General features: G+C 69.3%; 44 protein-coding genes, 1 tRNA gene and 3 pseudogenes (1 of these 48 cut by a window edge). 33 read left to right on the top strand and 15 right to left on the bottom strand.

Going from position 1 to position 44,722, the window contains the following annotated elements; genetic code table 11:
* Positions 1–45 precede the first annotated feature (45 nt).
* A pseudogene (locus tag C463_RS16090) lies at positions 46–665 on the top strand (IS6 family transposase).
* 39 nt (positions 666–704) lie between these two features.
* Here C463_RS16090 and C463_RS16085 read toward each other — a convergent pair.
* The 4 genes from C463_RS16085 to C463_RS16070 all read right to left on the bottom strand — a co-directional run bounded on the left by C463_RS16085 (position 705) and on the right by C463_RS16070 (position 3,751).
* A complete protein-coding gene (locus C463_RS16085; RefSeq protein ID WP_008445904.1) occupies positions 705–1,487 on the bottom strand; it encodes a CBS domain-containing protein in 783 nt (260 codons plus the stop codon).
* A 71-nt stretch (positions 1,488–1,558) separates the two neighbouring features.
* Complete coding sequence (locus C463_RS16080) at positions 1,559–1,924, bottom strand: winged helix-turn-helix domain-containing protein (RefSeq protein ID WP_049906058.1); 366 nt, start codon at positions 1,922–1,924, stop codon at positions 1,559–1,561.
* Between the two features lie 175 nt (positions 1,925–2,099).
* Positions 2,100–3,035: a sulfurtransferase gene (locus C463_RS16075; protein WP_008445900.1), complete on the bottom strand. Its 936-nt coding sequence runs from the start codon at positions 3,033–3,035 to the stop codon at positions 2,100–2,102.
* On the bottom strand, positions 3,032–3,751 hold the full coding sequence (locus tag C463_RS16070) for a helix-turn-helix domain-containing protein (RefSeq protein ID WP_008445897.1): 720 nt from the start codon (positions 3,749–3,751) through the stop codon (positions 3,032–3,034). The genes C463_RS16075 and C463_RS16070 overlap by 4 nt, the downstream gene beginning before the upstream one ends.
* Positions 3,752–3,902: 151 nt before the next feature.
* On the opposite strand from C463_RS16070, the gene C463_RS16065 reads away from it, so the two are divergent.
* A complete protein-coding gene (locus tag C463_RS16065) occupies positions 3,903–4,142 on the top strand; it encodes a hypothetical protein (RefSeq protein ID WP_008445895.1) in 240 nt (79 codons plus the stop codon).
* A 22-nt stretch (positions 4,143–4,164) separates the two neighbouring features.
* Here the strand turns inward: C463_RS16065 and C463_RS16060 are convergent, their stop codons facing one another.
* From C463_RS16060 to lonB, 3 genes are all read right to left on the bottom strand, one after another.
* Positions 4,165–4,410, bottom strand: a complete 246-nt coding sequence (locus C463_RS16060; protein WP_008445893.1) for a hypothetical protein — start codon at positions 4,408–4,410, stop codon at positions 4,165–4,167.
* Position 4,411: 1 nt separating this feature from the next.
* Positions 4,412–5,425, bottom strand: coding sequence for a cytochrome d ubiquinol oxidase subunit II (locus tag C463_RS16055; protein ID WP_008445885.1), 1,014 nt, complete (start codon positions 5,423–5,425; stop codon positions 4,412–4,414).
* Positions 5,426–5,783: 358 nt separating this feature from the next.
* Complete coding sequence (gene lonB / locus C463_RS16050) at positions 5,784–8,075, bottom strand: ATP-dependent protease LonB (RefSeq protein WP_008445883.1); 2,292 nt, start codon at positions 8,073–8,075, stop codon at positions 5,784–5,786.
* A gap of 170 nt (positions 8,076–8,245) precedes the next feature.
* On the opposite strand from lonB, the gene C463_RS16045 reads away from it, so the two are divergent.
* Both C463_RS16045 and C463_RS16040 read left to right on the top strand, forming a co-directional pair.
* A complete protein-coding gene (locus tag C463_RS16045; protein ID WP_008445882.1) occupies positions 8,246–8,776 on the top strand; it encodes a nicotinamide-nucleotide adenylyltransferase in 531 nt (176 codons plus the stop codon).
* A 53-nt stretch (positions 8,777–8,829) separates the two neighbouring features.
* Complete coding sequence (locus C463_RS16040; protein WP_008445881.1) at positions 8,830–9,705, top strand: SAM hydrolase/SAM-dependent halogenase family protein; 876 nt, start codon at positions 8,830–8,832, stop codon at positions 9,703–9,705.
* 21 nt (positions 9,706–9,726) lie between these two features.
* On the opposite strand, the gene C463_RS16035 is transcribed toward C463_RS16040, so the two are convergent.
* Positions 9,727–10,194, bottom strand: a complete 468-nt coding sequence (locus C463_RS16035; protein WP_008445880.1) for a DUF5793 family protein — start codon at positions 10,192–10,194, stop codon at positions 9,727–9,729.
* 161 nt (positions 10,195–10,355) lie between these two features.
* Here C463_RS16035 and C463_RS16030 point away from each other — a divergent pair, with 161 nt between their 5' ends.
* From C463_RS16030 to C463_RS16015, 4 genes are read left to right on the top strand one after another with little or no spacing between them, the layout of a single operon-like run.
* Positions 10,356–12,065 carry a type II/IV secretion system ATPase subunit gene (locus C463_RS16030; RefSeq protein ID WP_008445879.1) on the top strand — a complete coding sequence of 570 codons (1,710 nt, stop codon included), beginning with the start codon at positions 10,356–10,358 and terminating at the stop codon, positions 12,063–12,065.
* Complete coding sequence (locus tag C463_RS16025) at positions 12,062–14,248, top strand: type II secretion system F family protein (protein ID WP_008445878.1); 2,187 nt, start codon at positions 12,062–12,064, stop codon at positions 14,246–14,248. Before C463_RS16030 ends, C463_RS16025 begins: the two co-directional genes overlap by 4 nt.
* Positions 14,249–14,289: 41 nt before the next feature.
* Complete coding sequence (locus tag C463_RS16020) at positions 14,290–14,922, top strand: class I SAM-dependent methyltransferase (protein WP_008445877.1); 633 nt, start codon at positions 14,290–14,292, stop codon at positions 14,920–14,922.
* 60 nt (positions 14,923–14,982) lie between these two features.
* Complete coding sequence (locus C463_RS16015) at positions 14,983–17,514, top strand: methyl-accepting chemotaxis protein (RefSeq protein WP_008445876.1); 2,532 nt, start codon at positions 14,983–14,985, stop codon at positions 17,512–17,514.
* A gap of 78 nt (positions 17,515–17,592) precedes the next feature.
* Here C463_RS16015 and C463_RS16010 read toward each other — a convergent pair whose 3' ends face one another.
* Positions 17,593–17,877, bottom strand: coding sequence for a hypothetical protein (locus tag C463_RS16010; protein ID WP_008445875.1), 285 nt, complete (start codon positions 17,875–17,877; stop codon positions 17,593–17,595).
* A gap of 14 nt (positions 17,878–17,891) precedes the next feature.
* Positions 17,892–18,416: a DoxX family protein gene (locus C463_RS16005; protein WP_008445868.1), complete on the bottom strand. Its 525-nt coding sequence runs from the start codon at positions 18,414–18,416 to the stop codon at positions 17,892–17,894.
* Positions 18,417–18,642: 226 nt separating this feature from the next.
* On the opposite strand from C463_RS16005, the gene C463_RS16000 reads away from it, so the two are divergent.
* Positions 18,643–18,713, top strand: a tRNA-Gly gene (locus tag C463_RS16000).
* A gap of 108 nt (positions 18,714–18,821) precedes the next feature.
* On the opposite strand, the gene C463_RS15995 is transcribed toward C463_RS16000, so the two are convergent.
* On the bottom strand, positions 18,822–19,898 hold the full coding sequence (locus C463_RS15995; RefSeq protein ID WP_008445866.1) for an NAD(P)/FAD-dependent oxidoreductase: 1,077 nt from the start codon (positions 19,896–19,898) through the stop codon (positions 18,822–18,824).
* Between the two features lie 158 nt (positions 19,899–20,056).
* On the opposite strand from C463_RS15995, the gene C463_RS15990 reads away from it, so the two are divergent.
* Together C463_RS15990 and C463_RS15985 are read left to right on the top strand one after the other, a co-directional pair.
* Complete coding sequence (locus C463_RS15990; RefSeq protein ID WP_049906050.1) at positions 20,057–20,374, top strand: hypothetical protein; 318 nt, start codon at positions 20,057–20,059, stop codon at positions 20,372–20,374.
* 116 nt (positions 20,375–20,490) lie between these two features.
* Positions 20,491–22,710, top strand: coding sequence for a prolyl oligopeptidase family serine peptidase (locus C463_RS15985; RefSeq protein ID WP_008445860.1), 2,220 nt, complete (start codon positions 20,491–20,493; stop codon positions 22,708–22,710).
* A gap of 1 nt (position 22,711) precedes the next feature.
* On the opposite strand, the gene C463_RS15980 is transcribed toward C463_RS15985, so the two are convergent.
* Both C463_RS15980 and msrA read right to left on the bottom strand, forming a co-directional pair.
* Positions 22,712–23,392 carry a metallophosphoesterase family protein gene (locus C463_RS15980; protein ID WP_008445859.1) on the bottom strand — a complete coding sequence of 227 codons (681 nt, stop codon included), beginning with the start codon at positions 23,390–23,392 and terminating at the stop codon, positions 22,712–22,714.
* A gap of 473 nt (positions 23,393–23,865) precedes the next feature.
* Positions 23,866–24,405 (bottom strand): peptide-methionine (S)-S-oxide reductase MsrA, encoded by a 540-nt coding sequence (gene msrA / locus C463_RS15975; protein ID WP_008445858.1) that lies wholly within the window; start codon positions 24,403–24,405, stop codon positions 23,866–23,868.
* 556 nt (positions 24,406–24,961) lie between these two features.
* Between msrA and ribH the strand changes: the two genes are divergently transcribed.
* The 17 genes and pseudogenes from ribH (at position 24,962) to C463_RS15895 (ending at position 39,252) form a co-directional block, all read left to right on the top strand.
* Positions 24,962–25,366 carry a 6,7-dimethyl-8-ribityllumazine synthase gene (gene ribH / locus C463_RS15970; RefSeq protein WP_008445857.1) on the top strand — a complete coding sequence of 135 codons (405 nt, stop codon included), beginning with the start codon at positions 24,962–24,964 and terminating at the stop codon, positions 25,364–25,366.
* 27 nt (positions 25,367–25,393) lie between these two features.
* Positions 25,394–26,548, top strand: coding sequence for a pyridoxal phosphate-dependent aminotransferase (locus C463_RS15965; protein ID WP_008445856.1), 1,155 nt, complete (start codon positions 25,394–25,396; stop codon positions 26,546–26,548).
* Positions 26,549–26,772: 224 nt separating this feature from the next.
* Positions 26,773–27,288, top strand: a complete 516-nt coding sequence (locus tag C463_RS15960; RefSeq protein WP_008445855.1) for a universal stress protein — start codon at positions 26,773–26,775, stop codon at positions 27,286–27,288.
* A gap of 53 nt (positions 27,289–27,341) precedes the next feature.
* Positions 27,342–27,785: a DUF5788 family protein gene (locus tag C463_RS15955; protein WP_008445854.1), complete on the top strand. Its 444-nt coding sequence runs from the start codon at positions 27,342–27,344 to the stop codon at positions 27,783–27,785.
* A 71-nt stretch (positions 27,786–27,856) separates the two neighbouring features.
* Positions 27,857–28,189, top strand: a complete 333-nt coding sequence (gene gatC / locus C463_RS15950) for an Asp-tRNA(Asn)/Glu-tRNA(Gln) amidotransferase subunit GatC (RefSeq protein WP_008445853.1) — start codon at positions 27,857–27,859, stop codon at positions 28,187–28,189.
* Positions 28,190–29,494 carry an Asp-tRNA(Asn)/Glu-tRNA(Gln) amidotransferase subunit GatA gene (gene gatA, locus C463_RS15945; RefSeq protein ID WP_008445852.1) on the top strand — a complete coding sequence of 435 codons (1,305 nt, stop codon included), beginning with the start codon at positions 28,190–28,192 and terminating at the stop codon, positions 29,492–29,494.
* Positions 29,491–29,997: a DUF5797 family protein gene (locus tag C463_RS15940; RefSeq protein WP_008445849.1), complete on the top strand. Its 507-nt coding sequence runs from the start codon at positions 29,491–29,493 to the stop codon at positions 29,995–29,997. Before gatA ends, C463_RS15940 begins: the two co-directional genes overlap by 4 nt.
* Positions 29,998–30,080: 83 nt before the next feature.
* Positions 30,081–30,545, top strand: coding sequence for an SHOCT domain-containing protein (locus C463_RS15935; protein ID WP_008445834.1), 465 nt, complete (start codon positions 30,081–30,083; stop codon positions 30,543–30,545).
* 80 nt (positions 30,546–30,625) lie between these two features.
* The gene (locus C463_RS15930; protein ID WP_008445832.1) at positions 30,626–30,871 is read left to right on the top strand and encodes a YhbY family RNA-binding protein; all 246 of its coding nucleotides are present in this window, start codon (positions 30,626–30,628) and stop codon (positions 30,869–30,871) included.
* Positions 30,871–31,044 (top strand): hypothetical protein, encoded by a 174-nt coding sequence (locus C463_RS18865; RefSeq protein ID WP_008445830.1) that lies wholly within the window; start codon positions 30,871–30,873, stop codon positions 31,042–31,044. Before C463_RS15930 ends, C463_RS18865 begins: the two co-directional genes overlap by 1 nt.
* Before the next feature lie 242 nt (positions 31,045–31,286).
* A pseudogene (locus C463_RS20035) lies at positions 31,287–31,508 on the top strand (mechanosensitive ion channel family protein); the annotation flags it as partial.
* A 190-nt stretch (positions 31,509–31,698) separates the two neighbouring features.
* Positions 31,699–33,036 carry a Trk system potassium transporter TrkA gene (gene trkA / locus C463_RS15920; RefSeq protein WP_008445826.1) on the top strand — a complete coding sequence of 446 codons (1,338 nt, stop codon included), beginning with the start codon at positions 31,699–31,701 and terminating at the stop codon, positions 33,034–33,036.
* Between the two features lie 7 nt (positions 33,037–33,043).
* Positions 33,044–34,540: pseudogene (locus C463_RS15915) on the top strand (TrkH family potassium uptake protein).
* Positions 34,541–34,618: 78 nt separating this feature from the next.
* Positions 34,619–36,187, top strand: a complete 1,569-nt coding sequence (locus C463_RS15910) for a TrkH family potassium uptake protein (protein ID WP_008445825.1) — start codon at positions 34,619–34,621, stop codon at positions 36,185–36,187.
* A gap of 116 nt (positions 36,188–36,303) precedes the next feature.
* Positions 36,304–36,744, top strand: a complete 441-nt coding sequence (locus C463_RS15905) for a universal stress protein (RefSeq protein ID WP_008445824.1) — start codon at positions 36,304–36,306, stop codon at positions 36,742–36,744.
* Positions 36,745–36,872: 128 nt separating this feature from the next.
* Positions 36,873–37,556: a potassium channel family protein gene (locus C463_RS15900; protein ID WP_008445822.1), complete on the top strand. Its 684-nt coding sequence runs from the start codon at positions 36,873–36,875 to the stop codon at positions 37,554–37,556.
* A gap of 1 nt (position 37,557) precedes the next feature.
* Positions 37,558–39,252: a potassium transporter TrkG gene (locus C463_RS15895; protein ID WP_008445820.1), complete on the top strand. Its 1,695-nt coding sequence runs from the start codon at positions 37,558–37,560 to the stop codon at positions 39,250–39,252.
* Positions 39,253–39,331: 79 nt separating this feature from the next.
* Here C463_RS15895 and C463_RS15890 read toward each other — a convergent pair whose 3' ends face one another.
* A complete protein-coding gene (locus C463_RS15890; RefSeq protein WP_008445818.1) occupies positions 39,332–39,688 on the bottom strand; it encodes a hypothetical protein in 357 nt (118 codons plus the stop codon).
* 121 nt (positions 39,689–39,809) lie between these two features.
* On the opposite strand from C463_RS15890, the gene C463_RS15885 reads away from it, so the two are divergent.
* Positions 39,810–41,510 (top strand): acyl-CoA mutase large subunit family protein, encoded by a 1,701-nt coding sequence (locus tag C463_RS15885; protein ID WP_008445816.1) that lies wholly within the window; start codon positions 39,810–39,812, stop codon positions 41,508–41,510.
* A gap of 57 nt (positions 41,511–41,567) precedes the next feature.
* On the opposite strand, the gene C463_RS15880 is transcribed toward C463_RS15885, so the two are convergent.
* Positions 41,568–41,804: a hypothetical protein gene (locus C463_RS15880; RefSeq protein WP_008445815.1), complete on the bottom strand. Its 237-nt coding sequence runs from the start codon at positions 41,802–41,804 to the stop codon at positions 41,568–41,570.
* Positions 41,805–41,916: 112 nt separating this feature from the next.
* Between C463_RS15880 and C463_RS15875 the strand changes: the two genes are divergently transcribed.
* The 4 genes from C463_RS15875 to C463_RS15860 all read left to right on the top strand — a co-directional run.
* Complete coding sequence (locus C463_RS15875) at positions 41,917–42,687, top strand: 4-phosphopantoate--beta-alanine ligase (protein ID WP_008445814.1); 771 nt, start codon at positions 41,917–41,919, stop codon at positions 42,685–42,687.
* Between the two features lie 80 nt (positions 42,688–42,767).
* Positions 42,768–43,217, top strand: a complete 450-nt coding sequence (locus tag C463_RS15870; protein WP_008445813.1) for an Lrp/AsnC family transcriptional regulator — start codon at positions 42,768–42,770, stop codon at positions 43,215–43,217.
* A 97-nt stretch (positions 43,218–43,314) separates the two neighbouring features.
* Complete coding sequence (locus tag C463_RS15865) at positions 43,315–44,472, top strand: DUF63 family protein (RefSeq protein WP_049906047.1); 1,158 nt, start codon at positions 43,315–43,317, stop codon at positions 44,470–44,472.
* Positions 44,473–44,564: 92 nt separating this feature from the next.
* Positions 44,565–44,722 carry the 5' portion of a hypothetical protein gene (locus tag C463_RS15860; protein WP_239638925.1) on the top strand. The gene runs 442 nt beyond the window's last position, so the window shows 158 of its 600 coding nt (coding positions 1–158); its start codon is at positions 44,565–44,567; its stop codon lies beyond the right edge, outside the window.

Below are 44,722 nucleotides of genomic sequence, written 5' to 3'. Positions count from 1 at the left end.
GGTCGCGTAAAGTTAGAGGATGAGGCGGACGATTTCTGAGTGTCTATGACAGAATTCGACCGCCTCAGCGAACGTACTGCGTGGATCGACTTGTCGTTTGTGGAACGAAATCGAACTCCGCGATGGGTAATTGAAGTTGGGATCCGCTGTCACTTAGCCGGTATGTCACTTCGTGAGGTGAGTAAATTTCTTGAGAAATTCGGGATCAGTCGAAGCCATGTCGCTGTTCATAATTGGGTTCATAAGGCAGATCTACAGCCGATCTCGACCGTTTTGGAGGATCAACTAGCGGTCGACGAAAAGATGATCCGCCTTCACGGGCAGAAATTCTGGCTGTACGGCGCGGTCGACCCATATACTAACGAAATCNAACCGCAAATAAACAGACAACGCGGTGGTTTCTCACCGAGCTACACCGGCGCTATCAACTCGACAACGTCGAATTTCTCGTCGATGACGCAGACTATCTCGGACCAGTTCTTCATGAAGATAGCTATCGATTTCAAGTCATTCGACATGGAAATCGGAATGCTATCGAACGTGTATTTTGGGAGATAGAAAGACGAACATCATCGTTCGCAAATAGTTTCAGCAATGTCGCGCTCGAGACAGCTCAAGACTGGCTCGAAAGCTTCGCCGTCTACCACAATTCACGCCAAACTTAACGCGACCGACGGAACGTTCGACGGTAACGCGCCGTCCGGTCACTGGAGCCGCTTTGTCGTCTCCACGAGGGGATGTCGCGCGTAGTCGACGATCTCGATGTCGTCGACGACGCGGAGCCCCTCCTTCTCGGCGGTCTTCGCCATCCCCAAGTCGACCGTGGTCTGCGGGACGATCACGTACGCGTCCATCGTCTCGATGCCGGCCTCGCGGGCGGCCATGGCCCGGTGGTGGCCGTCGGCGAGGTAGAGGGTACCGCCGTTGTCAATGACGACGAGCGGCTCGGCGAGCCCGTGTTCGAGTTCGTACTGTCTCCCCTCCAGTTCGTCGGCGTACACGCGGGCCTGCGTCGGCGTCAGGTCCGCGATCGCCACCTCGCGGCGCTCCTCGTCGAGGTCGACGCCGTGGATCTGTTCGAGGGTCCGCATCAGCTTCCCGACCTTGCCGGGCGTCGCGCGCTCGATCTGCGAGCGGACCACGTCGGTGTTCGAGATGATGCCGACGAGGTTGTCGGCGTCGTCGACGACCGGGAGCCGCTGGATGCCGGACCGCAGTATCACCCGCGCCGCGTCGGTCACCTTCATGTCCGGGTGCGCGACGATCAGGTCCTCCGTCATCACCGTGAACACGGGCGCGTCGTCGTCCGCGAGCAGCAGGTCGCCGGCGGAGACGAACCCCTCGACGGTCCGGCCCTGCGTGACCGGGAACCCGTTGTGGCCGTCGCTGTCGGCCATGCGTCGCGCGACGGTCGCCACCGTCTCGTCCGGGCTGACCGTCTCCACCTCGCGGGTCATGTACTCCCCGACGGTCGGTTTTCCGCTCATCGTTCGCGGTAAACGCCCCCGGGATAAAAGAGGGTGTGGGAGCGGGAGCCGCGTCCGGCGGGCGACCGCCGCTACCTCCCGGTCGGTTCCCACGTCACCTCCTCGCCGGGGTTCCCCTTCGCGCGCTCGACTCGGGCCCTGAGCCGGCCCTCATCGCCGACGGAGATCGAGACGCGGCGCACGTTCCGCTCGTAGCGCCGGTACTTCCCCCGCTCCGCGTCTATCGCGACGTGTTCCGTCACCAGGTCCAGCTCGCTGAGCGTGTCCAGGCGCCGGTAAACCGTCGACATCGGGATGTCACACCGCTCGACGACCTCGGCGACCGAGGCCGGCTCGTCGAGCAGCGACAGGATGGTCCGGTTCGTCTCCTCGCTCAGGGCGTCGAGGAGCCGCCGGGCGAACCGCGACCCGTCGACCGTCGAGCCGGCGTCACTCATCGCGACCGTCCGGCGGCGCGGGGTCGCCGCGCCGGCCTCCATTCCGGTCTCCCGTGCGTTTCGCCGCCAGTTCGGCGTGAGGATCGCTCATTGCGCACGATTGCGCGCACAGCGGCTAGTGTGTCCGTTTGTCGTGGGACAACCGCCGGCGTTCGGCCTCGCTTCCGGGGCGGACTCAGCCGCCGCCGTCCGCCTCGCCGACTTCGATGGGGACGCCGATCATGTTCCCCCACTCGGTCCATGAGCCGTCGTAGTGCCGCACGTGGTCGTACCCGAGCAGCTCCTCAAGGACGAACCACGCGAGCGACGACCGCTCCCCGATCCGACAGTAGACGATCACGTCGTCGTCGGGGGTGATCCCCCGCGACTCATACACGTCGGCGAGCTCCGCAGGTGGTCTGAACAGGCCGCTGGGACGGACGTTCTCGGCCCAGAACACGTTCGTCGCGCCGGGGACGTGGCCGCCCCGCATCGCCCCCTCGTCGCTGCCGGGCGGCTTCGTCACCTCCCCGCGGAACTCCTCGGGCAGGCGCACGTCGACGAACTCCGTGTCGCCGCCGATCGCCGCCCGCACCTCGGTGCGGTCGGCTCGGACCTCCGGCTTGGCGGGGGCGTCGGGCGCGTCGCCGTACGTCACCGCGGGCGGGTCGACCGGCTCGGTCGTGGTCGGGTAGCCGTGCTCGACCCAGTACTCGCGACCGCCGTCCATGATCCGCACGTCCGGGTGGCCGTAGTGGGCGAGCTGCCAGTACAGGTGGGCCGCGAACCAGTTCCTGTTGTCACCGTAGATGACGACGGTCGTCTCCTCGGTGATCCCGCACGACTCGAGGAAGGCGGTCATCTCTGCCGGGGAGAGGATGTCGTGCGCCTCCGCCGACCGGAGGTCGGTCCGCCAGCCGACGCCGACCGCCCCGGGCGCGTGACCCTCCTCGTAGAACGAGGCGTTGACGTCGACCTCGAGGAGCCGCAGGTCGGGCGCGTCGGCGCGGAATCGGTCGAGCCGCGCCTCCACCCAGTCGGGCCCGACGAGCACGTCGGTCGGATATCCGTCGCCTCCGGCGGCGTCCGTCGGCGTTCGCTGCTCGTCGTCGGTGGGAGTGTCAGGGGTCATGATCGTTGGTCGGCGAACCGCTTCGCGAGCTCCGCGGTCGCGCGTCGGAGCCGGTACGACACCGTCGAACGCGGCTCGTCGAGCTCCGCCGCGAGCTCGTCGAGCGTCGCCTCGCGCGGCGTCTCGAAGTAGCCGCGCTCGACCGCGAGCAACAGCGTCTCGCGCTGTTCGGCGCGGACGTCCGGTCGGGAGAGCAGTTCGCTCTCCCAGCGGTCGACCTCCGTCAGGTGCTCGAAGGAGAACGAGCGCCCCTCGCCGAGCCGCGCGGACAGCGTGTCGTACAACATCCCGATCTTCGAGTCGTCCTGGACCAGCACGCGCCATCGGACGGTGTCTCCCGAGCGCGTCTGCTCGAAGAGCGCGCCGCCGTCGACATACTTCGCCGCGATGAGCGGGACGGACTCGCAGTAGTCCACGTCGGTGAGGTAGGTGTACGTCACCCGCCGCCGCCGCTCGTCGGTGAGCAGGCTCGTCGTGCGGGCCGCGCGACACGTTCGACCGCTGATCGACTCGCGGTCGACGGACTCGTCCAAGAGCAACTCGTCGACGGCCGCGAGGTCGGCCGCGTCGCCGGTGACCGATTCGAGCTTCCACAGCTCCGCCGGGTCGAGACACGAGTATGTCGCCTCCGATTGGAGGGAGCCGCGGTCGATGAACAGGTCGACGTACTCGTCGACGCCGGGTTCGTACGTTATCTCGAAGCTGAAGTCGTACATCTGGCGGTGGACTGGTTCGGTCGTGGGGTCGCGGTTCGCGGGGTCGGCGGCTCCGGAGTCGGCCGAGCGACCGCGGTCGGTCGCGGCGCGGCGGAACCTTGTCCTTCGACAACGCGTCTGATACGGGCCCGACGCACTTACGTTGTCTCGTATGGGAACCTCACGTTCCGGGCGCGGGGTGCTGACCGCGCTCCGAAACCGGCTCCTGATCCCGGCGGCCGTCGCGCTCGCCGCCGGGATCGGAGGAATCGCCTTCGGACTCGCCCACGACGACACCGTCACCGCGCTCGGCGCGTTGCTGTTCTTCCCGAGCGCCGCGCTGCTGTTCGGCATCGCCGCCAAGCGCCGCGGCGTCGGTCCGTTCGGATCGTCGCGCCAGGGGTCGGACTGACGCTCCGCGCGACGCGCTCCGCTCACGTCGCCTCCCGAACGCGGGTCGCGACGAGTCGATCGACGTTGAACATGAACACGGCGACCGCGGCGAGGACCGTCGCGAAGTAGACGACGAGCTGCGGCGGCCCGGACGCGGCCCCGCCCGCGACCGCCCCGCCGAACCCGACGGCGACGAGCTCCGCCCACGTGACGAGCACGCGCGAGAGCAGCGACGTCCCGACCGTCGACCGCCGAGCCGGCGCGCTCGCCTCGGAACCCTCGCTCATCTCAGTACGCCTCCTCGGCCGTTATCGGACCGCTAAACGCCGAGTAGAGGACGGCGAAGTACGCGACGACCAGCGGCAACAGCAGGGCCGAGCCGATCGACATGAGGTTCAGCGGCAGCGTCGAGACGACGGCCTCCCCGACCGTCGCCCCCGTCGCCGGGTCGATACGCGGGTACATGAGCACCCCGACCACGGCGATCAGGCCGTAGGTCAGTCCCCCGGCCGCCGCGAGCGCGACGAGGCTCGCCCCGCGTCGAAGCGCGACGGCGTAGCCGGCTCCGAGCCCGACGGAGGCGGCGACCAGCGCGATCACCGGCGGCGACAGCAGCGCGTCGACGCCGGCCGGGAGGCGAGTCGCCAGGACGCCGAGGGTCGCCACGACCGCGAGGAGGTACGCCGCGACGGCCGCGACACCGATCTCCGTCACCGTCTCGGGGAGCGCCTCCCGGACCTTCAGTCGGAGGAACGCGGCGCCCGAGACGACCGTCAGCGCCGTGACGGCGACCCCGGTGACGACGCCGACGAGCGTGAGCGACCGGGGGCTCCCGACGAGCCAGTTCCCCGCGAACGCGCCGAGGAGGAAGGGGGCGAGGACGCTGCCGGCGACGAACGACCGACCCCACCACCGGTGCCACCGCGCGTCGTGCCGCTGCTCGTACATCTCCGGGGCCAGCCCCCGGAGGATGAGGGCGCCGAGGATGCCGAACATCAGCAGGTAGTGGCGGCTGAACAGCCCCGCGTACACCGACGGGAACGCGGCGAACAGCGCCCCGCCGAAGACAACGAGCCATACCTCGTTGCCGTCCCAGAACGGCCCGATCGCCGACAGCACCGCCTCGCGACCCTCGTCGTCGGAGAGCGTCGCGAAGATCGCACCCGCGCCGAAGTCGAAGCCGTCGAGGAACAGGAACGTCCCGAGCAGGGCGAACACGAGCGTCCGCCTGTCCGCTCGGGCGGTGTAGATGGCGGCGTTCAGTCCGGTCGGTCCCCCGCCGACGATCGCGATTCCTGACATTTGTATTGCGCAATACCAACTATACTAACTTATGTATTCCGACCCTCTCAGTTCATCTGAATTGACGGTGGTCGCCACACGCGGAGTGGATGTAGTGTTTCTTGAGATATTTAGCGTGTATACTGAGCGGTAGCCGTTATGCCGCCTTCCTCCCTGTCCACCAGATTCCGATGCCATTCAGCGAGTTAGTATTGTGGGAATTCAGAAATACAGGGTACGCGCCCACACAGTCTCTCCGGCGAACGGCCGAGACCAAGTTAGCCGCCGAGCGGCGGGCAGAAATCCCGCAACTGCTCGCGGTGCGGTAGCTCAGGGGAGCGAAAAGTGAAAGAACCCGGGCGGCGGAGCGCGGAGCCGCTTACTGCGGGCTCGGGCTGGACGGGCCGGAGACGTTGCCGTCCTTCAGCGCCGACCCGGTGATCGACTTCAGCCGGGCGACGAGCGAGTCCTTCTCGGCCTCGCCCTCGAGGGCGATGTCGAGGACCTCGCTGATGTGCGAGACGGGGATGACCTCGATCATCTCCTCGTACTCGTCTTCGATCATCACGTCCTGCTCGTTGGCCGCGGGGATGATCACCCGGTCGCAGCCGGCCTTCGCGGCCGCCTCGATCTTGTGGGTGACCCCCCCGACTGGGAGCACGTCGCCGCGGACCGACAGCGAGCCGGTCATCGCGAGGCTCTGGTCGACGCCGACGTTCTCCAGCGCGCTGATGACGGCGGTCGCGACCGTGATGGACGCGGAGTCGCCGTCGACGCCCTGCTGGCCCGTCTGGATGAACTGGATGTGGATGTCCTTCTCGGAGATGTTCTCGTCGGAGAACTTCTTGATGATCGCCGAGACGTTCTGGACCGACTCCTCGGCCATCTCCTTGAGCTGACCGGTGGCGATCACCTGTCCGCCGCCCTGGGTCGGCGTCACCTCGGCCATCACCGGGAGCATGATCCCGGAGTCTTCGCCCATCACGGCGAGGCCGTTGACGCGACCGGCGACGTAGCCGTCGGAGACCTGGAGCTCGTAGTCCTTGCGGCGCTCGATGTAGTCGTCGGCGAGCTGCTGCTCGATGGACCGGGAGCGGCCCTTCGCCTGAAGGACGTGCTCGCGGGTCGTGATGTCCGCGTCCTCGCCGCGAGCGATGTCGCCCGCGACGCGGACCATCCCGCCGAGGTTCCGCATCTTCAGGGTGAGGTGGCCCTTACGCCCCGAGCGGCGCTTGGCCTCGAGGATGATCTCCTCGACGGCCTCCGCCGAGAACTCGGGCAGACGGCCGTCCTTCGCGACCTCTTGGGCGATGAACCGGACGTACTTCCGGCGCATCTCCGGCGTGTCTTCGATGGTGTCCTCCATGTACACCTCGTAGCCGTACCCCTTGATACGGCTCCGGAGCGCCGGGTGCATGTTCTCCATCGCGTCGAGGTTCCCGGCCGCGATCATGACGAAGTCCGTCGGGACGGGCTCGGTCTGGACCATCGCGCCCGAGGAGCGCTCGGACTGGCCCGTGATCGAGAACTCGCCCTCCTGGATCGCCGTCATGAGGTGCTGCTGGCTGCGGATGTCCAGCGTGTTGATCTCGTCGATGAACAGCACGCCCTTGTTCGCCTTGTGGATGGCCCCCGCCTCGACGCGGTCGTGGCTGGGCGTCTCCATCCCGCCGGACTGGAACGGGTCGTGCCGCACGTCGCCGAGCAGCGCGCCGGCGTGCGCGCCGGTCGCGTCGCGGAACGGCGCCGTCTTCGTGTCACCGTTGTTCACCAGCAGGTTCGGGATCATCGCGTCCGACCCGCGGTTGAGGTAGCGGAAGACGAGGTAGACGACCCCCGCGGCGATGATGCCGACGAGGATCTGGCCGACGATGATGAGCGCGTAGCCCAGCACGACGGCGATGATGATCCACATGAGGAGCGACCGCATCTGGTTGCGCTTGCGCGCCTCCTCGCGGTGCGCCTCGACGATCTGGTCGCCTTTGCCGGCCGGCACGGTCCGCACTTTCGGCTTGTTGCCGTCGTCGGGGTTGTGGTACACCAGGACGTCCTGAAGCTCCTCTTTAGGGAGTAGTTCGGACATCGCCTTCGCGAGCATCGACTTGCCGGTCCCGGGCGAGCCGATCATCATCACGTGGCGACGCTGCTTGGCCGCCTTGATGATCACGTCGCGGGCGTGCTCCTGTCCGATGACTTGGTCGACGAGCCGGTCCGGTATCTCCAGTTCGGCCGTCGTGTCGATCTTGAGCCCGCCGAGGAGGTCGTCCTCGTCCGGGTCCTCGTCTATCTCGGCGCCCTCGACCTCGACGGTGCTGCCGAGTTCGTCGATCCCGCCGTCGTCGGCCGGATCGGCGGTGTTGCCGTTCGCGTCGGAACCCTCGCCGACGATCTCGGTCTCGTCGAACCCGTCCCCGTCGTCGACGACGACCCCGTCGTCCCAGGGGTCGTCCCCGTCGTCGGGGTCCGCGGCCGACTCCCCGTCGGAGTCCGCGGTCGGCTCCCCGCTGGCGTCGTCGACGCCGGGGTCGGTCGCCGGACCGTCGTCGGGCTCGGGATCGCCGCGCGTGGCGTCCTCGCCGTTCCCCGCCGGACTCGAGTCGTCGACGCCGCCGTGAGGCGGTTCGTCGGGGTCGTCGGCCGTCGGGTCGTTCGTGTCCTTCTCGTTGCTCATAGAATCGGGTGTCGCTATCGAAAAGGACGGGTCGGCTACTGATATACTTTCTCCCCCCGGAGCCACCGGGGCGGAGGCACCAGACGCCGTTTTGAAGGCGTATGGCCGCCGATCTCGGCGTACGAGCGTTCCCACGGGGTTTATAAATGACGCCGACGGTACGTAGATTCATGCGGGGGTTCTACATCGGCCGGTATCAGCCGTTTCACGACGGCCACCGACACATGGTGGAAGAGATCGCGGCGGAGGTCGACGAGCTCGTCTTGGGGATCGGTTCCGCCGGCGACTCCCACACCACTCGGAACCCCTTCACCGCCGGCGAGCGCGTGATGATGGTGACGAAGGCGGTCGAGGAGTTCGACCCCACCACCTACGTCGTCCCCATCGAAGACTTGGACCGCAACTCCGTCTGGGTGAGCCACGTCCAGAGCATGACACCGCGGTTCGACGTCGCGTACTCGAACAACCCGCTCGTGGTCCGCCTGTTCGAGGAGGCCGGCGTTGAGGTGCGCCAGTCGCCGATGTTCCGCCGCGACGTGCTTGAGGGGACGGAACTCCGCGAGCGCATGATCCGCGGCCGGGACTGGGAGGACCTCGTCCCCGACGCCGTCGTCGACGTGATCCGCGAGGTCGACGGCGTCAAGCGGATCCGTCGGATCGCGGAGACGGACGCGAACGGCGACGGGCCTTCCGACCAGTAGCGCGGCGGTCGCCGCCCGGGCGTTTTAACCGCCCGCCGGCCCCGACACCGGATATGATCACGCTCACCTCGGACTTCGGGTCGCCCTACCCCGCCGCGATGAAGGGAGTGATCCGCCGGCACACGGACGCCGAACTGATCGACGTCGCGCACGACCTGCCGCGCGGAGACCCGCGCGCGGCGGCCTTCTGGCTCCGCTTCGTCCTCCCGGAGTTCCCGCCGGCGGTCCACTGCGCCGTCATCGACCCCGGCGTCGGCACCGACCGCGACGCGCTCGTCGTCCGCGCCGGCGCGCACGTCCTCGTCGCGCCCGATAACGGCCTCGCGATGCCGCCGGCACGGGCGCTCGCGGGCGACGAGTCGGACGTCGAGGCATGGACCGTCGCGGTCGACGACCCCGCGAGCGAGACGTTCCACGGCCGCGACGTGTTCGCCCCGACCGCGGCCCGGATCCGGGTGGCGCTCGACGACGAACTATCGGCGTCGGACGGCGACCCCGACGCCGACGCGGTCGCCGAGACGCTCGCAGGGATGGAGGACCTCGCGCCCGCGAGCGACCCCGTCGACGTCAGCTTCCCCGAGCCGAGCGTCGAGCGCGACGAGGGGAGCGGGGAGGGAGCGGCCGACGGTGCGGCCGGCGACGGTGACGTGACCGCCGTCGACGGCGAGGTGCTCGCGATCGACCGGTTCGGCAACGTGATCACCAACGTCCCCGGCGAACTGGTCCGCGGCCGCGACTGGGTCCGCGTGAACGGCGACCTCACGCCGGTCGCGGAGACGTTCGGCGCCGTCGACCCCGGGGAGCGCCTCGTCACCGTCGGGAGCCACGGCTACGCGGAGTGTGACGTGAACGACGGCCGCGGCGACGGCGCGTTCGACCTGCGTCCGGGGGACGCGGTGCGGTTCGTCCCCGACAGTGTCAGCCTCTGAGCAGCGAGAAGAGCGTCGTCCCTACAGCTCGACGCCCGAGGGGATCAGGCTCTCGCTGCGGAGCAGGTTCCCCTCGTGGTCGTACACGAGGAAGGTGTCCTTGTCGTAGGCGACGAGCCGCTCGCCGTCGACGTCGATCTCGACGCGGTACCGGGCGTCGCCGTCGTCGGTCGCGTCGCGCGCGGCGTGGATGAAGGGGAGGACGTCCGTCGCCGTCTCGTTGAGTTCGAGAACGAAGTCGCCGGTGTACCGGTTTGTGACGCCGACGACGCCCTCCGGGTCGTCCGCCTCGCCCAGCGGCTCGCGGAGCCGGAAGGCGACGTCGATCTCGTCGGCCGTGAGCAGGTCGCCGTCGCTCTCGCCCCCGGAGAGCCGCTCGCGGAGCAGTTCCTCCGGCCCGTGGAAGTCGATCCGCACCAGTGGGGGCGACCTGGAGCCGGCGCCGCCGTCGACGCCCTCGACGGTCAGATCGAAGTAGTCACGCCGCATTTCGTATTGAATCGTTTGCGGTCCGGCCGTATCAACGTAACGGGCGGATCGGCGATTCCGAACCCCGGACGCCTGACGGCCGGGGCTCCGCCCGCCCGGCCTCGCTCGTGATAATCGTCGGGGGTAGTTTAACTTCCCCCCGCCATTATATCGCGGTATCCATGGCGAGTGACGCCGGCGGGAGCGACCTCGGCGATCGGATCGAGGACCTCCAGCGGCGCCTCTCGCGTGCGTGGGAGCTGCTCCAGGGATCGACGCTCGACGTCCGCCCGTTCCGCCCGGGCGAGGACGGCCCGCTCGCGTCGTTCGTCGTTCCCGAGGACGAGCGCGAGATCGACCGGTACTGGGTGAACGCCCCGTACGCGTACGTCGTGATAACCTACGACGACGTCGAGAGCGAACACCGCTACTACGCGGTCGAGCCGGAGTTGGACGCGTTCGAGCGCGACCTCCTCGACCGCGTCGTCGACGACATCCGCGACCCGCTGCTGTACCGCGAGGGGACCGGAAAGACCGACGAGGAGACGCTTAAATCGGAGCTTGAGACGCTGTTAGAGGGGTACGGCGTCGAGGCCGGGATGAGCACGTTCCACGCGCTCGCGTACTACCTCTACCGCGACTTCCGCGGCTTCGGGAAGGTCGACGCCCTGCTGAACGACCGCCACATCGAGGACGTCTCCTGTGACGGGTACGACCTCCCGATCTTCGTCTACCACGACCAGTACACCGACATCGAGACGAACGTCTCGTTCGCCCAGGAGTCGCTCGACAGCTACGTGATCCGCCTCGCCCAGCAGTCCGGGCGCCACGTCTCCGTCGGCGACCCAATCGTCGAGACGACGCTCCCGGACGGGTCGCGCGCGGAGTTGGCGCTCGGCGAGGAGGTGACCCCGCGCGGGTCGGCGTTCACCATCCGCCAGTACGCGGAGGACCCGTTCACTCCCGTCGACCTCGTGGAGTACGGCACCTTCTCGATCGAGCAGATGGCGTACTTCTGGCTCTGTATCGAGCACAACAAGAGCCTCATCTTCGCGGGCGGCACCGCGTCGGGGAAGACCACCTCGATGAACGCGGTGTCGATGTTCGTCCCGCCGCGGGCGAAGGTCCTCACTATCGAGGACACCCGGGAGCTCTCTCTGTACCACGACAACTGGCTCTCGGCGGTCACCCGCGAGCGCCGGTACGAGGGGACGGACATCGACATGTACGACCTGCTGCGCTCGGCGCTGCGCCACCGCCCCGAGTACATCGTCGTCGGGGAGGTCCGCGGCGAGGAGGCGATCACCCTGTTCCAGGCGATGAACACCGGCCACACCACGTTCTCCACGATGCACGCCGACTCGATCGAGACGGTGATCAACCGGCTGGAGAACGAGCCGATCAACGTGCCGCGCGCGATGGTCCAGTCGCTAGACATGCTCTCGGTACAGACGCTCACGCGCGCCGACGACGAGCGGGTGCGCCGCGCGAAGACGATCGGCGAGATCGGCGGCATCGACCAGCGCACCGGCGAGCTCGACTACGCCTCCGCGTTCGAGTGGGTGCCCGACTCCGACACGTTCCGGCGGAACGACTCCTCGCTGTTGGAGGAGATCGCCGACGAGCGCGGCTGGTCCCGGTCGGAGCTGCTCCGCGAGGTCCGCCGCCGCGAGCGGTTCCTCGAACTGCTCTCCGCGCTCGACATCGACGACTACCGCACGTTCACCGCCCTCGTCAACGAGTACTACGCCGACCCCGACCGCGTGATGGAGAAGCTCGACGAGCGCGCCGCCGCGGCCGACGGCGTCGACCCCGACGACCTCACTGACGAGGAGTTCGGCGACGACCGGAACGTCACGGGTGACCCGACGACCGACGCCGCGGAGCGATGATCGAGTACCTCCCCCTCGCCGGTGCGGTCGCGGTCTGCCTCGCGCTCGCGCTCCCGCTCGTCGACGACCGCGCCGACCTGTTCGTCACCCGCGTCGCGCTGTCTGCGTTCGGCGACTACGTGGGGGAGAACGAGGCGCGGCGGCAGGCCCAGCGCGACCGGATGCGCGCGGCCCACGTCGCCGGCACCACGCACCGCGTGTACGCCTCGCGGACCCTGCTGTACGCCGCGGTCCTCGGCGTCGCCGGCAGCGTCATCGGCGTGTACGCGGCCGCGGGCCTGCTCGCCGCGCTCGACGTCGGCGGGGCGGCGATCCGCGAGGCGCTCCCGAGCGCGTTCGAGTTCGTCGCCGTCGTCGCGCGGCTCGCCGACCTCGGGCTCTTTCGGCTGTTCGTCCTGCTCACGGTCGTCTCCGCGACCGTCGGGGCGGGGATCGCGCTCGGCGCGTACGTGGCCCGGTGGCAGCTGCTCGACCAGCGCGCCCACGCCCGCGCGGCGGAGATAGACGCCACCCTCCCCCGGACGGTCGCGTTCATGTACGCGCTCTCGCGCTCGGGGATGGCGTTCCCCCGCGTGATGGACACGCTCGCCGAGAACGAGGCGGTGTACGGCGAGGCCGCCTCGGAGCTGTCGGTCGCGGTCCGCGACATGAACGCCTTCGGGACGGACGCGCTCACCGCGCTCCAACGCATCTCGCGCCGGACGCCCAGCGACGACCTCGCGGACTTCTCGGAGAACCTCGCCTCCGTCCTCGGCACCGGGCAGTCGGTGTCGACGTTCCTCAACGACCAGTACGAGCGCTATCAGGCGGAGGCGGAGGCGAAACAGGAGCAGTACTTGGAGCTGCTCTCGACGTTCGCCGAGGCGTACGTGACGGCGCTGGTCGCCGGCCCGCTGTTCTTCATCACCATCCTCGTCGTCATCGGGCTCGTCTTACAGGACACGCTCCCGCTCCTCCGCGTCATCGTCTACCTCGGCGTGCCGCTCGCCACCTTCGGCTTCGTCGTCTACGTCGACAGCGTGACGCAGGCCGTCGGCGGCACCCAGACCGTCGCGGCGTCGTCGCTCGCCGACCAGGACACCCCCTCGGTCACCGGCGTGCGCCATGCCACGGACGAGCCCGGGGACCGGGGGGACTCCCCGCGGTTCGATGGCGGGACGGCGTCCGGACGCGGCGCGGACGCCGCCGGCGCGGACCGCTGGGCGGAGAGCCGCGAGCGGCTCCGCGTCTACGACCGGCTCCGCTGGGTGCGGCGGCTGGTCGCGTCGCCGGCCGAGACGGTGCTCGCCTCCCCGCGAACGGTGCTGCTCGTCGCGGTCCCGGTCGCGGTCGCCGGGCTGCTCGTCTTCGCGTTCCCGATCATGCTCGGGACGCCCGTGGAGATGGTCGGTCAGATCGACGGCCCGCTCGTCGTCGCGACCGCGTTCGTCCTCGCGGCGTACGCGGTCGCCTACGAGTTCGGCAAGCGTCGGGTCCGACGCATCGAGTCCGCGGTACCCGACTTCCTCGACCGCCTCGCCAGCATCAACGAGGCGGGGACCGCGGTGGTCGGCAGCGTCCGCCGCGTCGCCGACTCGAACCTGGAGGCGCTGACGGAGGACCTCCGCCGGACCCGGCGCGACATCGACTGGGGCGCCGACGTCACGACTGCGCTGCGCCGGCTGGAGCGCCGGGTCCGGTCGCCGATGACCTCCCGGGCGGTCGCGCTCGTCACCAACGCGATCCGGGCGAGCGGCGACGTCGGGCCCGTCCTCCGGATCGCGGCCGACGAGTCGCGCGCAACCTGGTCGCTCCGGCGCGAGCGCCGACAGGTGATGTTGACGTACCTCATCGTCATCTACATCTCCTTCCTCGTGTTCCTCGGGATCATCGCGGCGCTGTCGGTGTCGTTCATCCCGGCCATCGAGGCGGCCGGCGTCCCGGGAACGGGGGGCGGGCTCTCAAGCGGCGGGAGCGCCGGGGGAGCCGTTCCCGGCGGCCCCGGAGGGATCGGAGAGGGGATCGGCGACATCGACGTCGCGGAGTACGAGCAGCTGTTCTTCCACGCGGCGTCGATTCAGGCGGTCTGCTCCGGCCTCGTCGCCGGACAGCTCGGAGAGGGGTCGGTTCGCGACGGCGTGAAACACGTCGTGGTGCTGCTCGCGCTCACGCTCGTCGCGTTCGTCGCGATCGGCGCGGTGTGACGGTCCGGTCGGCATTTATCCGTCGCGACCGAGACGCCGGTATGGACCCGCAGTCGACGTACGACCGCATCGCGGCGCACTTCTCGAAGACGCGGGAGTACGCGTGGCCCGAGGTCGAGTCGTTCCTGGAGGGTCGGTCCGGAACCCTCGCCCTCGACGTCGGCTGCGGGAACGGTCGGCACACGGAGTCGCTCGCGGCGGGCGCCGAGACAGCGGTCGGGGTCGACCTCAGTCGCGGCCTGCTCGACGAGGCGGTCGAACGCGCCCGCGAGCGAGGGTTCGAGGACCGGACCGCGTTCGTCCACGGTGACGCGGGCGCGCTCCCGGTCCGCGACGGCGCGGTCGACCTCGCTGTCTACGTCGCCACGCTCCACCACCTCTCGCCCCGGGCGGCCCGCGTCGAGAGCCTGAACGAACTGGCGCGGGTCCTCGCGCCCGACGGGGTCGCGCTCGTCAGCGCGTGGAGCACGGCCCACGACCGGTTCGACCGCGACGAGGGGTTCGACACGACCGTCGACTGGACGCTGCCGGGCGGCGAGACGGTCCCCCGCTACTATCACATCTACTCGCCCTCGGAGTTCGAGGCGGACCTCGCGGCGAGCGACCTCGAAACCCGGAACACGTCGGTTTCGAGCGGGAACTGCTACGCGGAAGTCTCGCCGCTGAACCTGTAATTATCACGAGGGATATCGGCGGGCGTGAATTAAAGAGCCCCAGTCGAGCGCGTGATCGTAATGGCTGACACCTTCCTCGAACGGGTCCTGCGTCGGGTCACGCCCGGCGCGCTGGCCCGGAGCTACCTCACGAAGTTCCTCGTCGCCCTCGTCGTCGTCGTCCTCGCGATCGGCGCCGTCGGGGCGGTCACGTACGCCGAGACGACCGATCAGCTCGAATCGAACGCGCAGGAGGACTACACGGCCGTCGCGGAGCTGAGCGCCACCGAGGCCGGCGGCTGGACGACCGACCGTCGCGCGACCGTGACGACGGTCGCCGACAACGACGTGTACAGCGAGGACTCGGCCGCCGTCTCGGCGTACCTCTCCTCGCACCTGTCGCGTGCGAGCGACGGCGTGCTGGCGTTCCACTACATCGACCCCGACGACGGAACGGTGCTCGCGTCGACCGACGACGCGGGGGACGACGCCGACCGGGCAGAGGGCCTGACGAGCCAGCCGTGGTTCGACGACGGGCTCCTGCTCGGCGACACGGTCACCACGACGCCGACGTACGAGGTCGACGGGGAGCAACGGGTCGCCTACGTGACCGGAACGCCGCAACGGGAGTACGCGGTCATGGAGGTCTCGGTCGCCCCCCTCGTCGACAGCTTCCGGCAGCCGACGGACGGCGCGTTCACCGCGATCGTCGAGACTGACGGCGAAATCAGCGCGAGCGACCGGGACGGTGTCGCCGGCGAGCGGTACGACGAAGCGGTCAGTTCGCAGCTCTTCGACCAACAGCGCCCGGTCGGGTACGTCTCGTCGACGACGCTCGGGTTCGCGGACGGGGAGGAGTACTTCGTCGCGTACGCGCCGGTCCCCACCGAGAGCTGGTCCCTCGCGGTCAACGTCCCCCTCTCCGAGGCGTACGCCCTCTCGGGGATGATCGGGCGGAACCTGCTCCTCATCGTCGGGGTGGCGATCGTCGGGCTCGGTCTCCTCGGCGCGACGCTCGGCCGCGGCACCGTCGTCGAGCTGAACCGGCTCAAGGGACGGGCGGCGGCGCTGGCCGACGGCGACCTCGACGTCGACTTCGACACGGAGCGGCGCGACGAGTTCGGCGACCTCTCCGACGCGTTCGCGACCATGCGCGACTCGCTGCGCGAGCAGATCGAGTCGGCGGAGGACCAGCGCGAGCGCGCCGAGGCGGCGAAGGCGGAGAGCGAGGCGTTCGCGGAGCGGCTGGAGTCGCGCGCGAACGATTTCGGCGAGACGATGGCCGCCTGCGCCGACGGCGACCTCACCGCGCGGCTCCGCGCCGACCCCGCCGACCCCGAGGCGCTTCGCTCGATCGCCGCGGAGTTCAACGACGCGATGGACGAACTGGAGGCCGCCATCGCGGCGGTCGACGCGTTCGCGGTCGAGGTGTCCGACCGGAGCAACGCGGTCACCGACGGCACGGACGAGGCGGCGGCCGCCGGCCGGGAGACGAGCGACGCGGTCGACGAGATATCCGCCGGCGCGGAGCGACAGAGCCGGCAGCTGGCCGAGGTGGCCGGCGAGATGGAGGACATGTCGGCGACCGTCGAGGAGGTCGCCGCCTCCGCGGACGAGGTCGCGACCACCTCTCGGCAGGCCGACGCGCTCACCGAGGAGGGCCGCGAGGCGGCCGCCGACGCGGTCGGCGAGCTCCACGGGATCGAGTCGCGCTCCGAGTCCGCCGCGGAGACGATCGAGCGGCTCGAAGCCGAGATGGCGGAGGTCGACGCGATCGTCGAGACGATCTCGGAGATCGCCGACCAGACGAACCTGCTCGCGCTCAACGCCTCGATCGAGGCGGCCCGCGCGGGCGAGGCCGGCTCCGGCTTCGCGGTCGTCGCCGAGGAGGTGAAGTCGCTCGCCGAGGAGACGCAGGAGTCCGCCGCCGAGGTGGAGACGCTCATCGAGGGGCTCCGCGAGCGCACCGACGAGAGCGTCGACGAGATGGCGGCGATCCGCGACGGCGTCGACGACGGCGTCGAGGTCGTCGAGGACGCGGAGGACGCGCTGGCCGACGTCGCCGACCGCGTGAGCGAGGCCGACGACGGCGTGCAGGAGATCTCCGGTGCGATGGACGCGCAGGCGCAGTCGGTCAACGAGGTGACCGGCGCGGTCGACGACCTCGCCGGCGTGAGCCAGCAGACGACCGCCGAGGCGACCACCGTCGCCTCCGCCGCCGAGGAGCAGGCCGCCACGCTCGGCGAGGTCTCGGAGCAGGCGCACGACCTCCACGAGCGCGCCCGCGACCTGCGGGAGATGACGGAGGAGTTCGAGGTCGACGCCGAGTCGGCGACCGACGGCGAGGTCGCGCGCGCCGAAATCGGCGACGACGTCGAGGCGGACCGGAGCGACGCGGCCGAGTCGGCGTTCTCGTTCGGAACTGACGGGGAGCCGTCGGACGCCGCCCCCGCGAGCACGGACGGCGGGACCGCCGACGAGGCGATCGAATCGGGCGGGCCGGACGCCCACGGTTCGGTCGAATCGGGTGAGTCGGACGCCGACGGTTCGGTCGAGTCGAACCAACCGGACGTCGACGGCTCGAAGACGCCGGAGCGGCCGCTCGACGAGTAGGCGTCGAGCGAAAGGAGACAGCGGTCGTCCGCGACGACGCTCCGCCGGTTACGTCGCGGTCGGCGGTTCCGTCCCGGTTCAGTCGGCCATCGTCTCGTGGCTGACGTCCCGGTCGTCCGGGAGCGGCGCCACGAGGCGGTACGCCGCGTACAGGCCCATCACGGCGATCCCCGCCAGCACGAACCCGGTGCGGATCTCCGGCGAGATCAACGGCGTCGCGATCACGTCGCCCGCCTCGTTCGTCATCGGGGCCGGAGCGAACGGCTGTCCGGCCAGCGTCTCGACCAGTCCGAGGACCACGATGCCGAACAGCATCAGTCCCGCGCTCAGCGCCCGTGCCGCCGTGTCGATGATATCTGTCATTTTCGGTCACCTCGTTAGCCGAGCAGGTACCGCAGCTTGGGGTGTTGCTTGACGAACGCCGTCTCCTCGATGAGCGCGTCGAGGCCGTAGTAGCGCCCCGCCGCGAGCACGATCACAGTCATGAACAGCATGAGTCCCATCAGGTCGCTGTTGACGACGCCGTGGCCGAACCCGGCGTTGCCGATCCAGAACAGGCTCATGAAGATGACCCCGCCGAACGCGGCGAACCGAGTCAGCGCGCCGGCGATGAGCGCGAGCCCGATGAGGGTCTCGAAGAGGGGGACCCCGGGCGCGATGAGCCACGCGAGGTTGTTCCCCATCCAGACCGGAATTCCGCCGAGGGCGGTCCCGCTCATCTGTTGCATGTACGCCGGGCCGTAGCTGTACGCGAACCCGTCCGTGATGATCTTCGTCACGCCGGCGTGGAAGAACCACCACCCGGTCACGACGCGCAGGAACGCGATCCAGTACGTCGCCCACGGCCCCTCCAGGGCGAACTCGACCTCGCCGACCAGTGGATTGCTCGATTGGTATGACATCGGTGTCACCTCACGGGTGTACGTTGGGTGGCTACACACATATGTCCCGAACAGGGTTCTAAGCGGCTGAAAAGCGTTATCGCGCGCTGGGAGGGGTCCGCAGTATCGGGGTTCTTTAAGTATAGGTTCCCGTCCAGTCGACCGCTCGTCGACGCTTTCCACACCAACACGGAACGCTTATGAAAGTCGTTGTACCTACGTGTAGGTGCGTCATCGACCGACGCGAGCGCCGGTGGTCTAGTGGTAGGACCTGAGCCTTCCAAGCTCATGGCCCGGGTTCAAATCCCGGCCGGCGCACTCCCTGCGGTCGTGCGCCGGCCGACCTCCCGCTCGCTTCGCTCGCGGGAGTCCCGGCCGGCGATTTCCTCGCTTCGCTCGGAAATGCTGAGAAGAGTTTGAACCCTATCAGTCGTCGTCCGCCGCGGGCGCTTCGACGTTCTGGGCGGCCGCGTCCTCGCGCGGCCCGCCGGCGTGGCCCTCGTGGGCGACGGCGGTCGCCATGAGGTGCGGCGAGATGGCCGGCACCTCGTCGTCGCCCACCGGGCCGTCGCGCGCTATCTCCTCGGTCGAGCGCGGGAACTCCCGGATCTCCTTGTGGATCGCGAGGCCCGCCTTCGCGCCCTGCCCCATCGCGACGGGCACCTGGTTGTGGCCCGGCGTGATGTCCCCGACCGCGAACACGCCGTCCTCGCTGGTGCGGCCGTGGTCGTCGACGTCGATGGTGCCGCTCTCGGTCAGGTCGCAGCCGAGCCCCTCCGCCAGAACGGTGTTGTAGTCGGAGCCGTACATCGCGAAGCCGCCGCGGTACTCGCGCCGGGTCCCGTCCTCGAACTCCAGCGCTTCGAGCCAGCCGGAGTCCGGGTCGTTCTCGACGCCCGAGACCTCCTCGTGGACGACCTCGACCGGGTGCGACTCCAGCTGCGCCGCGGTCTCGTCGCTCCACGTCGGCTCCGCGCCGCGCGTCAGGACGTCGACGTCGTCGGTCACGTTCAGCATGATCATCGCGACGTGGGCGGCCGCCTCGCCGTGGCCCATCACGTACACCGGCTCGTCGGCGAACATGTAGGCGTCACAGTGGAGGCAGTAGTGGAGCCCCTTCCCCGTCCGCGGGAGCGGCGGGTCCGGGCGCTCGTCGGAGAAGCCGGTCGCGAGGACGACGCGGTCCGCGATGATCTCGGCGTCGTTCGTCGACAGGCGGAACCGGTCGTCGTCGGTGCGCTCGATGTCGGTGACGAAGCCGCGCTCGAAGGTGCCGCCGTACGACTGTACCTGCTCGCGGCCGGTCGCGAGGAACTCGTTGCCGGAGATGTCCTCGGTGACCCCGATCACGTTGTGCGTGTCGGCCATCATCGCCGCGCGCCCGCCGCCCCGGTCGATCAGCACCGTCTCGTGGCCCAGTCGGGCCCCGTACAGCGCGGTCGTCAGCCCGGCCGGCCCGCCGCCGACCACCGCGACCTCGTACTCGTCGTCGGACGAACTCATTACCATTCGTAGGGCTCCCGACGGTTTAAATTGAAGCGTGTTGTGCGCGGTCGTCGACCAGCCAGCGCCGTCAGAACCGAGACCGGCCCGGCGGACCTCGGGAATGGTCCCCGCCGCTGTCCGGAGATTTATGCCTGCGTGCCGCGTTCGCTCCGTCAATGGCTTCCCGTCTCGCCCTCGCCGTGGGCCTCCTGTTCGTCGGCATCGCGGCCGACGTGGGGACGACGTACGTCGCCCTCACCGGGAGCGAGTACGTCGAGGGGTCGCCCGTCGGCCGCCTGTTCATTTCCCGGTTCGGCCTCCTCGGCGGGATGCTCCTCACGAAGGCCGTCGGGATGGCCGTCATCGGGGTCCCGGTCGCGGTCGCCGGCGGGACGCGGCGGTTCGTCGCGACCCTCATGTGCGCCGGCGTCGGCGCTCTCTCGCTGGCGGTCGCCGCGCGGAACCTCTTGTTTGTCGCCGGACTGTGGCCCTGATCCTCGCCGTCAGGTCACGGCTGAACGCCCGCGCCGCCGACCCCGAGGCGAGCCGACCGACGGCCGCGCCCGCCGCCGACCCCAGTCGTTTTGCGTCGCCGCCCACAGGCGAACGTATGTCACGCCAATCCGCTCCGGCCCCGTCCCCGCCGGAGACCGGACGCGAGGTCGTCACGGAGACGCTCCACGGGGTCGACGTCGACGACCCGTACCGATGGCTCGAAGGCGACGACGAGGCGGTCAGCGAGTGGGTCGACGCTCAGAACGACCACGTCGACGCCGCGCTCGACGACGACATCCGCGACCGGCTCCGGCCGCGCTTCGAGGACCTCGTCGAGGTCGCCGACTACGGGCCGATAACCGTCCGCGAGGGACGCTACTTCGCGACGGTCCGCAAGCCGGGCGCCGACCACGCCCGTCTCGTCGCCCGCGACGCGCCGGGCGGCGCGGACCGCGTCCTCGTCGACCCGAACGCGTGGGCGGCGAACCGCGACGACGACCGCCCGCCCCGGTCGATGGCGTGGTACGTCCCGTCGCACGACGGCGAGCGCGTCGCGGTCGGCGTCACCGAGGGCGGCGACGAGAACTACGACGTACGGGTGCTGTCGGTACCCGACCCGGGCGAGCCCCGATCCGGGTCACCGGAGGCCGAGACAGAGGGGTACGAGGGGTACGGGCCGGGCGTCGAGGAGGTCGCGATCCTCCCGGAGCGCGGTCGGGTCAACGGCGGGAGCCTCGCGTGGGAAGCGGACGGCGACGGGTTCGTCTACGTCGCCACCGGCGGCGCGGCCGACGGCGCGCAGATGGACAAGGAGATCCGCCGTTTCCGGCTCGCTGACGGCCCGAACGAGGAGACGGTGCTGCTCGAACACGACGACCAACACGTCTGGCCGCGCGTGACCGTCGACCCCGACTCCGGACTGCTCGCGGTCGCCTTCTCGGAGATGGTTGGCGGCACCGAGTGGTACGTCCACGTCGACAGCGACCTTCGCCCCGTCCTGACCGACACCGACGCCGAGACGTCGGTCCGGTTCCACGGCGGGACGGCGTTCGTCTCGACCGACCACGGCGCGCCCCGGCGACGGCTGCTCGCCTGCTCCGTCGACCGCTTCCGCGAGGGGAACCTCTCGTTCGAGGAGTGTCGCGAGGTCCTCCCCGGCGGCGAGGGGATCATCCAGTCGGTCGTGCCGACGCCCGAGCGGCTCCTCGTCCACCGACAGCGGGACGCGCACTCCCGGCTCTCGGTCCACGACCGCGACGGGACGCACCGGCGCGACGTCTCGCTGCCGTCGTACTGTTCCGTCACGTGGGTCTCCGGGAACCGCGACGGGCCCGAGGCGTTCTTCGGACTCACCGGCTTCGACAGGCCACCGGCGGTCCGCGGGCTCGACCTCGCTGCTGACCCGGGCACCGAGACCGAACTCGCGTCGACGGATATCGACTCCGTGGACCTCTCGGTCCCCGACGACCTGGTCGTCGAACAGCGGTTCGTCGACTCGACGGACGGCGCCGAGGTACCGATGTTCGTCTGCTACCGCGAGGACGTCGACGTCGACGGTGGGCGCCCGGCCCTCCTGTACGGTTACGGCGGGTTCCGGAACAGTATCACGCCCTCGTTCGGGCGGTTCCGGCTCCCGTTCCTCGCGGACGGCGGCGCGTTCGCGGCGGTGTGCGCCCGCGGCGGGTACGAGTACGGCGAGCCGTGGCACGAGGCGGGCATGCTGGCGGACAAGCAGCACACCTTCGACGACTTCATTTCGGCTGGGGAGGCGCTCCGCGAGTCGGGACTCACCGACGCGGACAGCTTGGCGGTCGCCGGCGGGTCGAACGGCGGCCTCTCGGTCGGCGCGGTCGTCACCCAGCGCCCGGACCTGTGGGCGGCCGCGCAGTGCGCGGTCCCCCTGCTCGACATGCTGCGGTTCCACCGCTTCCTGCTCGGCGAGTCGTGGACGACGGAGTACGGCCACCCGGAGGACCCGGCGGCGTTCGAGTACCTCAAGGAGTACTCGCCGTACCACAACGTCGACCCCGACGCGACGCACCCGCCCGTCTACTTCACCACGGCCGCGGGCGACACGCGCGTCCACCCCTCGCACGCCCGGAAGATGACCGCCCGGCTCCAGAACGAGGCCGAGGGCGGGCCGTTCCTGTTGCGGACGAAGTCGGCGACCGGGCACGGCGTCGGCAAGCCGGCCTCGATGATCGTCGACGAGCAGACGGACTCGTGGGCGTTCCTGTACGAGCGGCTGGGCGTGGCGGTCGGGGGCGACGCGGGAGGCGCCGGCGGCGACCGCGCCGACCGGGATGATGCCGACCGAGACGGCGCCGACCGCTGATCTACTCGCCCTCGTAGAGGCGCTCCGCGGTCGTCGCGGGGAGGTCGGCCTCGCTGACCGCGGCCGCGACGCGGTCGATGTCGTACTCCACGCGACGCGTCTCGACCGCGTCGGTCCCGTCGGCCGTCGTGTCGAGGACGGCGTAGCCCGCCCGCGGGTCGCCGTCGCGCGGCTGGCCGACGCTGCCCGGGTTGAGCACGAAGCCGCCGGCCACCGCGCGGCACCCCTGAACGTGCGTGTGGCCGAGGACGATGCCGTCGTACTCGCCCATGTGTCGGTCGAGGTTCGGGAACTCTTCCGGGTAGACGTAGGCGTCCTCGCGCTCGGCGGCGGGGTGCGAGTGGACGAGCAGGTACCGGTCGCCGGCGAACGTCTCCGCGCGCGGGAGGTCGCCGATCCACTCGCGCTGGTCGTCAGAGAGGGACGCCTTGGCGTGTTCGAGCCCCGCCTCCGCCATCCGGTTGGCACGGTAGCGCTCGGGGCTCTCGACGGTGCGGTCGTGGTTCCCGCGGACCGTCGCGGCCGCGACCTCGCGCACGCGCTCGACGCACTCGGCCGGCCACGGGTTGTAGCCGACGACGTCGCCCGCGCAGTAGATCCGGTCGACGGCGGGCATGTCGTCGAGGACCGTTTCCAGCGCCGGGAGGTTCGCGTGAACGTCCGAGATGAGACCGATCTTCATCGAGACGTGGTTCGATCGGCGGGAGGGAATATGTTGTGGCGAGACGTGTGTCGTGGTAGCAGACCCGTGTTGTCCGGACGGGTCCAATCCACGTTTGAGCGGTCGGTTGGATGAACTACAGCGGTGGCGCGCGCCTCCGAGTGGCCGCCGCAGGCGGCCACGAGGAGCGCGTGCGAGGGACGCCGCGAGCGACCGGAGGGAGTGAGCGGCGAGGCTGGGGTGGTGTGAGGCTGCGGGGCGGTGCTGTGCGGGGTGGGACTCGAAGGGGCAGTCGCGAGGGCGACGCCCGACGACGCAAGCACTGGAACGAGGGAGCGAACGAAGTGAGCGACCGAGTGAAGCGCACAGCGAGTCGCGCGAGCCCTCGCGACTGGGGCTTCGGCGGTGTTCACCACCGATCCGTCGTCGATTATTTATAAAAGAACGGTTGAGGATTCCGTCGTCTCGTTGCCGGCAGCCGACCGGATCTCTTCTTACGCCTTCACCTTCTCGCGGAACCGCTCGCGGACCTTCTCCACCTTCGGCTGCGCGTGCATCGAACAGTAGGCGTCTTTCGGGTTCTTCTCGAAGTAGTCCTGGTGTTTCTCCTCGGCGCGGTAGAACGTCTCCAGCGGCTCAACCTCGGTGACGACCTCGTCGTCGTAGCCGCCCTCCTCGTCGAGCGCCTCGACGTAGTTCTCGACGACGTCGCGCTGTTCGTCGTCGTGGTAGAGGACGATCGAGCGGTACTGGCTACCGACGTCCGGGCCCTGCCGGTTCAGTTGCGTCGGGTCGTGGACGGTGAAGAATATTTCGAGGATGTCCTCGTACGAGAGGGCGTCGGGGTCGTACTCGACCTGGATGACCTCCGCGTGGCCGGTGTTGCCGGAACACACCTCGCGGTAAGTGGGGTCGTCGGCGTGGCCGCCGGCGTAGCCGGAGGTGACGCGCTCGACGCCGTCGAGTTCCTTGAACGCCGCCTCGACGCACCAGAAGCAGCCGCCGCCGACCGTCGCGGTCTCGGTGTTCGTCATGCTACGTCGTTGGCGTCGCAGACGTATTAATGACGCGCGGCCGAAGACGTGGCTGTTGCTGGTGACGGTTCGCCCGTCGGCAGCTACGAGTCATCGATCGTCACGAACGCCTTCGAAGCCCCAGTCGCGAGGCGGGCGCACGCTCGCTGTCGTTCGAAAGGCGCTGCGCGCCTTTCGTGATGACGAGAGAGCTTTGCTCTCGTGAACGCCTGCGCCCGCCTCGCGACTGCCCCTTCGAGTCCCGCCCGGAAGACGTTCCTGCTCGCTTCGCTGCGCGGGCTGCGACTTCCGTGCTCCCGCTCGCTTCGCTCGCGGGAACGCACAGCCCCGCACCTCACACCTCTCCAACCTCGCCGCTCGCTCCCGCCGGTCGCTCCGCGGCGTCCCTCGCGCGTGCTCCTCGCGGCCGCCTTCGGCGGCCACTCGCAGGGACGCGCCACCGCACTGTCATCTGTCAGTTTTCACCGTCGAATCCAGCCTCGGTTCCCGAACCCGTTCGCCCGGCAACCCTGCGGTCGAACGGTAGAACTTTGCCGTCGCCCGCTCCAGTTCGCGTATGGTCTCGCTGGGACTGGTGGTGGCGCGGTTCAACGACTCCGTCACGGAGCCGATGGCCGAGGCCGCCCGGGAGGCGGCCGCCGACCGCGACGCCGTCGTCGTCGACGAACTGAGCGTGCCGGGCGCGTACGACAGCCCGCTGGCCGCCGACCGGCTCGCGCGGCGCGAGGACGTCGACGCGGTCGCGGTCGTCGGCGCCATCGTCACCGGCGACACCGACCACGACCGCGTCATCGCGAACGCGACCGCCGAGAAGCTCACCGACGTGAGCCTCGACCGGGACACGCCGGTCACCTTCGGCGTGAGCGGCCCGGGGATGTCCGGCGCCGAGGCGCGCGAGCGGATCGACAAGGGTGCCGACGCCGCGCGCGCCGCCGTCGACCTCGCGGAAGCACTCGACTGACAGACACGAGCGGACTACACACGACACATGAGCGACGCATACGACTTCTCGGAGCGGATCGGACGCGTAGAGCCCAGCGCGACGCTGGCGATATCGAACCTCGCGGCGGAGAAGGAGGCGGAAGGCGCCGACATCGTCGACCTCTCGGTCGGCGAACCCGACTTCGCCACCCCGGAGAACGTGGTCGAGGCCGGCAAGGACGCCCTCGACGCCGGACACACGGGGTACACCTCCTCGAACGGGGTGCCCGAACTCAAGGAAGCGATCGCGGCGAAGCTCCGCGGGAACGGCGTCGACGCCGACGCCGACGAGGTGATCGTCACTCCCGGCGGCAAGCAGGCGCTGTACGAGACGTTCCAGACGCTGATCGACGAGGGCGACGAGGTCGTCCTCCTCGACCCGGCGTGGGTCTCCTACGAGGCGATGGCGAAGCTGGCGGGCGGCGACCTCTCCCGAGTGGACCTCGCGCCGCACGGCTTCCAGCTGGAGCCCGCGCTCGACGAGCTCGCCGAGACGGTGTCGGACGACACCGAACTGCTCGTCGTCAACTCCCCGTCGAACCCCACCGGCGCGGTCTTCTCCGAGACCGCGCTGGAGGGCGTCCGCGACCTCGCCGTCGAACACGATGTCGCGGTCATCTCTGACGAGATCTACGAGCGCATCGTCTACGACGCCGACCACGTCTCGCTCGCGAGCCTCGACGGGATGGCCGACCGCACGGTAACGATCAACGGCTTCTCGAAGGCGTACTCGATGACCGGGTGGCGGCTCGGCTACCTCCACGCCACCGACGAGTTCGTCGGCGAGGCGGGGAAGCTCCACTCTCACTCCGTCTCCTGCGCGACGAACTTCGTCCAGCGCGCCGGGATCGAGGCCTTGGAGAACACCGAGGCGTCGGTCGAGGAGATGCGCGACGCCTTCGCCGACCGCCGCGACCTCCTCGTCGACCTGTTCGACGAACACGGCGTCGACGTCGACGTCGGCGACGGCGCGTTCTACATGATGATCCCCGTCGACGACGACGATCAGGCGTGGTGCGAGGCGGCGATCGAACAGGCCGCGGTCGCCTGCGTCCCCGGCAGCGCGTTCAACGCCGAGGGGCACGCCCGGATCTCCTACGCCGCGAGCGAGGAGCGCCTGCGCGAGGCGGTCGACCGTCTCGTCTCGAACGACCTTCTCTAACGGCGAAGGACTTCTGCTAACGGCGAAGGACTTCTGCTAACGGCGAGCGACCCCCCGGTTGACGCACCGCCGCGTTTCCGGGAGTTTTCACTTTCGACGGCTCGCCTCACCTTTCGCGGCTGCGCCGTCACTGAATTCCTTCGTTGAGTGGCGGAATCGTCACGTAGCGGGGATCTGCGGTGCGTTTTTACCCCTGCTTCGCGAAGTTTCAACTTGGTGGTACGATGTACGACAACATACTGTTCCCGACGGACGGAAGCGCCGGCTCGGAAGCGGCGGCGGCACACGTGAGCGAACTCGCGTCGGCGTTCGACGCGACGGTCCACGTGTTGCACGTCGTCGACACCCGCGAGGGCGGCCTCGGCGTGAGCGGGGCGTTCGTCCACGAGGACAGCCAAGCGATGAGCGGGGTCTCGCCGGAGACGGGCTACATCGGCCGACACGAGGAGGTCGACGCCGACGAGATCGAGGCCGAACTCACCGCCCACGCGACGGACCTGATCGAGGCCGCGGCGGGGTCGACCGACGGGATCGGCATGACGACGGCCGTCGAGATGGGGACGCCCCACTCGGCGATCCTCCAGTACGCCGACGACCGCGACGTCGACCTCGTGGTGATGGGGACCCACGGCCGCACCGGCGTCGAGCGCTACCTGCTGGGGAGCGTCACGGAGAAGGTCGTGCGGCTGGCGGACGCGCCCGTCGTGACGGTTCGGGCGGACGAATCGGACGGCGAGTGACGAGCGGTCCGTCACCGTAGCTCATTTTTGTGGCGGTCCCGTGACGAGAGCGCATGGACGAGTCTGAGCGGGAAGCGATACTTGACCGGGTCACCGGCCAGAGCGCGACGGTCGGCGCGTCGGTCCCGGACACGGTCACCATCGACGGGAACGCGGTCGACCTCTCCGAGTTCATCGTGGAGACGCGCGCCGTCGAGACGGTCCCGCCCGACGTCGAGCGCAAGGTGTCGTCGGTGAAGTCGACGCTCCGCGCCGAGCGCGAGCGCCGGATGGCCCGCTTGCGCGGCGAGCGCGGTGACACCGACGCGGGCGACCCTCCCGCCGACGAACCCCTCGATCGGGGGACCGCCGAACGGCTCGCCGACGAGGTCGTCGGCATCGACCGGGCGCTCAACGCCTTGGAGACGATCCGCCACCCCGACTTCGCCGACGAGCACCGCTCCGCGACGCTGGACGGCCACGAGCGCTGGCTCGCCTTCGTCGACGACGTCCGGTGAGCGCGGGCGTCCGCGGAGGGGCCGATGCGACGTTCCGAAACCCTTACTCCCGGTCCGGGACACCTGCTCGTATGAGCGATACGTCCGAGTCGACGGATGACGCGGGGGCGGCCTCCGACGGGGCCGACGACGCCGCGGCCGTCGACACCGAGGAGGTCCGTCACGTCGCCGACCTGGCTCGCGTCCGACTCGCCGACGACGAGGTCGACGAGTTCGCGGCGCAGTTCGGCGACATCTTGGAGTACTTCGAGGCGCTCGACGAGGTCCCCGAAGTCGAACGCGAGGAGGAACTCGTCAACGTGATGCGCCCCGACGAGGTCGAGGAGGGCCTCTCGCAGGAGGAAGCGCTCGCGAACGCCGAGGAGACGGAAGACGGCTTCTTCGTCGGGCCGAAGGTGTCGTAGATGGCGGCCGACATCAACGCATTCGTGACGGAGGAACGGATCGAGGGCGACGCGGACGCCGACGGCCCCCTCGCGGACGCGACCGTCGCGGTGAAGGACAACATCTCCACCGCGGGGATCCGGACGACCTGCGGCTCGGAGATGCTCGCCGACTACGTCCCGCCCTACTCCGCGACGGTCGTCGACCGACTGACCGACGCGGGCGCGACGGTCGTCGGCAAGACGAACATGGACGAGTTCGGGATGGGGACGACGACCGAGACCTCCGCGTTCGGTCCTACTAAGAACCCGGTCGATACCGACCGCGTTCCGGGCGGCTCCTCTGGCGGCTCGGCGGCCGCGGTCGCGGCGGGCGAGGCCGACGTCGCGCTCGGCTCCGACACCGGCGGGTCGGTGCGGTGTCCGGCCGCGTTCTGCGGCGTCGTCGGGATCAAGCCCACCTACGGGCTCGTCTCCCGCTACGGGCTCATCGCGTACGCGAACTCCCTCGAACAGATCGGGCCGATCGCGGGCACCGTCGAGGAGGCCGCCGCCGTCCTCGACGTCATCGCCGGCGACGACCCCCACGACGGGACGACCCGCGACCTGCGCGAGGTCGAGGGCGCCGACCCCGACGCGGGCTACGCCGCGGCCGCCGACGGCGACGTCGACGGGATGACGATCGGGGTCCCGACGGAACTGTTCGAGGGCGCCGACGAGCGCGTCGTCGAGGCGGTCGAGGCCGCGATCGCGGACCTCGAAGCGCAGGGCGCGGAGACGACCGAGATATCGCTGCCGTCGGTCGAACACGCGGTCCAGGCGTACTACGTGATCGCGATGGCCGAGGCCTCCTCGAACCTCGCGCGCTTCGACGGCGTCCGGTACGGCCACCGCAGCGAGTCCGACGGCAACTGGAACGAGTCGTTCGCGGAGACGCGCGAGGAGGGGTTCGGCGCGGAAGTCAAGCGCCGGATCCTCCTCGGCACGTACGCGCTCTCGGCGGGCTACCACGACAAGTACTACGAGAAGGCGCAGGACGCCCGCGCGTGGGTCCGGCAGGACTTCGAGGACGCGTTCGAGGACGTCGACGCCATCGCCTCGCCGACGATGCCGGTCCTCCCCTTCGAACTCGGTGAGAGCCTCGACGACCCGCTGCGGATGTACCTCGCGGACGCGAACACGACGCCGGCCAACCTCGCGAATCTCCCCGCGATCTCCGTCCCCGCCGGCGAGGCCGACGGGCTCCCGGTCGGGCTCCAGCTCGTCGGGCCGAAGTTCGGCGAGGAGACGATCGTTCGCGCCGCGAGCGCGGTCGAAGAGCGATGAGCCTCACCGACGAGGAACGCGATCGGCTCGCGGACGTGGTCCGCCTCCAGCCGACGAAGAACGGCGAGCTTCAGGACGCCTGGGAGATGGAGAGCGGCAGCGAGGTCCACGGCTACCTGGAGAACCACCTGAAGGAGTACTACTACCGCGACGACGACAGCCTGATCCGCGCGACGGCGGCGGCGAACGACCTCGTCGACGTCGAGCCCGGGATCGAGCCCGACGCGGTCGCCAAGGGCGGCGTGCCGGAGACGATCCGCGTCCCGGAACTGGAGTCGCGGGTGGTGGACGTGCTCGCCGGCCCGGACGAGCGCTCGCAGTCGGTCGTCCGCGTGCTCAACGCGCTCCGCGAGGCGTACGACGCCGATCCCGAGGTGGACGCGGTGCGGCGGGCGCTGCGCAGCCTCGAACGTAAGAACGTCGTCGAGGTCGTCTACCGCACCGTCCCGACGTTCCGGCTCGCCGTCGACCGCGACGAGATCACGGTCGAAATCGAGGCGTAGGCGGCGCGCTCGTCGCGTCGGTGTCGGCGTCCGGCGCGCGAGCGTCGATACGATTTTGTAGCGGGCCGGAAACTGTCCCGCCAATGGCCGACGACGAGACCCTCCGTGAGCGGTTCCGCCGCAACGCCAGCGGCATCGCCGCCACGACGGTCACCGGGACGTGGCTGGCGGCGCTGCTTCTCGGCGCCGAGTGGTGGCTCGGGTTCATGCTGTTCGGGTACATCGTGATCATTCCCGTCGTCTCCATGCTGTTCGACGAGGAGGAGGCGTTCGAGACGGAGACCGTCGACTCCGACTCCGGCTCGGTCCGCGCCGAGCGCGGGACGGCGGCGGAACGCGACGACGAGACCGCCGACACCGCGGACGCCTTGGAGCGGCTGCGGACCCGATACGCGAACGGCGACCTCACCGACGAGCAGTTCGAGCGAAAGGTCGATCGCCTGCTGGAGACCGAGACGCCCGAGGACGCGGCGGAGTGGACCGAGCGCAACCGCTCCGCGGCGGGAGGGCCCGCCGAGCGAGAGCCCGACGTCGAGCGCGAGCGCTGACGCGAGGCCGGGGCTCGCACGGTCTCCCGCCGGCGCGGCCGAACCTCAAGCTTCAATGCGCGCGGCCGACTCGACAGCCTATGAGCGACCAGGAACTGCGGAAAGAGGCCCACGACCTCGACGTCACCGTCTGGGTCGGGAAGCACGGTATCGACTCCGTCGTCGACGAGCTGGCCGACCAGCTCGACGACCGGAAGCTGGTGAAGGTGAAGTTCCTCCGGGCGGCCCGCGGCGGGACCTCGACCGACGAACTCGCCGCGGAACTCGCCGAGGCGGTCAGCGCCGACCTGATCGAGACGCGCGGGAACACGGCGGTGCTCCACTGATGGGCGCTGCCGCGGGAGCGCTCGGCCCCCTCGCGCTCGCGGGGACGCTGGAACCGTTCCTCGGCCCGCTGACCGGCATCGTCGTCGACGCCGCTATCTTCCTCGTCGTCGTCGCGACGTACGTCGTTTACAGTAGTTTGAGGAGAAAGCCCACGAGTTCAGTCGTGGGATGAATCCGACAGTGAGGGAAACAGGTATGCCGGTACGTTTCGTGGATTGTGCTACCGAGTCCGAGGTAAGGATACGCACGTCACCGTGGCGGTAGATGAAGCCCGCTATCTCGGTCGGGGGCCGTACTGGCACGGCCCACAACCCTACGTCTCAGACGAGTGGGGAACCTCTCCGTCGTGGGCACGGTCTGTGGCCGTGGAACCCCACGACGTCACTCGTGGGAGGATGTCAGAAATCGATCGTCACGTCGCTCTTCCGGCGGCTCTTCGACCGGCAGGGACTCGACGAACACGCGCGGCGCCCGCTCCAGAAGATCGTGGCGTTCCTCGTGCTGTTCGCCGGCGTGACGGTCGCGTTCGGCGCGGCGGGCTACCAGGGGTTCCTGCGCTCGCTGGCGACGCTCGCGGCCGCGGCGACGCTCGCGATCGGCTTCGCGCTCCAGGACGTGATCAAGAACTTCGTCGCCTTCGACGAGGAGGATGTCTCGATCCCGTTCCCGCAGCGGACCGTCTCGGGGCGGAACGAGTGGACGGATCCCTCGTCGTTCGGCGAGGGCGACTGAAGCGGCGCTCGGCGGCGTTCCCCGCTGCCGGCGGGCCGACCGCGAGCGGGCACCGATAGTAACGAACTTCAAGGTCCGGTAACTCGGTGTGCCCATGCACGTGGTCGTCATCGGGGCCGGCGAGGTCGGGACGAGCATCGCCGCGAGTCTCGCGTCGGACCACGAGGTCGTCGTCGTCGACGTCGACCCGGATCGAGCGGAACAGCTCAAGTACGAACTCGACGTCCTCACCATCGCGGGCGACGGCACGTCCTCGGAGATCCAGTCGGTCGCCGAGGTCGACCGCGCGGACATGGTCATCGCGTGTACCGACGACGACCAGACGAACCTCGTCGCCTGCGGCACCGCGAAGACGCTCGGCGACGGGTTCACCATCGCCCGCGTGAAGAGCACGGACTTCCTCCGCACGTGGCAGGGGAACGAGGGTGCCTTCGGCGTCGACTTCATGGTGTGTACGGACCTGTTGACCGCGCAGAACATCGTCCGAGTCATCGGGCTCCCGGCCGCGATCGACGTCGACCCGTTCGCGAGCGGGCTGGTCCAGATGGCCGAGTTCGAAATCGCCGAGGGGAGCCCCGTCGCCGGACAGACCGTCTCGGAGGCCGACCGGTTCGAGTCGCTCACGTTCGTCGGCCTGTTCCGCGACGGCGAGATGACCATCCCCCGCGGGGACACCGACATCATCGTCGGCGACCGCGCGGTGGTGATCGGGGGCCCCGAGAGCGTCCAGTCGTTCGCGACCGACGTCGCGCCCGAGACGACGCCGGACCACGCCGACGAGATCGTGGTCATCGGCGGCAGCGAGATCGGCTATCAGACCGCCCGCCTGCTGGAGGAGCGCGACTTCACGCCGCGGCTGATCGAGCGCGACCCCGACCGGGCGCGGTGGCTCGCCGAGAACCTCCCGGACACGGTCGTGATGGAACACGACCCCACCGACACCGAGTTCCTCTCCCGCGAGCACGTCGACGAGGCCGACATCGTCGTCGCCGCGCTCGGCTCCGACGAAAAGAACCTGCTCATCTCCGTGCTCGCAAAGCGCCTCGGTGTCGACCGCGTGATCGCCGTCGTCGACAGCCCCGACTACGTCACCGTCTTCGAGGAGATCGGTATCGACATCGCGATCAACCCCCGGACGGTGACCGCCGAGGAGATCACCCGGTTCACCTACGAGAGCGTCGCGGAGAACATCGCCGTGCTGGAGAACGACCAGGCGGAGGTCCTCGAACTCGAACTCACCGAGGGGTGCGGTCTCGTCGGACGACCCATCTCGGAGATGGTCGCCGAGAGCGACGTGCGGTTCGTCATCGGCGCGATCACGCGCGACCATCAGCTGGTCACCCCGCGCGGGGACACCGTGCTTCAGGCGGGCGATCACGTGATCCTCCTCGTGGAGTCCGACTCCGTGAGCGCCATCACCTCGATGGCGTGACCCCTTCGTGACCAGCCGCGTCGGCTGGCGAGCGAGCGTAGGCCTCACGGGCGACGTCCTCGCCGCGCTCCCAGTCCCGCTCGCGTTCCCGCTGCTCGTCGCCCTCTACTACGGCGAGCCGCCGCTGCCTTTTCTCGCGGCGATCGTCGTCTCGCTCGCGCTCGGCGCGGCGTTCCGGTCGGTGTAGGACCCGGACGTGAATCTCGGGCCCCGCGAGGCGTTCCTCGCGGTGGCGCTGATCTGGTTCCTCGTCGCCGCGGTCGGCGCGATCCCGTTCGTCGTCGCCGGCGTCGGCACGATCGCCCACCCGGTGAACGCCATGTTCGAGTCGATGAGCGGGCTGACGACGACCGGCGCGACCGTGTTGCGCGACTTCTCCGTCCACTCGCGGTCCGTGCTGATGTGGCGGCAGGTGATCCAGTGGCTCGGGGGGCTCGGCATCCTCATCCTCGCGACCGCGGTCCTCTCCGAGATCGGGGTGGGTGGGGCACAGCTGATGGAGTCGGAGTCACAGACGCAGGACGTCAACAAGCTCACGCCGAAGATATCCCAGACCGCACGGCTCATCTGGGGAATCTACTTCGGGCTCACGGGGCTCGCGATCGCGGTCTACTTCCTGCTCGGGCTCGCCGTCGACCCGCAGATGGACCTGTACAACGCCGTCGCGCACGCGTTCACCTCGGTCGCGACCGCCGGGTTCTCGCCGGAGCCGCTGAGCGTGGGGGTGTTCCACCCGCTCATCCAGTGGGCGGTGGTCCCGTTCATGGTGATCGGCTCGACCAGCTTCGTCCTCATCTACTTCGCCATCAACGGCGAGCCGATGCGCCTGCTGAAAAACGAGGAGTTCCACTTCTACTTCGGCGCGATGGGGACGCTCGCGTCGTTCGTCGCGCTGCCTCTCTTTCTCGACCCGAGCATCGCCTTCGGCGCCGAGGCGACGGTGCGCCACGCCGTGTTCAACGTCGCGTCCATCGTGACGACGACGGGGTACGCCAGCACCGACTACGTGCTGTGGGCGCCGGCGGCGAAGCACATGCTGTTCGCGGGGATGTTCGTCGGCGGGATGGTCGGCTCCACCACCTGCTCGATCAAGTCGCTTCGGTGGCTCGTCGCGCTGAAGTCGTTCAAACGGAACCTCTACACCGCGGTCCACCCGGAGTCCGTTCGTCCGGTACGGATCTCGGGCAAGTCGATCGACGTGGCCGCGATCCGCGACATCTACGCGTACCTCCTCTTGAGTATCGTGATCGTCTTCCTGCTCACCGTGGTCATCGTCGTCGACGCCGAGCGAGCGGGGCTCCGAGTGACCGAGTTCGAGGCGCTCGGGGCAGCGGCGACCACCTTCAACAATATCGGCCCGGCGTTCGGCGACGCGGGTCCGTACGGGACGTTCGCCTCCTTTCCGCTGAGCACGCGAGCCGTGATGGTCGTCCTGATGTGGATCGGGCGGATCGAGATCATCCCGGTCCTCGTGCTGTTCACGAAGGCGTTCTGGACGTCGTGACCGCCTCCCGCCCCGCCGTCGTCGTCCCTTCGACAGTTTAATACAGCGAACGGGCGACCCCCATATCGTTCGAATACTATGTCTTGGGCCCTCAACTGGAAGGCGAGCGTGGGGCTTCTCGGCGTCGGGATCAAGTACCTCGCCGTCACGCTGCTGGTACCGCTCGTCGTGGCGATCGCGTACGGCGAGGATGTCTGGGTGTTCCTCGCCTCGATCGCGCTCGTCGCGGGGCTCGGATTCGCGATCGAGCGGGTCGACCCCGATCCCGACCTCGGGCCCCGCGAGGCGCTGCTGTTCGTCTCGCTCGCGTGGCTCGCGGCGGCGGCGATCGGGACGGTCCCGTACCTGCTCGCGGGGTACGGCACGCCGTCGACCGTCGGCCTCCAACTCGGGTCGATCGGGGCGTTCACCGAGTCGATCGCGAACGCGCTGTTCGAGTCGATGAGCGGCTTCACCACCACGGGCGCGACCGTGTTGGGCGAGATCAGCACCGACCGCCACTCCCACGCGGTGTTGATGTGGCGGCAGCTGACCCAGTGGCTCGGCGGGATGGGGATCATCGTGCTGATGATCGCGATCCTGCCCGAGGTCGCGGTCAACGGGGCCCAGCTCATGGAATCGGAGGCCCCCGGGCCGGAGCTCCAGAAGCTCACCCCGAAGATCGCCGAGACGGCGCGCGCGCTCTGGCTCATCTACTTCGGCTTCACCGTCGCCTACATCGCGATCCTCTACGGCCTCCACCTCGCCGGGATGGCCCCGGAAATGAACCTGTTCAACGCGGTCGCGCACGGGTTCACTACCCTCCCGACCGGCGGGTTCTCGCCGAAGGCGGACAGCATCGCGGCGTTCTCGGCGGTCGTCCAGTGGGTCGTCATCCCGTTCATGGTCATCGCGGGCGTCAACTTCGCGCTGTTCTGGCACGTGCTGCGCGGCGAGGCGGAGGTCATGCTGGAGAACGCCGAGTTCCGGGCGTACGCCGGGGCGATCGCTGTCGTGACCGCTGTACTCGCGGTGATGCTGTTCCGCGGGTCGGCACCGGCGATCGAGCTCGGCGGGATGACGCAGGGCGTCGCGGAGAACTCGCTCCGACAGGCGGCGTTCCAAGTCGGGTCGCTGCTGAACTCCACGGGGTACGCGACCGCCGACTTCGCGCAGTGGGACACCGACGCGCAGATCCTCCTCATGTTCGCGATGTTCATCGGCGGGTCCGCCGGGTCGACCGGCGGCGGCGTCAAGATCGTGCGGTGGCTGATCGTCGGCAAAGCGATCCGCCGTGAGCTGTTCACTTCCGCGCACCCCGACGTCGTCCAGCCGGTCCGCCTCAGCGGGAGCGTCGTCGACGAGGACGCGATCCGCGGCATCATGGCGTTCACCATCCTGTACCTCGTCCTGTTCGGCGTGTCGGCGGTGTTCCTGTCGCTCGACGCCGCTCGGATCGACGTTCAGCTGACGATGCTGGAGTCGACGAGCGCGTCGCTCGCGACGATCGGGAACATCGGGCCCGGGTTCGGTCGTCTCGGGCCCTTCGGGAGCTACCTGTTCTTCCCCGACACCTCGAAGCTGCTGATGATCTTCCTGATGTGGGTCGGCCGCCTGGAGATCGTCCCGGTACTCGCCGTCTTCATCTCGGCGACGGACGGTCGGTGACGGGCGTCCCCGGGACCGCGAACGCCCCCCGCTACGACCCCGCGAGGGTCCGATCGCCGAGTCGACCGGGGGACGGAGTGCGTATATTCTTAACCGGCGGGAGTGTCGGGTGAGGTATGACGAATACCGGCGATTCCGACGGGCAGAATCTCCTCGGCCACGTCCTCGTTCCGGTCGCGAACGAAGCGGACGCGCTGGCGACGGCGCGGACCCTCGAACCGTACGATCCGGAACGCGTGACCGCGCTCCACGTGGTCGAGAAGGGCGAGGGCGTCCCGGACAAGACGCCGGTCGAGCAGTCCGAGGAACTCGCCGCGGAGTCGTACGCCGCGGTCCGGACGGTGTTCCCGGACGCCGGCGACCACACCGCGTACGCCCGCGACGTCGCCGGTGCGATCTTCGACGCCGTCGACGAGGTCGACGCGACCGCGATCGCCTACCGCTCGCGGGGCGGAAACCGCCTGTTCCGGTTCCTCTCGGGCGATATCTCGCTCGAACTCGTGACGGAGTCGCACGTGCCCGTGGTCGCGCTTCCGCGCGACGGCTCGCCCGACTGATCGCCGCCGCCCCGACCAGTGACGGTCGGCACCGGGCCCACCGCGACCGACTCCCGTCCCGGCGTCCGATCGCGCCGTCGTGTCGCGGAACGGTAGGTTTTCGGGGATCCTTTTTGAACACTCTTCCTATGTACGTGATCGTCGTGGGCGCGGGCGACATCGGGACGCCGCTCGTCGACCTCGCCACCGACAGCGGCAACGAGGTCGTCGTCATCGAGCGCGACGAGGAACGGGCGGAGCGGGCGTCGCGGCAGTACGACTGCCTCGTCCTCAACGACGACGCGACCTCGAAGGAGACCCTCCAAGACGCCGGGGCCGACCGGGCGGACGCCCTCATCTCGACGACGGACCAGGACGCGACGAACATCATGGTCTGTCTGCTGGCGCAGGAGCTGTCGGTTCCGAACATCGTCTCGGTCGTGCACAACCCCGAGCACATGAACGTGTTCGAGCAGATCGGCGTCAACACGATGCAGAATCCCCAGAGTCTGATCGCGGAGTACCTCTACCGGGCGGTGAGTCGACCGTCGATCGTCGACTTCATGCACATCGGTGAGGAGGCCGAGGTGTTCGAGATCACCGTCGGCCCGGACGCGCCGATCGCCGGGAAGACGCTCCGCGAGGCCGACGAGGAGGACCTCATCGGCGGCCAGACGCTGATCGTCGCCGTCGAGCGGAATGGAGCGGACACACCGATAACACCGCGCGGAACCACGCGGATCGAGGCCGGCGACCTGCTCACGGTGTACTCGGGGGTGGGCGCGACCCCCGAAGTGACCGACGTGTTCGGTCACACGGAGGACCACGACTGAGATGCCCGACCGGAACGGCGGTCGGCTCCCGGGCGACCTCGGCGTGATCGCTCGGGACATCGGGTCGCTCGTCCTGATGGAGGCCGGGCTGATGACCGTCACCGTGGTCGTCGCCCTCGGATTCGGAGAGCTCCACGCGGCGCTCGGCTTCCTCCTCGCGGGCGGCGTGACGGCGGTCGTCGGCGGCCTCGCGAACAGGCGGTTCGCCGACGCCCCGGAGCCGAAGATGAAACACGGGATGGTGATCGCGGCCGGCGGCTGGCTCATGGTCGCCCTCTTCGGCGCGCTCCCGCTGTTCCTCACGGCGTGGGTGACGCCGCCGGCCGCGATGGACGCGTTCGTCCCGGCGGCCGCGGACACCGCCTCGTGGGAGCCGATCGGCGTCGGCGGGACGGCGACGCTCTCCAGTCTCGCGTACTTCCGCGACCCGCTCCACGCCGTCTTCGAGAGCATGAGCGGGTGGACCGGGAGCGGCCTGACGATGGCGATCCACGAGCCGTCGCTGCCGCGGGCGGTACAGTGGTGGCGCTCGTTCATCCAGTGGGTCGGCGGGGTGGGCGTCATCGTCCTCACGGTCTCGATCCTCTCGCGCCCCGGGAGCGGGAGCTACGCCCTCTACCGCAGCGAGGCGCGGGAACAGAAGATCCACCCGAGCGTCGTCTCGACCGTCCGCACGGTCTGGAAGCTCGTCGTGGCGTACACGCTGCTGGCCTTCGCGATGCTGTTCGCCGCGATCCGGGCGAGCGGGAGCGCGTACGCCGAGTCGCTCTCGCTCGGCGAGACGGCGTGGCAGGCGCTCAACCACGCGATGACCGGTCTCACCACGGGGGGGTTCTCCGTGACGGACAACTCGATCGCGACGTACGGCTCCCCGCTCGTGGAGGCGACGCTGCTGCCGATCATGATCCTCGGCGCGATCGCGTTTCCGGTCCACTACGTCGTGCTCCGCGACCGGAACGTGCGCGAGCTGATCGGGGACCTCCAGACGAGGTGGCTGTTCGCGCTGCTCGGCGCGGGCGTCGTCGTCCTCTCGGTACAGAACGTCGCGTCCGTCCGGGCGACGACGGACGCGTTCGCGACTGGCTCGTTCCTTCCGCTCTCCGCGTCGCTCCTCGACTGGGCGCAGCTCGACGCCGTCCGGGACTCGACGTTCCAGTGGGTCAGCGCGCTCACGTGTACCGGATTCCAGTCCGCGCCGATCGGTCGCTGGGTCGCCGGCGGGAAGGTGTTGGTCGTCGGCGCGATGACGCTCGGCGGGGCGGCCGGATCGACTGTGGGGGGTATCAAGATCGTCCGGGGGTACACGGTCGTCCGCGGGATCGTCTGGCAGTTCTCCCGGGTCTTCCTCCCGAAGAACGCCGTCGTCACCGCGCGGCTGGGCGACCGGACGCTGGACCGCGAGACCATGGAACGGGAGTTCGGCGAGGCCGCCATCGTCACGCTGCTGTGGCTCCTCGCGCTCGTCGCCGGCAGCCTCGTCCTCGTCAACGTCGCCGGCCCGGAGTTCGGGTACGCCGACGCGCTGTTCGAGGTCGCGAGCGCGCAGGGCAACGTCGGCCTCTCCACCGGGATCACGGGCCCCTCGATGTCGCCGGCCGCCGAGGGGATGTTCGTCCTCAACATGTGGATCGGCCGGTTGGAGATCATTCCGGTGCTGGTGTTCGTCCGGGCCGGAATCTGGGGACTGAACCCCTGACGGCCGAGCGCGCGCTCGGCACGTCACGTCGCTCCGGTCACCCACCGCTGCGCTCCGGGTACCCGCTACCCCGACCCGGTCACTCCTCTTCCGTGTTGACTGTTCCCATGAACGACCAGTGGACCTTGCTCTCCCCGTCCGGGCGGGGCTCCTCCGTGACGTGGTAGAGGTACGGGCCGTGCGGGCAGTCGTCGCAGCCGTCCGCGCAGCGGAACTGCTTCACCACTTCGGTGTAGCCGTCGTGTTCCGTGACGCGGAGGATGTCGTCGTTTCCCTCCGCGTCGATCGGGAGCTCCGCCTCCCCGTGAAAGTGGAGCAGCTCCTGCGCGTGGACGATCGCCTTCCGGAGCTGTCCGGGCGCACACTCGCGCAGTTCCGTCACCAGTTCCGGCGGGAGTCCCTCGGGCGGCGTCGGGCGCTCGGCGGAGTCCGTCATGGTCGGCAGTTCGACGCGACAGGTTATAATGGACCCGCGAGGCTGCGGGAACTGAGAGCGCGCCGCCGCCCCTTTCAGAATATAATGAATATTTATACGCGACCGGCGGGTACCGGGAGGCATGTACGACGACGAGGAGCTCTCCGAGATCCGCGAGGCGAAGGCGTCGTGGGAGGCGGAGACGCTCGACCCGACGCTTGACCGCCACGGGGAGCGGAACGAGCGGTTCGCGACGGTGTCGAACCGCGAGGTCGACCGCATCTACACGCCCGACGACCTCGCCGACCTCGACTACGAGGAGGACCTCGGCTTCCCAGGCGAGCCGCCGTACACCCGCGGCGTCTACCCCACAATGTACCGGGGTCGCACGTGGACGATGCGCCAGTTCGCGGGATTCGGCACCGCCGAGGAGACCAACGAGCGGTTCCGTTACCTGATCGACGAGGGGCAGACCGGGCTCTCGACGGCGTTCGACATGCCATCGCTGATGGGGATCGACTCCGACGACGAGATGTCGCTCGGTGAGGTGGGCAAGGAGGGCGTCGCGGTCGACACGCTGCGCGACATGGAGGTGCTGTTCGACGGCATCGACCTCGCGGAGGTGTCGACCTCCTTCACGATCAACCCGAGCGCGCCGGTGATCTACGCGATGTACGTCGCGCTCGCGGACCGGCGCGGGATTCCGCGCGAGGAGCTCCGCGGGACCCTCCAGAACGACATGCTCAAGGAGTTCATCGCGCAGAAGGAGTGGGTGATCCCGCCGGCGGCCTCCCTCGATCTGGTGACGGACACGATCGAGTTCGCGGTCGCGGAGACCCCTTCGTTCAAGCCCATCTCGGTGTCCGGCTACCACATCCGGGAGGCGGGCTCGACGGCGGTCCAAGAGCTCGCCTTCACCCTCGCCGACGGGTTCGCCTACGTCGAGGCGTGCCTCGACCGCGGGCTCGACGTCGACGAGTTCGCCCCGCAGCTCTCCTTCTTCTTCAACTCGCACAACTCCCTCTTCGAGGAGGTCGCGAAGTTCCGCGCCGCCCGCCGGATCTACGCCGAGGTGATGGAGGAGTGGTACGGCGCCGAGGCCGAGGCGTCGAAGCAGCTGAAGTTCCACACCCAGACCGCCGGCCAGTCGCTGACGGCCCAGCAGCCGCTCAACAATGTCGCGCGCGTCACGATTCAGGCGCTCGCCGGCGTGCTGGGCGGCACGCAGAGCCTCCACACCAACTCCTTCGACGAGGCGCTCGCACTTCCCTCCGAGCAGGCGGTGCGGGTCGCGCTCCGGACCCAGCAGATCATCGCCGAGGAGTCGGGCGCGGCCGACATCGTCGACCCGCTGGGCGGCTCCTTCGCGGTCGAGAGCCTCACCGACGAGACGGCGGCGGACGCGATGGAATACATCGAGGAGATCAGGGAGATGGGGGACGGCTCCGTGCGAGAGGGCGTCCTCACCGGTATCGAGCAGGGGTACTTCCACCGCGAGATTCAGGAGTCGGCGTACGAGTACCAGGAGCGCGTCGACGAGGGCGAGGAGACGGTCGTCGGGGTCAACGCCTACGAGGTCGACGAGGACACGCGCCCGGAGCTGCTGAAGGTCGACGAGACCACCCGCGAGCGACAGCTCGACCGGCTGGAGTCGGTGACGGCCGAGCGCGACGACGACGCGGTCGACGCCGCGCTCGACGACCTCCGCGACGCCGTCGAGGCCGGCGAGAACGCCATGCCTGAGATCGTCACCGCGGTGAAGGCGTACGCGACGATGGGCGAGATCATGGCGGTGTTCGAGGCGGAACACGGGACGTACCGCGAGCGGATCGGCGTCGCCTGACGGGACCGGACCGAAAGAAGCGACCGACCGCGACGGACGGTGACCGACCCGCGTCGATCACCCGGTTTCGACCGCCCGAGCGGACTCCGCGCACCACGCGTTGCCCCGGCGGCCCGCTCGCCGCAGGTCGAGTTCGACGACGGAACCGACCTCCAGTTCCGACAGCGCCGACTCGATGTCGGGATCGTCGTACTCGACGACGTACAGCGTTCCGTTTCGGGGATATTCACGGAGGGTGATCGCTCCGTGGTCGTTACACGCGTCGACGACGGTGTATTTACCGGTACGGTCCATCCCGGGTTGCGCTACGTGTCGACGTTGATTAATATTTGTGTGGTATGGTACCACGGATACACAGGGTGATGGCGAACGCACCACTTTAACCGACGCACCGCCTCGCTCGGGTATGACGGAGACGGAGATCCCCGAGGATCACCCGCGCTACGCGTCGCTCGTGACGCGCCACCGGATCGAGGCGGGCGTCGAGCGGGGAATCACCTCGAAGCAGGGGTTGATCGCACAGGGGCGCGGCGAGGCGTTCGACTACCTCCTCGGCGAGCGCACGCTCCCGAGCGCCGACGACGCGGCGCGCGCCGCGGCCGCGACGCTCCTGCTCGCCGACCGGCCCGTGATCTCGGTGAACGGGAACGTGGCCGCGCTCGCGCCCGCGGAGACGGTCGACCTCGCTGAGGCGGTCGACGCGGATCTGGAGGTGAACCTGTTCAACCACACCGACGAGCGCGTCCGGCGGATCGCCGACCACCTCCGCGACCACGGCGCCGCCGAGGTGAAGGGCCTCGCCGGCGACGGCGAGATCTCCGGGCTCGACCACGCGCGCGGCGTCGTCGATGCTGACGGGATCGAGGCGGCCGATGTCGTCGTCGTCCCGCTGGAGGACGGCGACCGCGCCGCCGCGCTCGACGCGATGGGGAAGACGGAGATAGTGATCGACCTCAACCCCGGAAGCCGCTCGCCGCGGACCGCCGACGTGCCGATACTCGACAACCTCCTGCGCGCGGTGCCGAACGTGACGGAACACGCACGCGATCTGGCGGACGCGACGCCCGCGGAACTGAAGCGGGTCGTCGACGAGTTCGACGCCGACGCCGCGCTCGACGCGGCCGAGGCGGCGATTCGCGAGGGGTCGTTCGCGGACCGGGACGCGGACGCGGAGTAGTTCCGTCGGTTCGGGTTCAGCGTCGTTCCGTCGCTTCCTCCGCCGGAAGGCAAAAGACTATGCCGCCCCTAACACACGGTATGGAACTCGACGAGACGGACCGGGCGATCCTGCGGATCCTTCAGGAGGACGCGCGGACCCCGTTCTCGGAGGTTGCGCGCCGGATCGACATGTCCAGCGCGACCGTGCACGACCGCGTCAGCCGCCTCGAAGACGAGGGCGTCATCCGGGGATACCACGCCGACATCGACCCGAAATCGGTCGGCTACGGCGTCGGCGCGTTCGTCGGCCTGCGCGTCGAGCAGGGCCGCGAAGAGGACGCGCTTGAACGCCTCCGCGGCATCGACGGGGTGCGCGAGATCCACCTCACCACCGGCGAGTGGGACGTCATCCTCCGGGTCGTCGCGGCCGACACCGACCGGCTCCGGGAGCTGATGTTCGAGCGGATCGCGGAGACCGAGGGGTTCTCGCGCTCGCAGACGATGGTCATCCTGGGTACCGACTACGAGCAGCCGGGACCGCCGCTGTAAGCGGGCTCGGGCCGGTGCCGTCGCGGGACCGCTCGCCGCCGTACCGCGCTCGCACGGGACCGGAACGCTCAACTCGGGACCTCCCCGAACGGTGACCATGAGCACAGGTGTGGCCGACGGGTTCGACCCGTCGCCGGAGCGCGCGTGGGCGGCGGTCGTGGGCGGCATCACGGCGCTTTTGGCGGTCGGATCCCTCGTCTTCCCGCGCGTCGTCTACGACCGGTTCCTCTGGCGCTACTTCTGGGGGCCGGTGGTCGCGGACGGCGAGGGCGCGCAGTGCGCGGTCCGCGAGGTCGGCGGCACCACCGAACTGCTCGGCAGCAGCGCGGCGTGTCAATCGGCCGCGAGCGCCGGCGAGGTCGTGGCGACCCCGGGGTACACCACCTTCTCGACGGTAAGCTACGTCGTGATCCTGCTGGCGATGCTGATCGGCGTCGTCTTCCTGCTCCGCCGGCTCGACATCGCGACGGAGCTCCGGTTCTTCTACGCGCTGTTCCCGTTCATGCTGTTCGGCGGGGCGATGCGGACCGTCGAGGACGCGGGCGTCGCCGCGACCGACGCCGGCGTCGAACCGCTGATCGCCTTCCCCGCGAGCGCGATACTGATCAGCCCGTTCATCTACTTCACGATATTCCTGTTCACGCTCGCGTGCGTGCTGGCGGCGTACGGGCTCGAACGCCGCGGCGTCGTCGACGACTACGCGCGCCCGCTGTTCGCGTCGGGCGCGGCGGGGCTCGCGCTCGCGGTCGGCTACCTCTCGTACCTCGCGGCCACGACCGGCTACGTCACCTTCTACCCGCAGGTGCTCGTCCCGACGCTCGCCATCGCCACGCTCGCGACCGCGGTCACGTGGGCGATCGCGACCCGGCAGATTCCGACGCTCCGACAGGGGACCGGCGCGGCGGGGATCGTGATCATCTGGGGCCACGCGATCGACGGGGTCGCGAACGTGATCGGGCTCAACTGGATGCCCGCGCTGACCGACACCGCGAACCTCGTCCCGAAACACGTCGTGAACGCGCTCATCGTCGACTGGACCGGGCGGCTGCTGCCCGAGTCGATCCTCTCGGTCACCGGCGACGCGTGGCCGTTCCTCCTCGTGAAGCTCGCGGCCGCGACGTTCGTCGTCTGGGTGTTCAACGGCGAGATGTACGAGGAGTCGCCGCGCTACACGCTGCTGTTGTTGATCACGGTGCTTGCGGTCGGGCTCGGGCCCGGGACGCGGGACATGCTGCGCGCGACGTTCGGCGTCTGAGCGAGGGTCCCGCCGGGTGCCACACGGAGACTCGCGGGCGGACGGTGCGCCGCGCCGCGTCCCCGGAGGCGAGGCGAACGAGGCGAGCGTTCGTGCGACTCGATAGCCGACGGGAGACGGTCGCCGACCGCGGCGGGGCTCGTCTACGGAACCGACAAGTGGGCCGAGAGCCGAGCGCGACCGTGATGGACACACCGCGACGACGCGTGCTGGCGGCCGCGGCGACGGGATCGACGCTCGGGCTCGCCGG

The organism is Halorubrum californiense DSM 19288 (assembly GCF_000336875.1).
GTDB classification, from domain to species: Archaea; Halobacteriota; Halobacteria; order Halobacteriales; family Haloferacaceae; genus Halorubrum; species Halorubrum californiense.
This window is presented reverse-complemented; position numbering and strand designations above follow the sequence as displayed.

Coding starts and splice junctions, on each gene's coding strand:
- msrA (WP_008445858.1), bottom strand. CDS start 24,405: ATGACGAACACCGAGACCGCGACGGTCGGCGGCGGCTGCTTCTGGTGC.
- C463_RS15995 (WP_008445866.1), bottom strand. CDS start 19,898: ATGAGTTCGTCCGACGACGAGTACGAGGTCGCGGTGGTCGGCGGCGGG.
- C463_RS16025 (WP_008445878.1), top strand. CDS start 12,062: ATGATCGAGTACCTCCCCCTCGCCGGTGCGGTCGCGGTCTGCCTCGCG.
- C463_RS15875 (WP_008445814.1), top strand. CDS start 41,917: ATGACGGAGACGGAGATCCCCGAGGATCACCCGCGCTACGCGTCGCTC.
- gatA (WP_008445852.1), top strand. CDS start 28,190: ATGGCGGCCGACATCAACGCATTCGTGACGGAGGAACGGATCGAGGGC.
- C463_RS16035 (WP_008445880.1), bottom strand. CDS start 10,194: ATGCGGCGTGACTACTTCGATCTGACCGTCGAGGGCGTCGACGGCGGC.
- C463_RS16060 (WP_008445893.1), bottom strand. CDS start 4,410: ATGAGCGAGGGTTCCGAGGCGAGCGCGCCGGCTCGGCGGTCGACGGTC.
- C463_RS16085 (WP_008445904.1), bottom strand. CDS start 1,487: ATGAGCGGAAAACCGACCGTCGGGGAGTACATGACCCGCGAGGTGGAG.
- C463_RS15990 (WP_049906050.1), top strand. CDS start 20,057: ATGGCTTCCCGTCTCGCCCTCGCCGTGGGCCTCCTGTTCGTCGGCATC.
- C463_RS15960 (WP_008445855.1), top strand. CDS start 26,773: ATGTACGACAACATACTGTTCCCGACGGACGGAAGCGCCGGCTCGGAA.
- C463_RS15865 (WP_049906047.1), top strand. CDS start 43,315: ATGAGCACAGGTGTGGCCGACGGGTTCGACCCGTCGCCGGAGCGCGCG.
- C463_RS15940 (WP_008445849.1), top strand. CDS start 29,491: ATGAGCCTCACCGACGAGGAACGCGATCGGCTCGCGGACGTGGTCCGC.
- C463_RS15955 (WP_008445854.1), top strand. CDS start 27,342: ATGGACGAGTCTGAGCGGGAAGCGATACTTGACCGGGTCACCGGCCAG.
- gatC (WP_008445853.1), top strand. CDS start 27,857: ATGAGCGATACGTCCGAGTCGACGGATGACGCGGGGGCGGCCTCCGAC.
- C463_RS16080 (WP_049906058.1), bottom strand. CDS start 1,924: ATGAGTGACGCCGGCTCGACGGTCGACGGGTCGCGGTTCGCCCGGCGG.
- C463_RS16030 (WP_008445879.1), top strand. CDS start 10,356: ATGGCGAGTGACGCCGGCGGGAGCGACCTCGGCGATCGGATCGAGGAC.
- C463_RS15880 (WP_008445815.1), bottom strand. CDS start 41,804: ATGGACCGTACCGGTAAATACACCGTCGTCGACGCGTGTAACGACCAC.
- ribH (WP_008445857.1), top strand. CDS start 24,962: ATGGTCTCGCTGGGACTGGTGGTGGCGCGGTTCAACGACTCCGTCACG.
- C463_RS16055 (WP_008445885.1), bottom strand. CDS start 5,425: ATGTCAGGAATCGCGATCGTCGGCGGGGGACCGACCGGACTGAACGCC.
- C463_RS18865 (WP_008445830.1), top strand. CDS start 30,871: ATGGGCGCTGCCGCGGGAGCGCTCGGCCCCCTCGCGCTCGCGGGGACG.
- trkA (WP_008445826.1), top strand. CDS start 31,699: ATGCACGTGGTCGTCATCGGGGCCGGCGAGGTCGGGACGAGCATCGCC.
- C463_RS16005 (WP_008445868.1), bottom strand. CDS start 18,416: ATGTCATACCAATCGAGCAATCCACTGGTCGGCGAGGTCGAGTTCGCC.
- C463_RS15980 (WP_008445859.1), bottom strand. CDS start 23,392: ATGAAGATCGGTCTCATCTCGGACGTTCACGCGAACCTCCCGGCGCTG.
- C463_RS15935 (WP_008445834.1), top strand. CDS start 30,081: ATGGCCGACGACGAGACCCTCCGTGAGCGGTTCCGCCGCAACGCCAGC.
- C463_RS15910 (WP_008445825.1), top strand. CDS start 34,619: ATGTCTTGGGCCCTCAACTGGAAGGCGAGCGTGGGGCTTCTCGGCGTC.
- C463_RS15965 (WP_008445856.1), top strand. CDS start 25,394: ATGAGCGACGCATACGACTTCTCGGAGCGGATCGGACGCGTAGAGCCC.
- C463_RS16045 (WP_008445882.1), top strand. CDS start 8,246: ATGCGGGGGTTCTACATCGGCCGGTATCAGCCGTTTCACGACGGCCAC.
- C463_RS15885 (WP_008445816.1), top strand. CDS start 39,810: ATGTACGACGACGAGGAGCTCTCCGAGATCCGCGAGGCGAAGGCGTCG.
- C463_RS16075 (WP_008445900.1), bottom strand. CDS start 3,035: ATGACCCCTGACACTCCCACCGACGACGAGCAGCGAACGCCGACGGAC.
- C463_RS15930 (WP_008445832.1), top strand. CDS start 30,626: ATGAGCGACCAGGAACTGCGGAAAGAGGCCCACGACCTCGACGTCACC.
- C463_RS15890 (WP_008445818.1), bottom strand. CDS start 39,688: ATGACGGACTCCGCCGAGCGCCCGACGCCGCCCGAGGGACTCCCGCCG.
- C463_RS15870 (WP_008445813.1), top strand. CDS start 42,768: ATGGAACTCGACGAGACGGACCGGGCGATCCTGCGGATCCTTCAGGAG.
- lonB (WP_008445883.1), bottom strand. CDS start 8,075: ATGAGCAACGAGAAGGACACGAACGACCCGACGGCCGACGACCCCGAC.
- C463_RS15895 (WP_008445820.1), top strand. CDS start 37,558: ATGCCCGACCGGAACGGCGGTCGGCTCCCGGGCGACCTCGGCGTGATC.
- C463_RS15985 (WP_008445860.1), top strand. CDS start 20,491: ATGTCACGCCAATCCGCTCCGGCCCCGTCCCCGCCGGAGACCGGACGC.
- C463_RS15905 (WP_008445824.1), top strand. CDS start 36,304: ATGACGAATACCGGCGATTCCGACGGGCAGAATCTCCTCGGCCACGTC.
- C463_RS16065 (WP_008445895.1), top strand. CDS start 3,903: ATGGGAACCTCACGTTCCGGGCGCGGGGTGCTGACCGCGCTCCGAAAC.
- C463_RS15900 (WP_008445822.1), top strand. CDS start 36,873: ATGTACGTGATCGTCGTGGGCGCGGGCGACATCGGGACGCCGCTCGTC.
- C463_RS16015 (WP_008445876.1), top strand. CDS start 14,983: ATGGCTGACACCTTCCTCGAACGGGTCCTGCGTCGGGTCACGCCCGGC.
- C463_RS16020 (WP_008445877.1), top strand. CDS start 14,290: ATGGACCCGCAGTCGACGTACGACCGCATCGCGGCGCACTTCTCGAAG.
- C463_RS16010 (WP_008445875.1), bottom strand. CDS start 17,877: ATGACAGATATCATCGACACGGCGGCACGGGCGCTGAGCGCGGGACTG.
- C463_RS16070 (WP_008445897.1), bottom strand. CDS start 3,751: ATGTACGACTTCAGCTTCGAGATAACGTACGAACCCGGCGTCGACGAG.
- C463_RS16040 (WP_008445881.1), top strand. CDS start 8,830: ATGATCACGCTCACCTCGGACTTCGGGTCGCCCTACCCCGCCGCGATG.